The sequence below is a fragment of the Methylobrevis albus genome, from assembly GCF_015904235.1.
GTDB lineage: Bacteria > Pseudomonadota > Alphaproteobacteria > Rhizobiales > Pleomorphomonadaceae > Methylobrevis_A > Methylobrevis_A albus.
In genome coordinates this window covers 56,538-102,903 of the sequence record NZ_JADZLT010000039.1, presented here as the reverse complement: position 1 = coordinate 102,903, position 46,366 = coordinate 56,538, and the positions used below count along the sequence as shown (strand labels likewise).

The following is a 46,366-nucleotide window of genomic DNA, read 5'->3' as shown; positions in this document are numbered from 1 at the left end:
CCTCAACGCCATCATCCGGGACAAGAAACCATGGCAAAGCGCTTGACCCGAAACACAGTCGCTCCCCCGCTTCGCAGGAGAGGGGACGCAGGAGGATGGAGCGCCGGGAATACAGAGGCTTCGGCTCGGCGTGACCTTCGTTTCGCGAAAACCCTATCGCCCATCGTCCCCTCTCCTGCGAAGCGGGGGAGGGACAGGGAGGGGGGAAGCACCACGGCACGACCCCTGCCCCGCGCAGCAGACCCGCCCTGCCCTCAGCTCCCCACCCCGCACACCGTCGAGCGCGTCAAGAACCGCTTCTCTCGTCCGTTATCCAGCGAGAACATGCCGCCGCGCCCCGCCACCACGTCGATGACGAGGTCGGTGTGCTTCCACACCTCATACTGCGCCCCGCCGATATAGACCGGCGTCTCGCCGATCAGTCCGAGCAGCACGTCGTGGTCGCCGACGATGAAGTCGCCGCGCGGGTAGCACATCGGCGAGGAGCCGTCGCAGCAGCCGCCCGACTGGTGGAAGAGCACCGGACCGTGCTCGGCGATGATCTCGGCGAGAAGATCCTCGGCGGCCGGCGTCGCGGAAACCTTGTTCGCCGGGATCGTGCCATCGGTCGCTTCGGTCGACATCGCACCGCACTCCGCAACGCCAGCCCCAGGCACGACGGCCGGCGGGCCCAGCAAAAAAAGACCGGCGCAGCGGAGGAGGCCGCGCCGGAAAGGCATGGAGCCAAGAGGCACGCTCCGGCCCGCGCCGGGCCGAACCAGGATACCGGCGTCGGCGGCGGACGCAACCGCCGCCCGGATCGCCGGCAACCGGCGTCCGGACGGCAGCTCCGCTCAGAAGAAGCCGAGCTTCTTCGGGCTGTAGCTCACCAGCATGTTCTTCGTCTGCTGGTAGTGGTCGAGCATCATCTTGTGCGTCTCGCGGCCGATGCCCGACTGCTTGTAGCCACCGAAGGCCGCATGGGCCGGATAGGCGTGGTAGCAGTTGGTCCAGACGCGGCCGGCCTGGATCTCGCGGCCGAAGCGGTACAGCCGGTTGGCGTCGCGGCTCCAGATGCCGGCGCCGAGGCCGTAGAGCGTATCGTTGGCGATGGCGAGGGCGTCGGCGTCGTCCTTGAAGGTCGTGACCGAGACGACCGGCCCGAAGATCTCCTCCTGGAACACCCGCATCTTGTTGTGGCCCTTCAGCACGGTCGGCTTGACGTAGAAGCCGCCGGCGAGGTCGCCCGGCAGGTTGGCCCGCTCGCCGCCGATCAGCACCTCGGCGCCTTCCTGACGGCCGATGTCGAAGTAGGACAGGATCTTCTCGAGCTGCTCGCCGGAGGCCTGGGCGCCGATCATCGTCGCCGGATCGAGCGGGTCGCCCTGCACGATGGCCGCGACGCGCTTCAGCGCCCGCTCCATGAACTCGTCGTAGATCGCCTCATGGATCAGCGCCCGGCTCGGGCAGGTGCAGACCTCGCCCTGGTTGAGGGCGAACATCACGAAGCCCTCGATCGCCTTGTCGAAGAAGTCGTCGTCCTCGGCGACGACGTCCTTGAAGAAGATGTTCGGCGACTTGCCGCCGAGTTCCAACGTCACCGGGATCAGGTTCTGGCTGGCATACTGCATGATCAGCCGGCCGGTCGAGGTCTCGCCGGTGAAGGCGATCTTGGCGATGCGCGGCGAGGAGGCGAGCGGCTTGCCGGCCTCGAGACCGAAGCCGTTGACGATGTTGAGCACGCCGCCCGGCAGCAGGTCACCGATGATCTCGGCCCAGAGCAGGATCGAGGCGGGCGTCTGCTCGGCCGGCTTCAGCACGACGCAATTGCCGGCGGCGAGCGCCGGGGCGAGCTTCCAGCACGCCATCAGCAGCGGGAAGTTCCACGGGATGATCTGGCCGACGACGCCGAGCGGCTCGTGGAAATGATAGGCGACGGTGTCGTGGTCGATCTCGGACAGCGAGCCTTCCTGCGCCCGCAGCGCGCCGGCGAAATAGCGGAAGTGGTCGATCGCCAGCGGCAGGTCGGCGGCGGTCGTTTCGCGGATCGGCTTGCCGTTGTCCCAGGTCTCGGCCAGCGCTAGGAGGTCGAGCTTCTCCTCCATGCGGTCGGCGATGAGGTTCAGGATGCGCGCGCGCTCGGCGGCGCTGGTGCGGCCCCAGCTGTCCTTGACGGCATGCGCGGCGTCGAGCGCCGCCTCGATGTCGGCGGCGTCGGAACGGGCGATCTCGCAGAGCGGCTGGCCGTTCACCGGCGAGTAGTTGGTGAAGTAGCGGCCGGCCTTCGGCGCGACCCAGGCACCGCCGATGAAGTTCTCGTAGCGGCCGGCGTAGGGCGACTTGGCGGTGCGGGAGAGTTCGGGCTTGTTCATGGTTTCCTCCGGATCGGGCGCTGCCGGATCGGGGCGCGCCTTGACGTCGAGGAAGCCAGATCCCGGCGGCCGGGTCAGCCGGGCGGCGGAGGCCGGGGCCGACGGGTGTCTCGCCGGTGAGACAGTTTTGCGCCTGAAGCGGTTCAGGCGACCGTCTTCATTCACGTTCCGCCCGGAACCCGCCCGGTGCGGCCGCGCATTCAGGCGGAGCCGTGGCCATCCACCCGCTTCAGCTTGCGATAGAAGGTCGCCCGGCTGATGCCGAGCGCGCTCGCGGCGGCCGAGGCATTGCCGTTCGCCCTGGCCAGCGCCCGCTGCAGCGCCGCCCGCTCCGCCTCCGCGAGCCCGTCGCCGCCGCCGCGGCATTCGCCGAAGAGGTCGGCGGCCGGCAGCCGCGCGCCGAGGTCGGTGTCGTCGAGCTGCAGCGCCCGCCGCGCCGCCCGCGTCGCGCCGATCACGAGGTCGTCCTCGTCGACGGCGACCAGCCCCCCGGCCGGCCGGCCGGCGACCAGCACGATGCGGGCGCCCGCGAAGGTCTGGCGGAAATAGTCCTGCTCGATCTGCAGCGCCGCGTCGGCGACGGCGAGCGCCGACAGCTGGGCGAAGCCGTCGTCGAGGTCGGCGCGGCACGACGAGAGGTCGAGCGCCGCGAGCAGCCGGCCCTCCGGATCGTGGATCGGCGCCGTGGTGCAGCTGAGCTCGGTGTTGCGCGCGCGAAAATGCTGGTCGCGGTGGATCGTCACCGGCCGCTGCTCGACGAGGCAGGTGCCGATGCCGTTGGTCCCCTCGCTGCGCTCGCTCCAGTCGAAGCCGACGGCGAGGCCGGAGGCGCGGAAGGTGCCGTCGTAGGCGGTGGAACAGCGCCCGTCGACCGGCACGCCGTTGCGGTCGGCAAGCAGGATGCAGCACCCTGCCCCGCCGACGGCGGTGTAGAGCCGGTCGAGGCTCGCCTGTGCGATGTGGATCAGCGGTTCGATGCGCTGGCGCGCGGCGCGCAGCTCCGATTCGGACAGCCGCTCGGGCTGCGGCGCCCGCACCGGGTCGAGATTGTGCAGCCGGCTGCAGCGCTGCCACGACGCGACCAGCGCCGACGTCGCCGCCGCCCCCGACCGCAACGCCGCCTCGACCTTGCCGGCATGCCGGCTCACCATCACGCTGTTCATGGCTTGCGTCCTCCGACCGCAACGGAGGGACGGCACGCGCCTCTTCAAGGGGCGCTGCGACCGTTCATCCTCGGCAAGGATTATGACTCCGATCCCCGTGCGACGCGAAACCCCGCCCCGGGACCAAACGTCGCCCCGGGCGCAGCGGCAAGCCGGCGCACGGGGAAATCCTGCCGATGTGGCAGAGACTTGGCTGTCACCGCGCAAGCGCTGCGCCGCGGCCTGTCCGCCGAAGGTACAAGGGCGGAGGCGGTTCCTCACAGCGGTCTGTCGACGCGACGACGCGCAGATGGCGTGTGCGCCACGGCATACCGCCGGAGCGCCTGCCCAGTCGCGCGGGAAGACCGACGCAAGGCGCGGAACCGAGCGGAGGCCCCGGCTGTTGTTCAAAAGCAACGACCAGGCGCCGTCCGCGCCCGATCGCCGCCGTCGGCCCGGCGAGAGCCCGAACGCCCGGTGAAAAGGGCGTCGACCGGCGGGCGGAACACGGGGTGTTTCGCCGCTCGCTCGCCAGATCAGGGAATTTTTTCAACATGGACCTCGACGGCATCTTCTTTCAGGGCTGGTCCGGCATCGTCCGCACGCTGCTGGTCGGAACGCTCGCCTATGCCACGCTCGTCCTCTTCCTCCGGATTTCCGGCAAGCGCACGCTCGCCAAGCTCAACGCCTTCGATCTCGTGGTGACCGTCGCCCTCGGATCCACCCTCGCCGCGATCATTCTGCAGAAATCAATTGCGCTGGCAGAGGGCGCCACCGCGCTCGCGCTGCTCATCCTCCTGCAGTTCCTCGTCACCTTCGCGTCGGTTCGCTCGGCGAGGTTCGCCGATGCGATCCGTTCCGATCCCGCTCTGATCGTGCACAAGGGTGAATTCTGCCGGGAGACCATGCGGCGGGAACGGATCACCGACGACGAAGCCCGCAGCGCCGTGCGGTCCTCCGGCGGGACCGGCGTCGCGGCCGTGGAATCGATGATCCTCGAAAGCGACGGCACGCTGAGCGTGGTGTTGCGGTCGTAAGCGTCCGCGTCTCTCAAGCCGCCGACGCCCTTCGTACTTCCGTGCCCGGGAACGGCCCCGCCCGTTGCGCCGCCGCCGCTTTCCACGACCTTCATGCGGCGCGCCGCGTCAGACGGTCGGGATGGTGCCGCCGTCGATCACATATTCCGCGCCGTGGATGGACGCGGCGCGGTCCGAAGCGAGGAAGGCGATGAGTTCGGCAACCTCGGCCGGGTCCGCCGGCCGGCCGATCGGTATGCCGCCGAGCGCCTCGAGCACACCCTGGCGGGCGGTCTCGACGCTGCCGCCGCTGACGGCGGCAATCCGCTGCAAGAACGCGTCCACCGCCTCGGTATAGATCCACCCCGGCGAGACGACGTTGACCCGGACCCCCTTCGGTCCGACCTCCTTCGACAGCGCCTTGCTGTAGACGGTGAGCGCCGCCTTGGCCGCGGCATAGGCGGTGGTCGACTCGTACAGCGGCAGCGTCCGCTGGATCGACGCGACGTGGACCACCGCGCCCGATCCGCGCTCCACCATGTGCGGCAGCAGCGCCCGGTCGAGCCGGACGGCGGGCCAGAGGTTGAGCGCGAACTCCGACTGCCACAACTCCTCGGTCAGCGCGGCAAAGCCGCCACCCGGCGCGCCCGAGCCGCCGAGCACATGCACCAGCACATCGACGCCGCCGAGCGTCGCAAACGCCGCATCGCGCACGGTCGCCGCGCCATCCGGCGTCGTCAGGTCGGCCGCGACGAACTCGGCACCGCCAAGGTCGTCGGGCCGCGACCGCGCCGTGGTCAGCACCCTGGCGCCGGCGGCGAGGAAGCGGCGGACGGTGGCCCGCCCGGCGCCCTTGGTGCCGGCGGTGACGACGACGCGGCGGCCCTCGAAATCGTTCGGAATGGAGAAGGACATCAGGCGATCTCCAGTCCGGTGATCGCGTCGCCGCGCAGGGTGAACCGGAAGGTGAGCGTCACCGGGCTGCCCGGGAACGTGCCCTCGACGCGTCCGGTCATGAGGGTCACGTCGCCGTCCTGCCGGCTCTCCGTCGGCGTCACCACGGCCTGGTTGGCGATCGTCGCCTCGTCGATCCAGGCGCGGATCTCGTCGTGGCCGACGTGGCGGCGGGCTTCGTCGCCGACCACGGCGTCGGGAGCGAATGCAGCGAGCATGGCGTCCGCATCGAGGATACTGTTCGCCTCGACATAGCGGCGGATCGGGTCTGGCAGGTCGGGTTGCATGTCCAATCTCCGGTTGTCCTGTTGTGGAAACCGGAAGCTAGGAGTACACTGGATTTATGACAAGTACGCACGAAAAAGTAAGGTACTCACCTCCGAGTGAGCGCGCCGCCTACACGCCGGAAACCGGCGCGGAGAGCGTGCAGAACGTGCTGCGAATTCTCGAGGGACGCTGGAAGCTGGTCATCCTGTTCCAGCTCTTCGGCGGCCAGGTCCGCCGTTTCTCCGACCTCGAGCGCGCCATCCCCGGCATCTCGCAGAAGATGCTGATCCAGCAGCTGCGCCAGCTCGAGACCGACGGCGTGGTCGGCCGCATCGTCCACCACCAGGTGCCGCCGAAGGTGGAATATCACCTCACCGAATGGGGCCAGTCGCTCTGCCCCGCCCTCGACGCCCTGCTCCGCTGGGCCGAAGGCGCGTCGGACGAGACACGGCAACGGCTGATCACGGCGGCGGCGCCGGATGGTGGGTGAACGGGAAGCGCGGGGCGGTGGGGGCCTTCGGTTGGCGAAAGCGTTTATCGGCTCGAACAGCACGAATTCGGTGGTGCCGAGCCGAAGGCGCCAATTGCAGGCCCCGCGCTGTGGCGGATCCTCGGTCAGTGTACTCTGAGGGAAATTGGCTGGGGGACCTGGATTCGAACCAAGATTAACGGAGTCAGAGTCCGCTGTTCTACCGTTGAACTATCCCCCAAACGAGGCTGGTCTTGGCAGACCTGTTTTCTCGAACGCGGCCGGCGCGTTGCGGGAAACACCCGTTGGTGGCCGTTCTCCTAAGGGGAGCGGCCGACGCTGTCAACCGTGAAGTATGCCGGCAATCGATCGCCCTTCCCTGCCACCCCGCGGATGCCGCGGCGTTTCCCGGCGGCCCGGTCGGCGATCGGCCTTTTCTGCTCCCGCGCGTCCCTCGGCCATGCGTCACGGCGAGCCCCGAACCGGCGGGCGGCCGCCGCCCCGGCGCGGCCGGCGTGGCGCTCCGGCCCGGGCGGCGGGCGGTGAAGGGTGATCGAGCCGCGATCGTCTTGTCGGCGATGGTCAAACGGCGCGCGGCGGTTGACTTTTGCTGCGCATACCACACCCTTCCCGAAGCCCTGGATGGCGAGTCCCGGTTTTCGGGCGGCTAAAGCTTCGGTCGGTCAATCGATCGCGCCGGCTTCATCAGGGTGGGCAATTTCGAGGATCCGGTTATTCAGACGATGTCTGCGGTACTGGAAGATATTTGACTGGACGACTCCATGAAGATTTTCGGATCCCGGCGCGACCTGATCAGTTCCACCATCGACGCAACCGAAGACGTCATCTCCCTCGTCGAGCACGGCGTCCGCCTCGATTTCCGCCGCGACGCCGCGGCGACCCATCCGGCGGTCACCAGCAACGACGGGACGGTCAACTGGTCGCCGATCGGCACTTGGGAAGCCGCCCATTTCGGCATTCTGCCGGGGACCGATTGCGCCGCGGCCTTCGAGCAGGCGACGCTGGCCTGCCGCGCGGCCGGGCAGCGGCTGCATCTCCGGGGCGCCGCCGCGCCCTATCTCGTCTCCGACACGGTGGTGACCCACGTGCCCCTCGTCGGCGACGGGGCCGGCGACGGCGACGGGGTCGGCACAGTGATCCAGACCACGGGCGCCGGCACCGCCCGGCGCTGGCACGATTTCGGCGGCGCGGCGGACGAGGACTTCTCGGTGCCGCTGCTCGTCGCGGCGCGCGCGGGAATCACGGTATCCGGCATCCGCCTTGCCACCGGCGTCGACGGGCCGGCCTGGTCGCACGCCGTGCTCTTTCCCGGTGTCCGTGCTTCCGGTGCGTCGCTGATCGCCACCGCGGGCTTCACGCGGGCGGCGGTGCTGTTCGATCTCACCTGGAGCGCGGACAATACGGCGCTGACGGCGCTGCACCCGGCGATCCGCTCCGACGGCGGCTGCGCCGCATGCTTCACGGACCACTGCGACCTCGCCGGCGAGAGCTTCGGCCTCGGCATCCTCGGCACCCGGCGCGAGCCGGACGACGTCGAGCCCGCGGACTGGGTCTGGGGACCGGGCGGCGCGGCGGGATTCGCCGACCACGGCTCCCGCCTCAGCGGCCTTGCGATCAGCGCCGCGGCGAAGACCGAGGCGCGGGCGGTGCAGGATCTCGAGTTCTTCGGCACGGCGGTTTGCGCCGGCGGCCGGCCCGACATGGCGAGCTTTGGCAGCGTCGACACCGTGATGTTCTTCGGCGGCACATGGGACGCCGACGAGGGCAACACCGCCCGCATCGGCTTTGCCTCCGGCCTCTGCCGCAACATCGTCTTCAGCAAGGTGCGCGCGAGCCGCAACACGATCTGGGTCGACGGTGTCGATACCGGCGCGACGCTCACCGCCGGCGAGCACCGGCAGCCCTTCCTCGACGTCGAGAGCAAGGACGGCAATCGCTGGATCCGCGGCAGTCTCGCCATCACGCCGACCCGGATCTCGCCCACGGTGACCGGGGGGGCCGCGCTCGGCACCAGCGCCAAGCCCTTCTCCGTGGTCAACGCGCAGGCGCTGCGCAGCCGCGGCGAGAACCTCGTCGTCCAGACCGACGGCGGTACCATCGACTTTCGCGTCGGCGATGCCATCGACCGCGTCTCGCTCGGCAAGGACGAACTGCGCCTCTTCGCCACCGAGGACGAGGTCGGCTGGTCGGTCACGCCGGGCGCCATCGTGCCGCGGGCGGACACCGGCACCAGCCTCGGCACGCCGACGGCCAATCTCGCGCTGGTCGGCGCGCGCCGGATCGTGTCCGCCGACGCGCTGTCGCTCGAAAGCGCCAGCGACGAGGTGACCGCGCCGACCCCGGCACGGGCGGATTCGTCCGAACGGGTCGCGACGACGCGATTCGTGCACGAGGCGATCGAGCCGTTCGCGACCCGCGCGGCCGCGGCGGCCGCCTGGATTCCCGACGACCAGCGGCTGCTCTGGTTCATCGACGACGGCCGGGTGTTCTGCTGCGTCCGCGCCGAGGCCGACACCGAGATCGAAACGCGCGACGGCGCGGCCTGGGCACTCGCGCCCCTGCAGGTCGGCGGTGCCCTCGGCGCGGCGGTCGTGACGAGTTCCATCGACACGGAAGGCGGCCGGCTCTGGCGCAGCGCGCCGAACGGCATGTTCGGCTGGGGCGTCACCGCCGCGCCCGTGTCGCTGACGGAACTCGACAACCTCGGCCTCGCCACCGGCGTCTACCGGGTCACGACCGACTACAACGGCGCCGGTGCCCTCCCCGCGGCCCTCGCCGGCCAGGGCTGCATCGTCGAGGTGCATCGCTACAACGCCGCGACGATCTCGCAGACGGTCTACCGGCAGGCGGCGGCGCTCGCCGGCGGCACCTGGCGCCGCTTCCACATCAGCGGCGACTGGCAGCCCTGGAAGCAGATCACCACGGCCGGCGTCATCGGCGCGGTCGGCGTCGCGGCGGGCAGCCCGTCCGGCGATCTGTTCGAACTCGTCGCCGGCGAAAACGGCGCCGCCGAGCGGCGCGCCTCGGGCTGGATGACTTGCGAGCGGCCGGACCTTGCGACGCCCGAGGTCGCGACGCCGTTCGGCGGCCTGTTCTGCTCGGCCGACATCGTCTGGACCTTCCCGAGCGAGTTCGAGGCGGGCGCCCTGCCCGTCGTCACCGTGACGGCGCCGCACCCCTCCGTGATCGGGTCGTCGATCGTCGCGCTCAGCGAGACGACCGTCACCTTCCGCCTCGTCGCGGCGCTGCCCGTCACCGAGCCGGTCACCATCCGCTGCAAGGCGGACGGGCGCTGGGCGACCCTCTCCTGAGCAAGCCGCCGGCCGCGTCCGCCGGTGCATGGCTGCTGTCCACAGGTGCGGTGCCGACGCGGCTTGCGCGGTGCTCCGGGGGCTTGCCGAAGCATGGGCCGGAGTTTCGGCGTCGAGGTTAATGCTGCGTTAATGATGCGGGGAGACGGCCTCTCCATGCCCTCTCCGGAGGCATTATCTTCCGGAGACCGGCAGGAGATTCGGCACCCCGGCCCGGCGGACCAGACGCCGCGGCCGACACGGGTGTCCTTCCCGGCGACGACAATTTGCGGACCCGGCACCAAAGACCGGGCCGTTCCAGACGACCGCAACATCACGCGCGCTCCCATCATGCGCGCCGCAGAGGAGCCGGCATCCCATGAACCGGAAGGGCGAAGCCGTGGCGACCGCAGGCGCGGGCCACGGCGACGAACAGGAACGAGCATGGCTCGTCGAAGCCGCGCGCCTGCTGCGACTGCTGCTCGCCGCGGCGGAGCATGCTCCGGACGGCGTCCTGACGCTGGCAAAGGACTCGCCGATCCTGTCGCTCGCCCGCCGGGCGGTGGGGGCGACCGCCGACGACATCGAATCGACGCGCACCGCCATGATGGCGCTGCGCGATCTGGTCTGGCGCGTCGACAGCGCGCGCGGCCTGCTCGAACAGCGCCTCGACGCGGCGGAGCGTGCCGAACTCGGCCAGTTGCTCGCCACCGACGACATCCATCGCTTCCTCGACCGCGAACGCCGCCCGGCCTTCGCGGCCTCGTGACCGGAACTCTGCCCGACAAGGTGGCGCCGCGCGCCGATCCGACGTATCAGACGGCGCAAGAACTGCGGTATGCCGCCTTGCGAGACGCTGGTCCGGAACGAACATGACAGTCACTGACGCGCCCACCGAAGGGAACATCCCCGGCATCGAGGCCCAGGTCGCGCGTCGGCGCACCTTCGCGATCATCTCGCACCCGGACGCCGGCAAGACGACGCTGACCGAGAAGCTGCTGCTGTTCGGCGGCGCCATCCAGCTCGCCGGCCAGGTTCGCGCCCGCGGCGAGCGCCGCCGCACCCGCTCCGACTGGATGGCGATTGAGCGCGATCGCGGCATCTCCGTCGTCACCTCGGTGATGACGTTCGAATACGACGGCCGCGTCTTCAACCTGCTCGACACGCCCGGCCACGAGGACTTCTCCGAGGACACCTACCGCACGCTGACCGCCGTCGACAGCGCGGTGATGGTGATCGACGCCGCGAAGGGCATCGAGGACCGGACGCGCAAGCTGTTCGAGGTCTGCCGCCTGCGCGACATCCCGATCGTCACCTTCATCAACAAGATGGACCGCGAGACGCGCGATCCCTTTGAGGTGCTGGACGAGATCGAGAAGACCCTCGCCCTCGACACCGCGCCGATCACCTGGCCGATCGGCGGCGGCCGCGACTTCCTCGGCACCTACGACCTCGCCGACCGCACCGTCCGGCTGATGAACGCCTCGGGGGACGACCACACCGACACGATCACCGACGCCGAGCTCGACGGCGTGCTCGAGAGCCGCCATCTCGGGCACATCCGCGAGGAGCTGGAACTCGCCCGCGACGGCTGCCATCCGTTCGACCTCGAGGCGTTCCGCGCCGGCTCGCTGACGCCGGTGTTCTGGGGCTCGGCCCTGCGCAACTTCGGCATCAAGGACCTGCTCGACGGCCTCGCCGCCTTCGCGCCGCCGCCGCGCGACCAGGCCGCCGACACCCGGCTGGTCCATGCGACCGAAGACAAGATGACGGCCTTCGTGTTCAAGATTCAGGCGAACATGGATCCGAACCACCGCGACCGCATCGCCTTCGTGCGCCTCTGCTCGGGCAAGCTGTCGCGCGGCATGAAGGCGAAGCACGTCCGCTCGGCGAAGACGATGAGCCTGCACACGCCGCAGTTCTTCTTTGCCCAGGAGCGCCAGCTGGCCGACGAAGCCTATGCCGGCGACGTCGTCGGCATTCCGAATCACGGCACGCTGCGGATCGGCGACACGCTGACCGAGGGCGAAACGATCACCTTCGTCGGCGTGCCGAGCTTTGCCCCGGAAATCCTGCGCCGCGTCCGGCTCGAGGACGCGATGAAGGCGAAGAAGCTGAAGCAGGCGCTGCAGGAACTCGCCGAGGAAGGCGTCGTGCAGGTGTTCCGCCCGGTGGACGGCTCGCCGGCCCTCGTCGGCTTCGTCGGTGCGCTGCAGCTCGACGTGCTGCAGAACCGCCTCGCCGCGGAGTACGGCCTCACCGTCGGCTTCGAGCCGAGCCAGTACAGCCTCGCCCGCTGGGTCGCGGCCGATACGCCGCGGGATCTCGACGAGTTCCTCGCCGCCAACCGTTCGGCGACGGCCGACGACGTTGACGGCGACCCCGTCTTGCTGTCGACATCGACCTACGCGCTCAATTACGTGCGCGACAAATGGCCGAAGCACCGATTTACGGCGATCAAGGAAGTCCAGGCCCGTTCCGGGTAACCGCCATGCAGGGCGCCGGGTCGCAGCGGGATTGCATGTTGCGATGCGAAATGGGATTGTTGCCCGATGACATCGGCGTGAACGCGGAGGAGCGCGGGCGGCTGAAACGCGAAATACACACGGTCGCCGGGGGAGCGGCGAGGTCTTCAAGGCGACACATTTTCTGGGCTCGCTTGAAACCGCTGCCGGGGGACGATCGTCAAAAAGACTGAGGCCGGGAGGTTTTTTGCCAGGGATCTGCGCGAATCGCGCCGGTCCGAGCCGCAACCACGCGGCACCCGCGAGAATTTCAACGTTCGAGAACCATATCACATGACGGTTTCGACGAATGACATTGCGATTGTCGGCTATGCCTGCAGGCTGCCCGGCGCATCCGATCCCGATGCCTTCTGGTCACTGCTGTCGCGCGGCGACTGCGTGATCTCGGAGGTGCGGCCGGATCGCTGGTCGAAGCAGCGCTTCGGCCACCCCGACCGCAACGTCATCGGCCGCAGCTACACCTGGGCGGCCGGCCAGATCGACGATGTCTGGGGCTTCGACCCGACGTTCTTCGGCATCTCGCCCCGCGAAGCCGTGCAGATGGATCCGCAGCAGCGCCTGATGCTGCAGGTGGTCTGGGAAGCGCTGGAGCATGGCGGCATCGTGCCGTCGTCGCTCGCCGGCAGCGAGACCGGCGTCTACGTCGGCGTTTCGGGCACCGACTATTCGCACACGCTGATCGTCGACCCGCCCGCCGGCGACATGCAGTCGATGACCGGCAACACGCTCTCGATCGTCTCGAACCGCATCTCCTACATCTTCGACCTGCGCGGCCCGAGCTTCTCGGTCGACACCGCCTGTTCGTCCTCGGTCGTCGCCATGCACGAGGCGCTGGAAGCGCTGCGCGCCGGGCGCATCGACACGGCGATCGTCGGCGGCGTCAACCTGCTGCTGTCGCCGTTCGCCTTCATCGGTTTCTCGCGCGCCTCGATGCTGAGCCCGACCGGCCTCTGCCGCGCCTTCGACGCCGCCGGCGACGGCTACGTCCGCTCCGAGGGCGCCGTCGCGCTGGTGCTGCGCACGGTGGGCGCCGCCCGCGCCGCCGGCAACACGATCCGCAGCATCGTCGCCGCATCCGGGATCAATTCCGACGGCCGCACCGCCGGCCTGTCGCTGCCCTCCTCCACCCAGCAGGCCGCCCTGCTCGCCGCCGTCTACGACCGCTTCGGCATCGACCCGGAATCCCTCGCCTTCGTTGAGGCGCACGGCACCGGCACCCGCGTCGGCGACCCGGCCGAGGCGAACGCGCTGGGCGAGGTGCTCGGCCGCCGCCGCCAGAGCCCGCTGCCCGTCGGCTCGGTCAAGACCAACATCGGCCACCTCGAGCCGGCCTCGGGTCTCGCCGGCGTGCTGAAGGCGCAGATGGCGCTGGAGCGCCGCCTGCTGCCCGCCTCGCTGCACTTCGAGACGCCGAACCCCGACATCGCCTTCGACGAGCTGAACATCCGCGTCGCCTCGCAGCCGATCGCGTTCGGGCCGTCGCTGACCCCGTATCACGCCGGCATCAACTCCTTCGGCTTTGGCGGCGCCAACGCGCACGTCGTGTTGCGCGAAGCGCCCGAGATCGCCGCGCCCGCCACCATCACCCGTCCGGCGCGGCAGGCGCCGCTGGTGGTCTCGGCCCAGTCGAAGGACGCCCTCGTCGCCCTCGCGGCCTCCTATCGCGACCGCCTCGCCGCCACCGACGACCGCGACGCGATCACCGTGGCGCGCGCCGCCGCCTGGCATCGCGAGCGGCTCGACCACCGCTTCGTCGCGCTCGGCAACAGCCGTGAGGAGATCATCGCGGCGCTCGACGCCTTCATCGCCGACGAAAACCGGCCGGCACCCGCGCGCTCGGGCCAGAAGTCGGCCTCGGTCGCCTTCGTCTATGCCGGCAACGGCTCGCAGTGGGCCGGCATGGGCCGCGCCGCGTACCAGACGGATTCCGCCTTCCGCTCCGCCTTCGAGGCGGTCAACCGGCTGTTCATGCGCGTCGCCGGCTGGTCGCTGGTGACGACCCTCTTCTCCGAGGATCTCGACACCGACATCGAGCGCACCGAGGTCGCCCAGCCGCTGCTGTTCGCGACGCAGGTGGCGCTGACCGAGGCGCTCGCCCGCCGCGGCCTCCGGCCCCAGGCCGTCGCCGGCCACAGCGTCGGCGAAGTCGCCGCGGCCTATGCCGCCGGCTCGCTCTCCATGGAGCAGGCCGTCTACCTGATCCACGTCCGCTCGACGCACCAGGAGGTCACCCGGCATCTCGGCGGCATGGCCGCCCTGCTGGTGCCGGCCGACAGCGCCCGCGAGGCGCTCGCCGACCCGGCGTTCGCCGGCATCGAGATCGCCGCCGACAACAGCCCGCGCAGCGTCACCCTCTCGGGCACCACCGACCTGCTCGACGCCTTCGGCAAGGCGGCGCGCAAGAAGCGCTGGGCGATGCGCAAGCTGCGCCTCGACTATCCGTTCCACTGCGCGCTGATCGAGCCGATCCGCGAGGCGCTCACCTTCTCGCTTGGCTCGCTGAAGCCGAAGCCGACCACGATCCCCTTCGTCTCGACCGTCACCGGCGCCGAGATCACCGGCCGCGAGCTCAACGCCGACTACTGGTGGCGCAATGTCCGCCAGCCGGTGCTGTTCCGCACCGCCATCGAGCAGATCGCCACCCTCGGCGCGCGCGTCTTCGTCGAGATCGGCCCGAAGCCGGTGCTGCAGACCTACGTCACCGACACGCTCGACGCCTCCGGCCACGTGGCGGCGACGCTCGCCACCCTCGACGAGAGCGACGCCGTCGGCGACGACATCGTCGGGGCGATCGTCGCCCGCGTGCTCACCGCCGGCGGCGCCATCGACGACGCGCGCTTCTTCGGCGAGGCCCCGGCCGGCCCGGTGGCGCTGCCGTCCTACCCCTGGCAGAACCAGCCCTACCGCTTCACCGGCACGGTGGAAGGCGTCGACCTTTTCGGCACCAACGGCGACCATCCGCTGCTCGGCGCGCGCGCCCGGGCCGACGGCGGGCCGTTCTTCGCCAACATCGACCCGGCCACCCTGCCCTGGCTCGCCGACCACAAGGTCGAGAACTCCACCGTCTTCCCCGCCGCCGGCTTCGTCGAGATGGCGCTCGCCGCCGCCCGCGTCGTGCTCGGCGACGGCCCGATCGAACTGCTCGACTTCGACATCCTGCGGCCCATGGTGCTCGACGACGGCGTGCGCGAGACCCGCGTCGAGGTCGACGCCGGCGCGCAGCTGGTCGAGATATCCAGCCGCCCGCGTCTCTCCGAGGAGGCCTGGTCGCTGCATGCCCGCTGCCGCATCGCCCGGCCGCCGGCGACGATCGCCGCCGTCGGCGCCGAGTCACCAGCGACCGCGGTGCTCGGCAAGCCGGCGCTCTATGCCCTGACCCGCCGTTTCGGCCTCAACTACGGCGACGCGTTCCAGCGCGCCGACGAGGTCCGGGCGACGGCCGACGGCCGCGTCACGGTGGCGCTGTCGCCGGATCAGGCCGCCCTCGTCGGCGACGACGCCTACGCCCTGCATCCGACCCTGCTCGACGCCGCCTTCCACGGCCTGTTCGTGCTGATCGACCGGCTCGCACCCGCCGACGGCGGCACCTCGTTCCTGCCCGTGCGGCTCGGCGAAGTCCGCCTCTACGCCGCCGGCCGCACCCCGGCCTCGGCGATCGTCGACGTTGTGCGCTCCTCGCCGCGCTCGGTCGAGGCGGTCGTCACCCTCATTGAGGCCGACGGCACCGTGATTGCCCGCGCGAGCGGCGTGCGCTTCAAGGCCGTGCCGCTGGTGCGCGCGGAAGACCCCGACGGCTTCGCGTTCCGGCTCAGCACGGTTCGTCTCGCCGACGCGGCCGACCCGGCGATGCTGCCCGCCGCCTGGAGCACGCCGGCCGAGCGCGCCGAGGCCCTCGGCATCGCCGCCGCGGAGGCGGCCGGCGACGCCGATCCGGACGAGGCCGCCCTGCTGATCGACGCCGCCGCCCGCGGCACCGTGGCCGACGCGCTGCGCCCGCTGGCCGGCGAAGACGGCGTCCTCGATCCCGCCGCCCTTGCCGCGTCCGGCACCGTGCATGCCGCCGCGCTGCCGCTGCTCTACCGCATGATCGACGCGCTGGAGGAGTTCGGCGTGGTGGAGGCCGACGGCGAGCGCTGGCGCTTTGCCGAAGACGCCGCCCTGCCGCCGCCGGCGACGATGATCGCCACGCTGCTCGCGGACCATCCGCGCCGCATCGCCGAGGTCGCCGCGCTGGTGCGCGTCGCCGGCCGGCTGCCGGCGCTGCTCTCCGGCGGCCTGCTCGGCGAGGGCGAGGCGCTGCTCGGCGCCGCCGCCGCCGAACATCTCGAACTCGCCTCGGTCGGCGCCCGCGCCCGCCTCGACGCGCTCGCCGCGATGACCGCAGATGCCGCATGCGCCTGGCCGGCCGACGCGCCGCTCCGGGTGCTGGTGCTCGGCACCGGCGCCGGCGAGATCGTCCGCGCCGTCGCCGGTGCGGTCGCCCGCCTCGACCGGCTCGCCGTCAGCGACGCCGACCGAACCCGCACCGAGCGCCTGCGCTTCGCCCTCTCCGATCTCGGCCGGGCCGAGGTGGTCGATCTCGACGGCTTCGGGCCCGCCGATCGCTTCGAGATCGTCGTCGCCGCGGCCGCCTTCGGCCGGCCCGACGGCCAGGCCGCGCTCTCCGCCGCGCGGCGGCTGCTCGCGCCGGGCGGCCTGCTCGTCGCCGCCGAGCGGGCGCCGAGCCTCGTCGCCGACCTCGTCGACGGCACCGCCGCCGCCTGGTGGCGCGGCAGCCTCGAGCCCTCGCTGCCCGTCGGCCCGCTCGACACCGCCGAGCGCTGGGCGACGCGCCTCGCTGCCGCCGGCTTCGACGCCGTCACGGCCCGAGCGGCCACGGCCGGCGAGGCGGAGGCGGTGCTGCTGTTCGCCCGCGGTCCCGCCGCCGAGCCCGCCGCGGCGCCCGCGCACCTCACGGACCCCGCCCTCGTCGTGTCGGCCGGGGCCTCGGTGACGCACCCCGTCGCCGACGCGCTGTGCGCGCTGCTCTCCGAACACCGTCGCCCGGTGCGCCTCGCCGTCGGCCGCGTCGACGAGACCGGCGCCCGGCTCGAGGCGCTGGACGCCGGCAGCGACAGCGACCTCGACGCGCTGCTCGCCGGCGCCGCGGTGAAGGACCTCGTGCTCCTCGCCGACACCCGCCACCCCGACCCGATGCAGGCGACCAGCGAAGCCATCGCGCTGATCCACGCCATCCTCAACGGCGCCATGCGCCCACCGGCGCGGCTCTGGATGGTGCTGCCGGGCGGCTCCGGCGCTGCCACCAGTCGGCCGCACGACCCGGTCGCCGCCGCCCTCTGGGGCCTCGGCCGCGTGCTGATGAACGAATACCCCGACGTCGAGACCCGCCTCGTCGACCTCGGCGCCGCCTTCGCCCCGTCGGAAGCCGCCGGCCGGATCGCGGCGCTGCTCGACGCGCCCGGTGACGAGCGCGAGATCCTGCTCGACCTCAACGGCCGCGCCGCACTGCGCGTCATTCCCGGCCCGCCGCTGGTCGCCCCGGCCGAGCGTGCCCGTGCCGGCGCGCTGCGCGGCGAAGTGCTGGCGATCGAGCGGCAGGGTTCGCTCGACGGCATCGGCTGGCACGCCTTCGCCCGCCCCGAGCTTTCCGGCGACCAGGTCGAGATCGAAGTGGTCGCGACCGGCCTCAACTTCCGCGACGTGATGTGGGCGATGGGCCTGCTGCCCGAGGAAGCGCTGGAAGACGGCTTTGCCGGCGCGACGCTCGGCATGGAATGCTCCGGCCGCATCAGCCGCGTCGGCCCGGACACGAAGCGCTTCCGCGTCGGCGACCCGGTGATCACCTTCGCCCCCGCCTGTTTCGCGAGCCACGTGACGGTCTCGGAAATCGCCGTCGCGCCGGTCCCGGCGACCGTCGACCTCGAAGCCGCGGCGACGATCCCGGTCACCTTCATCACGGCCTACTATGCGCTGGTCGAACTCGCGCGGATCGAGGAAGGTGAAACCGTCCTCATCCACGGCGGCGCCGGCGGCGTCGGCCTCGCGGCGCTGCAGATCGCCGTCTGGCGCGGCGCCCGCGTGATTGCCACGGCCGGCTCGGCCGACCGCCGCACGCTGCTGTCGATGCTCGGCGCCGACGCGGTGCTCGATTCCCGCTCGCTGCGCTTCCGCGACGAGGTGCTGCGGCTCACCGGCGGCGAGGGCGTCGACGTGGTGCTGAACTCGCTCTCGGGCGAGGCGATGGAGCGCAGCATCGACGTGCTGAAGCCGTTCGGCCGCTTCGTCGAGCTCGGCAAGCGCGACTTCTACGCCAACACCCGCATCGGGCTGCGCCCGTTCCGCCAGAACCTCTCCTATTTCGGCGTCGATGCCGACCAGCTGTTGACGCGGCGCCCGGCGCTCGGCCGGCGCCTGTTCGCCGAACTGGTCGCCCGCTTCGAGGAGAAGGCGTTCTCGGCGCTGCCGTACCGGATCTACCCGGCCGAGCGGATCTCCGACGCCTTCCGCCTGATGCAGCAGTCCGGCCACATCGGCAAGGTGCTGGTGCGCCCGCCGGTCGTCACCGGCACCGCGAACGGCCGCCGCACGGAAATCCGCGCCGACGCGACCTATCTGCTCGTCGGCGGCCTAGGCGGCTTCGGCGTCGAGACCGCGCGCCTGCTCGTCGAGCGCGGCGCGCGCCACCTCGTGCTGGCGAGCCGCTCCGGCACCGTCTCCGACACCGCGGCCCCCGTCGTCGCCGCAATGCGGGCGAAGGGTGCCGAGGTGCGGATCGCCGCCGCGGACGCGGCCCGCCGCGAGGACGTCAACCGGCTGATCGCGATGATCGACGCCGAGATGCCGCCGCTGAAGGGCGTGCTGCACACGGCGATGGTGATCGACGACGCGCTGTTCGCAAAGCTCGACCGGACCCGCATCGACGCGGTGATGGCGCCGAAGATCGCCGGCGCGCACAACCTCGACGAAGCGACCCGCGAGCACGAGCTCGACCTCTTCGTGCTCTATTCCTCGGCGACGACGCTGATCGGCAACCCCGGCCAGGCGGCCTACGTCGCCGCCAATGCCTATCTCGAGGGCCTCGCCCGCTCGCGCCGCGCCGAGGGGCTGCCCGCCATCGCCGTCGCCTGGGGCGCCATCGCCGATGCCGGCTACCTCGCCCGCAACGCCGACGTCAGCGCCATGCTCGGCGTGCGCATGGGCAAGCAGTCGCTCGCCGTGCGCACGGCGCTTGCCGGCCTCGACCTGATCCTCGACGCGGACCCCGCCGATCCGGTGATCGCCTACGCCCGCATGGACTGGGCGGCCGCCCGGCGCGAGCTGCCGATCATGGCGACGCCGCTCGCCGCGATCGTCGCCCGCGGCATCGTCGAGAACGCAGCCGCCGATGCCGGTGACGGCGAGATCGGCGCGATGATCCGCGACCTCGAGCCGGCGCAGGCGATGAAGCTCGTCGCCGACATCCTCGCCGGCGAAGTTTCGCGCATCCTGCGCCTGCCGGCCGAGGAGATCGAGATCACCCGGCCGCTGACCGAGATCGGCATGGATTCCCTGATGGCGCTGGAACTGCGCATGGCGGCCGAACAGCGCCTCGGCGTCGATATCCCGCTGCTTTCGCTGGCGAACGGCGCCGCGCTCGGCGATATTGCGCGGAAAGTCGTCGAGCGGTTGCAGGGTGCGTCGGAACGGCCGATGTCGGCCGAAGCCGACAACCTGGCCGCGCTTCACGTCGACAACGAAACCGACGAGGATGTCGCGACGGTGATGGGCGCCATCGAGGCGCGCAGCACCGAGATGAAGCGGCTGATCTGACAGCGCCGGACCGGCAAGAGCCGGCCGGACGCCGCACTGGCCCGCACGTACACCCCACCGGTCCTCCCCGGCGCGCGGTGCGCGGCGGCAACGGGTGCGGAACAACGGGGGACAGGCATGGTGGACCACAAGCGCGGTTTTGGCGGTGTCAGCGGATCGGAAAAGGCGGCGCTGGTCGCCGGACTGCGCGAGGCGACCCGGAACCGCAAGCCGAAGCCCGTCGCCGACCTGGCGGCGAACCCGCCCCGCACGATCAAGGCCTACGACTTCGCCAAGCTCGACGCCTACCGCGAACTGCGCATGCAGCGCGCGGCCGCCGACATGATGGGCATCGCCAACCCCTTCTTCCGCGCCCACGACGGCATCGCCCGCGCCGAGACCTCGATCGGCGGCAAGCCGCTGCTCAACTTCGCCTCCTACAACTACCTCGGCCTCAACGGCCACCCGCGCGTCGTCACGGCCGCGAAGCAGGCGATCGACCGCTACGGCACCACGGTGTCGGCGAGCCGCCTCGTCGCCGGCGAGCGGCCGATCCACCGCGAGCTGGAGCACGCCCTCGCCAGCCTGCACGGCGTCGAGGACGCCATCGTCATGGTGAGCGGCCACGCCACCAACGTCAGCACCATCGGCACGCTGCTCGGGCCGAAGGACCTGATCCTCTACGACAGCCTGATCCACAACTCGATCGCCGAAGGCGCCCGCCTCTCCGGCGCCGCCCGGCTGAGTTTCCCGCATAACGACTGGCGCTCCGTCGCTGCGACGCTCGAAAAGGTCCGCCACGACTACGACCGCGTGCTGATCGCCATCGAAGGCCTCTACTCGATGGACGGCGACATGCCGGACCTCGCGAAGTTCATCGAGGTGAAGGCCGAGCACGACGCCTGGCTGCTCGTCGACGAGGCCCATTCGCTCGGCGTGCTCGGCGCCACCGGCCGCGGCATCGCCGAGCACGCCGGCATCGACCCGGCCTCGGTCGAGATGTGGATGGGCACGCTGTCGAAAACCCTGTCGGGCTGCGGCGGCTACATCGCCGGCTCCTCGGCGCTGGTCGAGTTCCTGAAAGTGAAGGCACCGGGCTTCGTCTACTCGGTCGGCCTCGCACCGGCGCTGGCCGCCGCCGCGATCGCCTCGATCGAGGTGATGCTGGCCGAACCCGAGCGCGTGTCGCGCCTGCGCGACAACGGGCTGCTCTTCCTCGACGCCGCCCGCGCCGCCGGCCTCGATGTCGGTCTGTCGGAGGGCTATGCGGTGGTGCCGGTGATCGTCGGCGGCTCGGCACAGGCGGCGGTGCTCGCCGACAGCGTGTTCAAGCGCGGGCTCAACGCCCTGCCGATCATCTACCCCGCCGTGCCGGAAAAATCGGCCCGGCTGCGCTTCTTCATCACCTCCGACCACAGCGAGGCCGACGTCCGGCGCGCGGTCGCGATCACGGCGGAAGAATTCGCCAAGGTCCGGTCGACCGGGTCGATGCTGCGCCAGATGATGGGGCACTGAGGCGGCACGGCCAGCGCCGGCCGGCCGTCACTTTTCGCGGCTGTCGGCGTCCGGTTCGATCTCGGCCGCGAACGGCCGCATGAACCAGTCCGACAAGGCCGGCGGCAGCAGCGCGCCGAGGCGCATGCCGAGCAGCAGCGGCCAGGGAAAGGCGATCGACGCCCGCCTGGCCCTGAGCCCGCGCACGATCTTCGTCGCGGCGGCGTCCGCCCCGATCTCGAACGGACGTGCCCCGCGGTGCCTCGCCGACATCGGCGAGGTGACGAAGCCCGGGCAGACGACACTCACCGTGACCCCGAACGGCCGCAGCCAGCCGCGCAGCGCGATGCCATAGGCGCGCACCGCCGCCTTGCTGGCGCTGTAGGACGGCATGTCGGGCAGCGCGCGGATGCCGGCGAGCGAACTCACCAGCACGATGTGCCCCGCCCGCCGCGCCTGCATGGCGCCGAGCAGCGGCTCCACGGTATGCAGCACGCCGGCATAGTTGATCTCCAGCAGCCGCCGGCTCTGCCCTGCGGGCTCCGGCGCCCGGCCCGGCCCGAGGCCGGTGGTGACGCCGGCATTGGCGATCAGCAGGTCGACCGGCCCGTCCGCATCGAAGCCGGCGAGGAACGCGGCCATCGCCGCGGCATCGCGCACGTCGATCGCGGCGAGGACGACATCCGCCCCCTTGGCCCGGCAGAGACCGGCCGCCGCCTCCAGCCGCGCCGCATCGCGGCCGATCAGCCCGATTCGCACGCCAGGCGCCGCGAGTTCTGACGCCAGCGCCTGCCCGATTCCGCCGGAGGCCCCGGTGATGACGATGGAGCGCCAGGTGGGGGCCGGCCCGGAGGCTGGTGAGGTAGTGGGGGGCGTCATGAGGCAGAGGCCACGTTTGGACGGTCAACCGGTACGGTGAGCGGGAGCACCCCTCGTCCGCCTGATCGAGCCAGCGGCCAGCGTCGGCGCACCCGGCCTCGTCCTTCGAGACGGCCCGTGCCGGGCCTCCTCAGGATGAGGCCTTCCAAGGAATCTGTTTCTTTCTCATGAGGTAGACCTTTTCCCTCATCCTGAGGAGGTCGCGGAGCGACCGTCTCGAAGGACGAGGGGAAAGCCCCGGCGCCAGCCCGGCTCCCGCTGCGCGGGCTTTCGGCAAACTCCGCGCCGCACGACATCGCGATCCGGCGCAAAGCACCAGTCTCGGAACTCAATCGGAAACCGGTCACTTACTCGGCAGCGCGGCGGTAGTAGACCACGTCGCGGTCCTGCGGCGCGATCCGCGGCAGGACTTCGCCGTCGGAGAGCACACGCTCCGCCGCGGCGCGGGCACCGGCGGCGATGCCGGCGCGGGAATAGTAGCCGCCGCGGACCTGGATCGTCGCGGCGAGCACCCGGATGAAGGCCTCGACCAGATCGGCCTCGGGCTCCTCGGCGCCGGTCCAGAACGCGTCGAGCGGTCCCTGGAACGTCAGCCCCGGTACGTCGAAGATCGCGTTGCCGAGCGCGATCAGCGGCCGGCCGATCTGAAGGGTGGAGGTGCCGACCGTCGAGTTGATCGTCACCACGCCGGCCGACCGCTTGATCAGTTGGCCGACGTCGCCGCCCGAGATCGTCACCACCCGGTCGGCGCAGCCACATTCGGCCGCGAGTTCGGAGGCGACGCGGGCCCAGTCGACCAGCCCGTTGTCGAGCGGGTGCACCTTCAGCACCAGACGCGCGTTCGCCGGCGCCTTGCGGGCGAACGAGCGGATCACCCGCTCCATCGCTTCCTGCAGGCTGTCGAACGGCGAGTGCTTGCGGATCTGGTAGTCGGTGGCGAGTTGCAGCGGGAACAGGAAGAAGGGCTCGGTCCAGCCCTGGATCTCGTCGAGCTGGCGCTTGAGGCGCTTGCGGGACAGCGGCGAGCGGATGAACTTGCCGAGCCAACCCGCATATTCGGCGAGCGGGTGATGGATCGCGTGCCAGTGATAGTGCGGATAGAACACCGGCGAGAGGAAGACGTTGGAGAGGTTGTAGGCGACGTCCCAGGCGGCGAGCGTCGCGAAGCGCGAGGGATACAGCACCTTGAACGACGGTTTCGGCGCCGTCGCGGCCATCGCCCGGATACGCTCCGGCTCGCGCGGGAAGTGCGAGAAGCTCGTCATGCCGTCGCGTTCGAGCGTCAGCCAGTCCGGGCGGATGTAGCCGAGTTCGGTGACGTGGACGCGGATGTTGCGGGCATGTGCCTCGGCGATCGCCACCGCGTGGTGCGGCCGGCAGTCGCCCAGCAGCATGATGTCGGTGACGCCGCGGGTGTCGTAGAAGTCGGAGACGAAAGCACGCCAGTTCTCCAGCCGACCGCGATAGGCGACCGCACCCGGCAGCTTCCAGAAGATCTGATCGCCAAAGGAAATGTTGATGCGGAGCGCCTCGTGGCCCCGAACGATCAGCTCCCGCGCCACCCGATCGAGAAAGGGCGATGCCGGTCCTTGAAGAAAGAGAAAGACGCGTGTTTCAGCGTTTGCCATGCCGTCCCCGAACAAAATACGGCTGCGTCGTAACCAAAAAATGTTGCAGTGCTTATAACAGAGAGCCGGTAACCGGACCAGCTTTCAACCCCGTCCAATACGGTCTTTTAAGCACGAAACGGCCCGCACGTCCAGTCTAGGCCGAGCCATGCGCGGAAATCTGCCTTTTGATTAGGCATTGCGCAGGGTGCATAGCTGATATGTGCGGATCATGCAGCTTGATTTTTTCGCGCTGCAGCGGCATCGAAGGCTGCTGGCCGCGCCGGCCTTGTTCGTGAGCGGGAGAGTGACACCGAGCCTATGCTTATCACTCTGGCCGCACTGATCTTCTGTCTCGTCGCCGTCTATCTGCTCGAACGATTCGTGGCGCTGCCGAAGCTGCGGCGCGGCCGGCCGTGGCTGGCGCTCGCGATGGCGCTGCTGGCGGCGCTGGTGGTGTTCCTGTTCTGGTTCGCCCTGTCGTGGCGGCCCCTGTTCACGGCCTTCTCGACCGTGACGACGTTCACGATCGTCACCCTGATCAGCAATTTCAAATACGACGTGCTGTTCGAACCGCTGAGCTTTGCGGATTTCTGCCTTGCGCCGCAGGTCGTCCGCCATCCGGACCTCTACTACGCCGAATTCCTCTACAGCTGGCCGTTCGGAGCAGCGATGGTGGCGCTGCTCGGGGCCATCGCCGTGTGGTTCTCGCTGGAGCCGACGGTGATCCCCCGCCTGCGCTTCGGCGTGCCGCTGGCCGGAATCGCCGGCCTGATGGCCTTCGGCGCCGCGCTCGGCACGCTCTGGGGGCTCGGCCGCTGGCCGGTGACCTCCGCGGCGCTGCGCCGGCTGGCGCCCGGGCCGAACATCCGCGACGACACCGGCCGCTTCGGCCTGTTCGGCGGCATGGCGATCCACCTGACGCGCTGGCTCGCGACGCCGCCCGGCCGCGAGACGCCGTGGCCGACCGAGCCGCACCCGCACTGGCCGCTGCTCGCCGGGGAATCGCTGCCGCCGCTGATCGTGGCGATCCAGTCCGAGTCCTTCGTCGATCTCGGCGCTGCGGGATTCGGCCCGCATGAACTGCCCAATCTCGAGCGGGCGCGCCGGCGCGCCCTCGCCCACGGCCGCCTCGTCGTGCCGACGGCCGGCGCCTGGACCATGCGCTCGGAATACTCGTTCCTCACCGGCCGCCCCCTGTCGGACTACCGCTTCGACGCGCTCGACCCCTATCTCCGCTCGGCCTTCGGCGCGCCGGAGACGGCGGCGCAGCGCCTCGGCGGCGCCGGCTTCGAGGCGGCCTTCGTCCATCCCTTCGACATCCGCTTCTTCCAGCGCCACCGCATCTACCCGCGCTTCGGCTTCCGGCGGATCATCGAGCAGGCGGCGTTCGAGAGCGGTGACCGGTTCGGCTATTTCGTGTCGGACGAAGCGGTGACGGATCGCATCCTCGACCTCGTGACGACCGGCACGCGGCCGCAGTTCGTCTATGCGGTGACGATGGAAAACCACAACCCGTGGCGCGAGGGCCGGATCGACGGCATCGACGACCCGCTGCAGCAGTACATGCATCACGCCGCCAACGCCGACCGCATGCTCGGCCGGCTGATCGACGCGCTCGACGCCGGCGGCCGCGAGGCGGTGCTGTGCTTCTACGGCGACCACGTGCCGATTCTGCGGGCCGTGGCGCACCCCTTCCCCGACATCCGCACCGATTACGTGATCCTGCGCTGCGGCCCGGGTATCGACCCGGCCGCCGAGACCGGCGTCCTCCCGGTCAATGCGGCGATCGAGGACCTGATGGGCATGCTGATGGCGGTCCGGGTCTGACCGGCGCCCGTCAGCGCCCGCCGAGCGCGCGGTAGATCTTGCCGCCAGGACGGCCGGTCGCCGGCATGCCGGCCCGCTTCTCGGCGTCGGCGATCGCCGCCCGCGACAGCGGCCCGATCTTGCCGTCCGGCTCGCCGATGTCGTAGCCCTTGGCGATCAGCAGGTGCTGCAGCTGCAGCCGCTGCGCCCGCGACAGCGGCGGGTCGTCCGTCGGCCACGGCGTCCGCAGCGTCGGGTAACCCGCGAGGCGGTCGGCGAGATGCGAGATCGCGAGGGCGTAGGATTCCGCCTGATTGTAGGCGTAGATCGCGTCGAAGTTCGAGAAGACGAGGAAACCCGGCCCGGTCGGCCCGGCGGGCAGCAGCAGCCCGGCCTCGCCGCGGCCCGTCAGCGCCGAGCCGTCGGCGCGGACGACGCCGCGCTTCGACCAGCTGTCGATCGACGCACGCTTGCGCCGGCCGCTCGGCCCGCTGTAGCGCACCGGTGCGCGCACCTCGATCATCCACGGCGACCCGGCGCGCCAGCCCGCCCGCTTCAGATAGTTCGCGGTCGAGCCCAGCGCGTCGGCGACCGAGCCGACGAGGTCGCGCCGGCCGTCGCCATCGAAATCGACCGCGAGGCGCTGGTAGGTGGACGGGATGAACTGCGTCTGCCCAAAGGCGCCGGCCCAGGAGCCATAAAGCTTGTCGAGCGCGAGATCGCCGCGGTCGACGAGACGCAGCGCGGCGATCAGCTCGGTGCGCCAGAACTCGGTGCGCCGACCGGCGGCACAGGTGAGCGTCGCGAGCGCATGCGGCAGGAAGTTGTCGCCGGCGTCGCGGCCGTAGTTGGATTCGACGCCCCAGACCGCCGCGATCACATGACGATCGACACCGAACTGGCGCTCCGCCGCGCGCAGCACCCGGTCGTAGCGCGCCATCATCGCCCGGCCGTCCTCGACGCGCTGCTCGTCGACGAGGAAGCCGATGTAATCCCAGATCGGCGTCTTGAACTCCGGCTGCGACCCGGCGAGGCGCAAGACCTTCTCGTCGCGCTGCGCCCCGCGCAGCGCGGCCGCCGCCGTCGTCTTGCTCACCCCCGCCCGGACCACGGTGTCCTCAAGGGTCCGCAGGCAGCCGGCGAAGTCCGCCGCGGCGGGGGACGCGCCGACGAGCAGCACGGACAGGGCGGCAAAGGCGATACGCATGGGGTCTCCTCGGGGTTCGGCACGTGCGGATGGCCGATTTGCCTGTGAGTGTCGCGGATCGGGACGCCGAGTTCAAACCGGAACGGCATCCTGCCGCAAATGGCACGATTGCCTCCCCGGACGTTCCCCCTTATCGACGAGGGTGATGCGGCGGCGACGCGGGCGCCGGCCCGGCGTCCGCCAGGGCATCGGGCGAGCGGACGGACTGCGAGACCGTGAGCGACGAATCACCTGTCCCCGAGGACGATGGCCGCCCGGCGCTGCGTCGCGGCTGGACCACGGGCGCCTGCGCCACGGCGGCGACGCGGGCGGCCTGCGAGGTGCTGGCGGGACGGCCGGCACCGGCCGAGGTGGTGATCACCCTCCCCGGCGGCCAGACGCCGATGTTCGCCATCGCCCGCTGCGACCTGCGCGACGACGGCGTCGAAGCGGCCGTGATCAAGGACGCCGGTGACGATCCCGACGTCACTCACGGCGCCCTCGTCGTCGCCCGGCTGCGCCCGGCGCCCCCCGGCAGCGGCATCGTCTTCGCGGCGGGGCCCGGCGTCGGCATGGTGACCCGGCCCGGCCTGCCGATCCCGCCCGGCGAGCCGGCGATCAACCCGGTGCCGCGCCAGATGATGCGCGCGGCGATCGCCGAGGCGTTCCCCGGTGTCGCCGTCGACCTCGTCGTCGAGATCGGCATCGAGAACGGCGCGAAGCTCGCCGAGCGGACGCTGAACGGCCGGCTCGGCATCGTCGGCGGCCTCTCGATCCTCGGCACGACCGGCATCGTGATCCCGTTCTCCTGCGCCGCCTGGATCCACTCGATCCACCGCGGCATCGACGTCGCCCGGGCGATGGGCATCGATCACATCGCCGGCTCCACCGGCTCGACCTCCGAAGCCGCCATCGGCGCCCTCGACCGGCTGCCCGAGACCGCGCTGATCGAGATGGGCGACTTCGTCGGCGGCATGCTGAAGTACCTCAACCGCCATCCGGTGCCGCGCGTCACCATCGCCGGCGGCTTCGCCAAGATGACCAAGCTCGCGCAAGGGTTGCTCGACCTGCATTCGGCCCGGGGCGGGGTCGACCTCGACTGGCTCGCCGATCGTCTCGCCGAGGCCGGTGCGGCCCCGGACGTGGTGATCCGCAGCCGGCGCGCCAACAGCGCCCTCGAAGTGCTGGGTCTCGCCGAGACCGCCGGGATCTCCATTGCGGCTATCGTGGCGAGAACCGCAGAAAAGCGGGCTTCCGCGGCACTCGGCCGTCCCGACTGCCACCTCGATGTCGCCGTGTTCGACAGGTCCGGACAGCTCCTCGCGCGCACGGACTGACGGCTTACCCTCCTGAAATCTTGGGGGGTCAATTCACCAATATAATACCCGATGATTAGGCGGTCGTTCACCCTCGCAGGACATATCATCTCCCTGCTGCAGGAGAGGATTTTTGTTCACCAGGCTTCAACCGCTGCTCGTCATCGCCGTCGCCAGCATCGGAGCCATCGCGCCCGCCCTGCTCGGCCACGGACTGCTGATGTTCGACGCGCGCAGCCGCGCCGAAGCCGAGAACGCGACCATTGCCGCCGAGATGGTCAACCGGGCGGAAACCGCGATCGCCAACGCGATCGACGTCACCGCGAGGCTCTCCGCCGCGGGATTGTCCGACTGCAACGCCTTCGGCCTCGCCGCGATGCGGAACGAGCTGTTTCGCAACTATACGATCCGCAGCATCGGCGTCCTCGACGGCACCGATTCCTTCGCCTGCTCGCACTACGGCCGACAGGAGAACTTCGGCATCACCAATCCGGTGACGGTGGCCGAGGACATCTCCATCGTCGTGGTCGAGGCTTCCAATCTCGCCGACCGCACGCTGCTGGTCCGGCGCGAGACCCATAACGGCGCGCTGCTCGGCGTCCTGCTGACGCCGCAGGCCGTCGCCGTCGACATCCTGCCGCGCGTCAGCCGCGACCACACCGTCGCCGAGCTGCGCTTTACCGACGACACGCTGATCGCGACCATCCCCTCGCCCGCCAGCGGCGACAGCCGCGCCGTCTCGCCCGTCGATGATGCGATCAGCTCCAGCGCCTGCTCGTCGCCCTACGGCTTCTGCGTGACGGTGATGTCGCCCTTCGCGGTGACCTGGGCGAGCTATCGCAATCTGCAGATCGTCGCCGCCCTCGGCAGCGTGCTCTGCGCCGTGCTCGCGATGGTCGGCGCCTCGCTGTTCCAGCGGCGCTTCGCCAGCCTCGACGTGCGCATCCGGCGCGCGCTGAAATCCGGCGCGTTCGAGCCGCACTACCAGCCGATCGTCGACATCCGCACCGGGCGCATCGCGGGCTGCGAGGTGCTGATGCGCTGGCGCCGGCCCGACGGCGTGCTGATTCCCCCCTCCGAGTTCATCGACAAGGCCGAGGCGACCGGCCTGATCCTGCCGATGACCGACCAGATCATGCGCCGCGCGGCGGAGGAGCTGCGCGACGTCTGCGCCGCGAACCCGGAGTTCCGCCTCGCCTTCAACCTCGTCGACAGCCACTTCGACTCGTTCAAGATCGTCACCACGATCGAGACGATCTTCGACCGCCTCGCCATCCCGCTGCACCACGTCTCGGTCGAGGTCACCGAGCGGCGGCCGCTGAAGAACGTCGAACGCGCCCGCATCGTCATCCGCCGGCTGCAGTCGATCGGCGTCAAGGTGGCGCTCGACGACGTCGGCACCGGCCACAGCGGCCTCGCCCACCTGCAGCAGCTCGGCGTCGACACCATCAAGATCGACAAGTTCTTCATCGACGTCATCGCCAAGGACGGCTCCGGCTCGCCCTTCGTCGAATCGCTCGTCTCGATCGCGCACCGGCTCGGCATGGACGTCGTCGCCGAGGGCGTCGAGACCTACGACCAGCTGCTCTACCTGCGTGAGCGCGGCGTGCAGAAGGCGCAAGGCTACCTGTTCGGGCGCCCGGTCCCGAAATCCGAGTTCATCGCCCTGATGGAGCGCGCCGCCGGCCCGGTGATCGACGAGGCCGCCCGCAGCGACGCGTCTGTGGCCGGCGAAGCCCGCCTGCGACGCGGCCCCGCGGCCGTCCCGGCGACGGCACGGCCGGAGAGCAGCCGCACGGCGGTCGCCAGCTGATCGGTCGCCCGCAGCCGCGCCCCGAAGAAGGCCGGCGTCGCGGCTGCACCATCCCTGCAACGAAAAACGCCCTGCCGGTGACCGGCAGGGCGTTTTGGTTCGTATCGCTGCGTCCCGAGCCCGGACTCAGGCCGAGATGGCGACCGGCTGGCGCGCCGGTGTCGCGATCCGCTCGCGGTTCAGGTTTTCCGCGACGAGGAACGCGAGTTCGATCGCCTGGTCGGCATTGAGCCGCGGGTCGCAGTGCGTGTGGTAGCGGTCGTGCAGGTCGTCCGCGGTGATCGCCTTGGCGCCGCCGGTGCATTCGGTGACGTTCTTGCCCGTCATCTCGATGTGGATGCCACCGGCATGGGTGCCCTCGGCGCGGTGCACCGCGAAGAACGCCTCGACCTCGCGCAGGATGCGGTCGAACGGCCGCGTCTTGTAGCCGCCCATCGTCACCGTGTTGCCGTGCATCGGATCGCACGACCAAACCACCTCGCGGCCCTCGCGCTTCACCGCCCGGACCAGAGCGGGCATGTGGTCGTAGACCTTGTCGGCGCCGAAGCGGCCGATCAGCGTCAGCCGGCCCGGCTCGTTGACCGGGTTGAGGATGTCGATCAGGCGGAGCAGGTCGTCCGGCGCCAGCGTCGGGCCGCACTTCAGGCCGATCGGGTTCTTGATGCCGCGGCAGTACTCGATGTGGGCATGGTCGGCCTGGCGGGTGCGGTCGCCGATCCAGATCATGTGGCCCGACGTCGCGTACCAGTCGCCGCTCGTCGAATCGACGCGCGTCATCGCCTGCTCGAAGCCGAGCAGCAGCGCCTCGTGGCTGGTGTAGATGTCCGTCGAGCGCAGCTCCGGCGCCTTCTCCGGATCGATGCCACAGGCACGCATGAAGGCGAGCGAGTGGGTGATCCGGTCGGCGAGCTCCTGGTAGCGGTGGCTCTGCGGGCTGTCCTTGACGAAGCCGAGCATCCACTGGTGCACGTTGTCGAGGTTGGCGTAGCCGCCCTGCGCGAAGGCGCGAAGCAGGTTCAGCGTCGCCGCCGACTGGCGATACGCGTCTTCCTGGCGGCGCGGATCGGGGATGCGGGCCTCGGGCGTGAACTCGATGCCGTTGATGATGTCGCCGCGATACGACGGCAGCTCGATCTCGCCCTGGCGCTCGATGTTCGACGAGCGCGGCTTGGCGAACTGGCCCGCGATGCGGCCGACCTTCACCACCGGCTGCGCTGCCGCATAGGTCAGCACGACCGCCATCTGCAGGAAGACGCGGAAGAAATCGCGGATGTTGTCGGCGTGGTGCTCGGCAAACGCCTCCGCACAGTCACCGCCCTGGAGCAGAAACGCCCGGCCCGCCGCGACATCCGCGAGCTGCTTCTTGAGCTTGCGCGCCTCGCCGGCAAACACCAGCGGCGGATAGCTCGCGAGGCGGCCCTCGACGGCCGCGAGTTCGGCGAGGTCGGGGTAGTCGGGAACCTGCTGGATCGGCTTCGATCTCCAGGTGTCGGGCTTCCAGGCGGTGGTCATCGTGTTGGTCTCGCTGTCATCCGGCGCGGCGATGCTGTCCGGTGGGCCTTGTGGCTCCAGTTTCCGCGAAGAAGGCGCTTATACACATCGCACGGCGGCTTGACCACCTTGCGGCGCGGTAGGTTTGCACGCGGCAAGCCTCAGATGGGGAACGGGGATCCGGCTTGCGAGATCAGAGCAGCCCGAGATCGCCGAGCGCCTTGCGCATCTCCGGCGGCATCTCCTCGCCGTCGCCGCGCAGCTCGAGGTCCCGCGGCGCGTCCTTCGGCTCGTAGTAGCGCCAGCCCTGGAACGGGCGCTTCGGCTGGATGGCGGTCAGCGTCAGGACCGGCTCCAGCACCAGGTCGCAGCGCGAGATGCCGTCGTCGCCGGTGACGGGGCGGATGTCGAGCAGGCGCTGGCGCACCTGCACGCCGCCCTTGATCACCCAGTAGAGCGACCCGCCGTCGAGGATCTCGGCGGCGCGCTTCGGCATCATGCGGGTGGTGTGGATCTGCTCTTCCGGCCGGCCGGTGCGCCGGCGCACCGCCATGCGCTCGTCGACCCAGGCCTGGAGGTCCTCGACCGAGTCGGCGCCGACACAGAGCTTGATCAGATGCAACGTCATCGCGGACCAGATGGCGCGGATCGGCGCCGCCGTCAAAGGGGTCACGCGCCGCCGTCCACAGGGCCGTCGCCCCAGAGACGGTCGAGGCGCGGCGACAGCCCGCGTTTCAGGCCTCGCGGCGCAGCCGCTCGCTCGGCGTGCGCATGGTGACGAGTTCTTCCGCCGCGGTCGGATGCACCGCCATCGTGCGGTCGAAGTCCGCCTTGGTCGCGCCCATGCCGACGGCGATGCCGATGAGCTGGATCATCTCGCCGGCCTCCGGCCCGAGCACATGCACGCCGAGCACAAGGTCGGTCTCCGCATCGACAAGGATCTTCATCAGCACCCGCTCGTCGCGGCCGGCCAGCGTGTTGCGCATCGGGCGGAACTTCGCGCGGTAGACATCGACGGCCGCGTGGGCCGCCACCGCCTGCTCCTGGGTCAGGCCGATCGTGCCGAGCTCGGGGGTCGAGAACACCGCCGTCGGGATCAGCCGGTGGTCGACGATTACGTCGCGCTTGCCGAACACCGTGTCGGCGAAGGCATGGCCCTCGCGGATCGCGACCGGGGTCAGGTTGACGCGGTTGGTGACGTCGCCGACGGCGTGGATCGTTTCGACCGTGCTCTGCGAATGCGCGTCGACGATCACCGCCCCGACCCCGTCCACGGCGACACCGGCCGCCTCGAGACCGAGGTCGTCGGTATTCGGAATGCGGCCGGTCGCGGCCAGCACCACGTCGGCGCCGATTCGCTCGCCGCTGGTGGTGACGACCACCAGGCCGTCCGCCTCCCGCTGCACCGCCTGCACGTCGGCGTGGGTATGGATGCGCACGCCGCGCGCGCCCATCTCGTCGGTGAGCGCCGCGGCGAGTTCGGCGTCGAAGCCGCGCAGGATCTGCGCGCCACGGTAGAGCAGCGTCGTCTCGGAGCCGAGCCCGGCGAAGATGCCGGCGAACTCGACGGCGATGTAGCCGCCGCCGATGATGACGACGCGCTTCGGCAACGCCTTGAGGTCGAAGACCTCGTTCGAGGTGATGACGTGCTCGGCGCCCGGGAACGTCGGCACATAGGGCCGCGCTCCGGTCGCGATCAGCACCCGCTCGGCCGTCACGGTGCGGTCGCCGGCGAGCAGCCGGATCGTGTGCGCGTCGACGAACTCGGCCCGCGACGGGATGATCTCCACGCCGGCCCGCCCGAGGTTGCCGCGGTAGGCGCCCTCGAGGCGGTCGATCTCGCGGTCCTTCGCGGCGATCAGGCTCGCCCAGTCGAACGACGGTGCCGGCACCGTCCAGCCGAAGCCGGCGGCGTCCTCGAAGGCGTCGGTGAAGCGGGCGGCGTAGACGAGCAGCTTCTTCGGCACGCAGCCGCGAATCACGCAGGTGCCGCCGACGCGGTATTCCTCGGCGACCGCGACGCGCGCGCCATAGCCCGCCGCGATCCGCGCGGCCCGGACACCGCCCGAGCCGCCGCCGATGACGAAGAGATCATAGTCGTACGTGGTCATGCCCCGGCGCCCCCGTGCCGGTTCGGATCTGACGGGCGCAAGCCATCCGGCGGCTGGCGCGCTCGCCGTGCGGCCTCAGAAGGTGTGGCCGCGCTTCAGCAGTTCTTCGCGGGAGAGCGTGACGATCTCGGTCGAGAGCGCCTCGCGCCAGGTCGTGGCGGCGCGCACGCTGTCCTGCACGATCGCCGGCATCAGCTGGCCGAACTTCTGGCCGACCGGCGAGGTGTAGAACGCGGTGATGCCGTTGAGTTCTTCTTCCGTCAGCCGGGCCGCCCAGAGCCGCTCGAGCTGGCGGTCGAGTTCGGGGCGGCGGCTGGCGAGCTTCAGCGCCACCTCGTTCACCACCGCGTCGATGTCCGACACCGCCGACGGGTTCGAGCGCTGGAACAGCGCCTTCGCCTGGTCGGCGAGCACCGGCAGGATCCGGTCGAACTGTTCGGAGGCGTGTGCCGCGTCGATCGCGTTCCGCGCGGCGGCGATGTGCGAGGGCGTGAACTCCTGCGCCTGCACCGGCAGGGCGAACGCCGCCGCGAGCAGCAGGCCGGCGACGGGGCCAAGGAAGTATCGGCTACGGATCATCAGAAATCTCCGGATGAATTCAAAGGCTCGGGCGGTCGATCCGTTCGACGCCGGTCCGCCCGGCGATAATGACGGTGGAGGCGAGATCGATGAAAAGGCCGTGCTCGACGACGCCAGGGATGGCGGAAAGCGCCGATGCGAGGGCTTTTGGGGCTGAAATCTGGCGAAATGATGCATCGACGATCCAGTTGCCCTGGTCGGTGACGCGGCGGTTGCCATTGCTGTCCATCCGGAACGCCAGCGAGCCCGAGAGGTCCAGCCCCGCCGCCGCGGCGCGGATCGCCCGGAGCGTCGCACCCGTCCCGAAGGTCACCACTTCGATCGGCAGCGGAAAGGCGCCGAGCCATTCGACGCGCTTGCTCTCGTCGGTGATCACCACCATCCGCGCGCTGTCGGCCGCGACGATCTTCTCGCGCAGCAAGGCTCCGCCGCCACCCTTGACGAGGTTGAGTTCGCCGTCGAACTCGTCGGCGCCGTCGACCGTGAGGTCGAGCCCGTCGACGTCGTCGAGCGTCGTCAGCGGCACGCCGAGTTCGCGCGCCAGCGCCGCCGTCGCCTCGGACGTCGGCACGCCGACGACTTCGAGCCCGGCCGCGACCCGCTCGGCGAGCAGCCGCACGAACCAGGATGCCGTCGATCCGGTGCCGAGACCGAGCCGCATGCCGTTCGCGACCATCTCCAGCGCCGCAGCCGCCGCCTCGCGCTTCAGCGCGTCCGCCGTGGTCATGCGCGTCGTCTCCCTGCCTGTCACGAAACGGTCCGGCCCGTCATCGCCGGGACCACGGGACAAGCGGCGTGATTAGCACGCCGCCCCGCGCGGTCAAGCACCGCGAGCCCGATCGCGGCTTGCGGCGATGCCGGGCGGCGGCTATCGAACGCTGATGAACCGGATCGATCCCGAAACCGCACCCGCCACCGGCGCCCCCGTCGTCGTGTTCGACCTCGACGGCACGCTGCTCGACACCGCGCACGACCTGATCGGCGCCGTCAACCGCGTGATGGCCGAGGAAGGGTTGCCGCCGATCGAGGTCGACCCGCACCGGGTGACGGTCGGCCGCGGCGGCCGCGCCATGGTCGCCGCCGCCCTCGCCGCAGCCGAGGTGCCCCACGACGAGGAGCGGCTCGACCGCCTCACGCTCCGCTTCGTCGAGCTCTACATGGACAACGTCGCCGACCGCACGGTGCCGTTTCCGAATGTCGAGGCGGCTCTCGACCGGCTCGCCGCCGCCGGCATCGTCCTCGCCGTCTGCACCAACAAGCGCGTCGGTCTCGCCGAGGCCCTGTTCGCCGCGATCGGCTGGACCGACCGCTTCGCCGCGGTCTGCGGCGGCGACAGCTTCGACGTCAGGAAGCCCGAGCCCGGCCATATCCTGCTGACCATCGCGGCCGCCGGCGGCGATCCGGCGGCGGCCGTGATGGTGGGAGATTCGGCGGCCGACATCGACGCGGCCCGCGCCGCGGGCATCCCCGTCGTCGGCGTCACCTTCGGCTATACGCCGACGCCCGTGCGCGACCTCGGCCCCGATGCCGTGATCGACGACTTCGCCGACCTCTGGCCGGCCCTGCTGGAGATCGCCCCGCCGGCGCTTGCCGCCCGCCTCGGGGCGACAGACGAAACAGCCCCGATCGGCGCTTGACTTGCCCGGCGGCGCTCACTTATATCGCCGCACCGAACGAACAGGTCGGGCGCGTAGCTCAGCGGGAGAGCATTCGCTTCACACGCGAAGGGTCACAGGTTCAATCCCTGTCGCGCCCACCATTCGAAACAAGGGCTTAGCGGATCGCCGCTGGGCCCTTTTTCTTTGGGAGCGCGGTCGATGTACACCGCGCACCAACTGTCGATTAAACCCGAAAAGCAGTCGCACCCGTCACCGGCCGGTTCGAGGCCAACACGGGTCGTTCCTGAAGTTCTCAGGATGAAACAGCTTCGGCAAAGCTGGAGAAGTCGGCTGACGTACAATGGACGTCAGCCGACCGGCGATCAGCCGAAGGGGAAGCGCTGGCCACGGCTATTGATCAGAAAATATCCACTGCCGTCTGTCACGATCTTGTCGCAGCGGGATTTACCGTCATCGAAGTTGACACAGATCGAGCCTTCAGAAATGCGGTATTTTCCGGGACTACCGCCCTTGTAGTTGTAACTTCCGTCCGCCCCATAGAACATCGCATTGCTTACCGTTCGCCCGACCGCGATCTTTTCGATCTCCGCCTTGGTAGCAGGGCGCTCGCCTTGCTTTGAGGCGTCGGAAGTATTGCAGCCCGCGAGAGCAAGTGTACTGACCAGAACAATGGTTTGAAGCTTCATAATAAATTCTCCTACATCAACCGCAATAAATCAGCACGAGTCTGGAAGCAGCGCAATGCCGGTTTTGTTCAGTGCTCCGTTTTTTTCAAGGTAAAATGAAGGTCGATGGAGGCGTTGCGCGCGGCTTGCGCGTCACGGCAAGACGGCGACCCGGCACCAGACCGGAGACCGGTGGAATTTGCGTCCCGACTACTTCGCATCAGGGTGCGCCGCAGCATCGACACGCCGAAACCATCGAAGTACCATCCAGTTGAAACCAGAAACGCCGTGAGACTTACGATTGAGCGCGCCATGACACTCGGTCAATTCGCCGAAATCGCGCGTCTTCTCTGATGGCGGCGCGGGTCGGCTCCATTTTCAACCGGAATGTCGATGCGGCAAGCCTGAAAACTGCCTTGGCCTCTTCGGGAGCAACGATGGCCCTATTCCAGGCTGATGCTGAGCGCCGGTTTCGGGCGTTTTAGAGCCGGTTCGACGGAGTGGGTCGCGATCTTGGAGAATCGTCGCGCCGCCTTTGTTGATCCGGCGGCGTTGCGTCGCGTCGTGCGCGAGGAAGCAGGCTCAACCTGCCGGGCCGGGCGCTCAGCCCTGGTGCGTGAACAGCGGGCTCTGGCCGCCGAGGACATAGGCGTCCGAATAGTCGAACGACCCGTACGGCATGCCGAGATCCTCGATGTTGGCAAATCGTGTCACGCCGTCCGCCGCCAGCCGGCGATAGGTGTAGAACAGCGCGTTCTGGTCGACCCACCACGCATTGATGCCGCGATCGACGACGCGCTGCAGGTGTTGCGCCATGTCGCGGGAGGCCATCGTCGCCGCATGGCGGCCGCGCTCGGAGCCGATCAGCACCACGCAGGCGGCGTTGATCTGGTTCCAGCCATAGGTGCGCGGATAGCGGCAGACGGTGCGCCGCGCCGCGCTCGCTTCCCGCACGACGCGAATCTTGTCGTACATCCGCAGGCCGATGTCGGCGGCAGCGAAGGCCGGATTGGCGGCGAAACCGTCCGGGTTGGAACGGAAGTGCACGTCGATGTCGGTGAGCACGACGCGGTCGGCGACATGGTCGAGCAGCACCGGGGCGCGCAGGAACCGCATGCTGGCATAATAGGCCGGCAGCGCCAGCGGCGGCGTCTCCACCGAGAACGAGACGTTGTCCGCCCCCGCGCCGATGTCGCGGATCGCCGCCCAGGCCTCGTCCGGCGCGCCGGCGACGTGGAGGTGGGCGCGGGTGCGCGAGCCGGTCTCGCGCAGCGACGCGAGGTAGGACGGGCCGTAGCGGCGGAAATAGCGCACGTCGGCGCAGGCGACGAACGCCGCCTCGGCCTTCGCCGTCGATCCGAAATCAACGTCGACCGCGCCCAGCGCGTCGCTGACCTGATAGCGGTCCATGTCGGCGACGAAGCTCGACGCACCGGACTTCGCGATCACCTTGCTGCGGCGGGCGACGTCCTCGAACAGCTTCTCCGCCTTGTCGAAATCGCCGCGCAGCAGATGGACCGAGCCCAGCGTCATGCTGGCGTTCTCGTCGCGGCGGCGGCCGATCAGCCGCTCGATGTCGGCGAGCACCTCGGTGCGAAAGCCGGCGTCATCCCAGAACTTCAGCGCGTTGGACATCAGCACGAGATACTTCTGCTCGGGCTGCGCCGCGCCGATCGTCACGCCGCCGAGGCGGCGGCGGTATTCGACGAGGCCCGCCATCTTGATCGCCTCGGCGCTGTCGCCACCGCCGATCAGGATCTCGCGCCGGCTGATGAACGTCTCGATCGCGCCGCGCTCCAGCGCGGCGAGTTCGGCCGCCACCGACCCGGCGTCGAGCGGCGCGAGGTCGAGCGCGGCGAGCACGTCCGGCTCGTCGCGAAAGCGGGTGCGCAGGCCGAGCAGGAAGTTGCGCTTGCCCGCCGCCTCGATCGCCGGACGCGTCGCGGTGAGCTCGCGCGCGATCGTCGGCAGCAGGCGGTCGAGGTCGGTGCGCTCGACGAGCTGGTCGACGAGGCGGATGAAATCGGTGACGCCGGACTTCTTCATCCGGCCGAGCGCGCCGGCGGTCTCCACCGCGCGCAGGAACTGCTTGCGGCTGATCTGCAGGAAGAGCTCCAGCCGCTGCTTCTCGAACCCGTCCGGCGCCCTGGCGACGATGCGGTCGCACAGCAGCAGCACCTCGGTCTTCGCGGCCTTGTCGCCCTTGTAGCGGCGGGTGTGTTCCTTCTTGCCGAGGCGCGTCACCACCCGGCTCGCATAACTCGCGGCGCGGCGGATGTTGGAGGCGGAGCCCGTCTCGGCGATCTCGGCGGCGAGTGTCAGCGCGGCGATCGGATCGCCGAGCGCCTCGTAGAGCTCGAACAGGCCGAACTTCACCCGCGTCGCGGGGGGAGAGGTCACCTCGAGCAGGTCGCGGTAGGCGGTGACGAAGCCGAACAGCTCGTCGTCCTTCGGGGCGCGGCTGTCGTGCGCGGCGAGCAACTGCAGCCGCTTCTTTTCCAGCGCCGCAAAGCGGATCCTGCGGACGACGCCGAGCTTATCCGTCGAAAAAAGCATGAAAAATCCAAGATTTGCCTGAAACGCAGCGCCCTTTCCTTACCAGCCGGCCGAAATCTCCGCAACGGCGCCGCCGGCGCCCGGCTAGCCGCCCGTTCGCGTCGCCAACGATCCCTTAACCCTAACGCCCTAGTAATACCGATGATTGGTCTTCGCGCCGCAGCCGAATTCGGGCAGCGGCGGCTTCTGGAGCGATGGCATGGCATTGCGGACCCTTCGGCCCCCGGCGGGGTCGGCGATCCTGACCCGGACGGCGATCGGCCTCGTCCTGCTCTGCGATCTCGCGGCGGCGCAGGAGTTCGCCCTGCCGCGGCCGCGCAGCGGCGCGTTGCCCCAGCCGGCGCCGACCGCCGTGCAGGCGTCGCCGCAGGCCTTCGACGACATCGTCACCGGCGCGATCGACCGCCACACGCCGCCGCGGCCGCGCGTCACGGTCTCGCCGCCGGCCCCGGCCGGCGTTGGCGAGGCGACCGCCAGTCCGGCCATCGTCGTGCCGACCGAAAGCATCCCCGGTCTCGATGCGACGCCGGGTGCCACCGAAGCGGTGCTCCCAGGCGCGATCCCGCCCGCCTCGGCTGCGCTGGAGCCGGCACAGCCCGCCGCGCTCGCCCCTCCCGCGGCGACCGCACCACAGCCGTCGACCGCGACCTATTCGCCGGCCGAATCCCTGCCGGCGACCGACGCGCCGCCGCCGGTTGAGGCCGCACCTGCCCCCGGCCCCCTGCAGGCGCCGGCACCCGTCGCCGCCCAATCCATCGATCCGCGCAGCTTCGCCGCCAGCGCCAACCAGACCGGGCTGATGCCGGGCCTGCGCGGCGACCAGCGCGACCCGGCCATCGCCCGCCTGCAGGTCCTGCTCGACCGCGCCGGCGTCTCGCCCGGCGTCATCGACGGGCTGATCGGCAGCAACGTCGCCAAGGCCGTGGCCGCCTTCCAGACCATCCGCGGCCTGCCCGTCGACGGTCTCGTCACCCAGCAGCTGCTGACGGCGCTCGAGGACCTCGGCGGCCCGCCGGCCTTCGTCGACTACGTCATCACCGAGGCCGACGCCGCCGGGCCGTTCTACGGCGAGATACCGAAGGACTACGCCGAGCTGGCCCAGCTGCCGACGCTCGGCTGGCGCAATCCGGCCGAGGCCCTCGCCGAAGCCTTTCACATGGACGAGGGCTTCCTGCGCTGGCTCAACCCCGGCGCCGATTTCTTCGTCGCCGGCACGGTGATCACCGTCACCGACCCCGGCCGGCGCGTGCGCACCCCGGTCGCCCACATCGTGGCCGACAAGGCGCGCAAGCAGGTGTTCGGCTACGGCTATGACGGCGCCCTCGTCGTCGCCTATCCGGCGACGATCGGCAGCACCAGCCTGCCCTCGCCCACCGGCATCCACGCCGTCCGCGCCGTCGCCACCGATCCCGAGTACTGGTACCGCCCCGACGTCAATTTCGTGCAGGGCAACAACACCAAGGCGCTGCGCCTCGCGCCCGGGCCGAACAACCCGGTCGGCACCGTCTGGATCGGCCTCGACAAGCCGACCTACGGCATCCACGGCACGCCCGAGCCGAGCCGCATCGACAAGACCAGCAGCCACGGCTGCCTGCGCCTCACCAACTGGGACGCGCGCGAGCTGGTGCACCTCGTGAAGCCCGGCGTCACCGTCGAGTTCCTCGACCCCAACATGACGGTGGCGACCGAAGAGGCCCCTCCGACCGCTCTGTCCGAGGGCGCCGTGCTGCCGCAGTAGCCCGGCTTCCGCGCCGGCCCGCATGGCTGGCGCGACCAAAGGCCTCTGGCGCCAAGGCTTCCGCAGGGCTACGCCTCGCTGTATCGGTGGACCCGTGCCGTTGGTCCGCCGGCGGCGCGAGGAGAGCCCGATGCCCATCGAGATGACGTCCGACCCGGAGACCGCGGCCGAGCTGCCGCCGCGTTCCGTCTGGACGGCGTTGAAACGTGGCATGGCCTGCCGCTGCCCGGCCTGCGGCAAGGGCCGCCTCTTCCGCGGCTATCTCACCGTCGCCGACAGTTGCGACGCCTGCGGTGAGGACCTCACCGCCCAGCGCGCCGACGACGCCCCGCCCTATTTCACCATCGTCGTGGTCGGCCACATCATGGTGCCGCTGGTCCTGATGGTCGAGCGCAACTACGCGCCGGCGATCTGGCTGCAGATGGCGGTCTGGATTCCGCTCACCATCCTGCTGTCGCTGTTCTTCCTGCGCCCGATCAAGGGCATGGTCGTCGGCTACCAGTGGGCGAGCTACATGCATGGTTTCGACACACGCAGCCGCGCCGACGGTGCGGCGGAACCCGCGGAGTAGGCCCTTGAGCGAGGTCGTTCTGGAAGGTCGGGTCGGCAACACCGTCGGGGCGGACGGCAGCAAGCCGCGCTACCTGCGCCCGAAGGATTCGGCGACGATCCTCGTCCTCGACCGTTCGCCCTCCGGCGTGCGCGTGCTGATGGGCCGCCGGCCGGGCAAGGACGCCTTCATGCCGGCCGCCTACGTCTTCCCCGGCGGCCGCGTCGATCCGGGCGACGGCCGCGCCTTTGCCGCCGGCGAGCTCGATCCCGTCGTCGTCGCGCGGCTGATGGACCGCATGCGGCCGAGGCCGAGCGCCGCGCGTGCCCGGGCCCTCGCGCTCTGCGCCATCCGCGAGACCGCCGAGGAAAGCGGCTACCTGCTCGGCCGCAGCGGCGTCTCGCTGCCGTCGAACAGCGCCCCGGACTGGCATCCCTTCGTCGCCGCCGGCGTCTCGCCCGATCTTTCGCCGCTGCGCGTGCTCGGCCGCGCGATCACGCCGCCCGGCCGCGTCCGCCGCTTCGACAGCCGCTTCTTCGTCGTGTTCGCCGACGCGATCGCCGTGCGCCCCGAGGGCGTCGCCGGCAGCGGCGAACTCGAGAACATCGTCTGGCCGACCCTCGACGAGGCCGATGCGCTCGAGTTGCCGCGCATCACCCGCGCGATCATCAACGACCTGAAGCAGCGCCTCGTCGTCGACCCGACGCTGGCGCCCGAGGGACCGGCGACGTTCTACCGCCCGGTGAAGGGCAGCTTCGTGCGCGAAGCGATGTGATTGCAGGCGGCGGTCCGGCGGGGCAGATTGCCCTGCCCGCCCCTCGTTCCCCCCATCGCTCCGCCAGGTCCATGCAGCCACCCCTCGCCGACGGCTACCACGCCGTTCCGCCCGGCAAACTCGCCACCGTCGTCACCTATCTCGAGATGCTCGCGCCGCCGCCGCGAACGGCCTTCGCGGCGCCGGACGGCGTTCGGCTGGCACGGGTCACCGACCCCGATCCCGACGCCTACCGCGCCCTGTTCCGGCAGATCGGCACCGACTGGATGTGGACCTCGCGGCTGGTGCCGGACGAGGCCGAACTCGTGACGCTGATCACGGCCGCCGACACCGAAATCTACATTCCGGTTCGCGGCGACGAGGCCCTCGGCCTGCTCGAGCTCGACGTCGGAAGCGAGAACGAGACCGAGCTGCGCTATTTCGGCATCGTGCCGGAGGTGGTCGGCGGCGGGCTCGGCCGCTGGCTGATGCAGGAGGGGCTCGCCGCGGCGTGGCGGCGCCCGGGTGTCGGGCGCGTCTTCGTGCACACCTGCCATTTCGATTCGCCGCAGGCGCTGCCGTTCTACATCCGCGCCGGCTTCCGGCCCTATGCGCGCGCCGTGGAGATCTTCGACGACCCGCGCCTCGCCGGCCGCCTGCCGGAGACCGCATCGGCGCAGGTGCCGCTCATCCGAGATCAGCGCCTGCCGCCGCCGACCGCCTGATCCGGCCCGCCAGCACCCCGGCCGCGGCCGCGAGCAGCACCGCGGCGGCGAAGAACCAAAGCCCCGGCCGGGTCACGGCCGAGGCGACGCCGGAGGTCTTCGCCGAAAACACGATCAGCGCGACGAGCAGCACGTCGAGCAGCGACCAGCGCCCGAGCGCCTCGAGCCGCCGCACCAGGCCGCCGCCGATTCCTGCCGCCGCGAGGTGCAGCACGGCGAGCTTGGCGATCGGAAACAGCACCGAGCCCGCGAAGACGACGGCGGCGAGCAGCGCATCGCCGCCGCGCCACAGCCCGCCGATGACGGCGATCACGGAGGGTTCCTCGCTGAACAGGAACAGCCGGTCGACCGAGAGCAGCGGCAGCGTCAGCCCGAGCGGCAGCGCCATTGCGGCGCCGAGCAGGCAGAACACGAAGGCCGTTCTCAGCCGGATATCGCCGGCCGCGACGAGACCGGCGGCAAGGCTATTCATCGGCGCTTGCGCCGCCGGCGGATCTCGAAGCATTCTTGACATTCAGGCCCGTTCGACTAGTGTCCGCGCCACTTGGCGGGCCCCTTGCGGGCCGGCTTCCGGCCGCGTCGGCCGTTCTCTTATACGTTCAGGAAAGGCCCCCGCGCCATGGCCAAGGCAACCACCATCAAGGTCAAGCTGCTCTCGACGGCAGACACCGGCTTCTTCTACGTCACCAAGAAGAACTCGCGGACCATGACCGACAAGATCTCGATGAAGAAGTATGACCCGGTCGTGCGCAAGCACGTCGAGTTCAAGGAAGCGAAGATCAAGTGATCCCGGCCGCGCCGGTTGGCGCGGTGACGGTGATCCGAGACGCAGGAAAGGCACCCTCCGGGGTGCCTTTTTTGGTTTGGGGGGCAGATCGGCGTGTCGGGTGATTCCCGGCGATCGGATGGATGCACCGACGTGTTGGTGTGACCCCGATCGAGATCGCGAAACCGGCAGCCTTTTCCCTAGGCCAGGCCGCATTGCCGGACCAGGCTTGCCGACACCTCGGCTTTTCCCTCGCCCTTCGAGACAGCCGCTGCGCGGCTTCCTCAGGATGAGGGAAAAGGACAAAGGACTGCATTCAAAAGAGAAAATCCTGGAGGCCTCATCCTGAGGAAGCCGCGCAGCGGCTGTCTCGAGGGGCGAGGACGGGTGCTCCCGACCTGCCGATTGCCGGCATCCGGCAGCAATGCAGGTGACGCTACGGACGGCGCGCCGGCTCTTCATGCGGGATGCGGAGTTTGGTGCGGACCCGGAACGCGTCACCGGCTACCGGCCGCCTCGCGCGCGAGGCGCGAAGGCCGATGTTGGTCGATCGTGGATCAACGAGGAGGCCACTCTAGCCACGATCGACCAACAACCCGGCGTATTCGAGAAATGCGGCGGACTCGAATACGTCAGGGCTCTGGGGAACGCATCGGCCCTGAGAAGACCTGTCCGAAGACGTTGCGATCCCGTGTTGATCAGACCGTACGGCAACGATTCGTTTACTGCAATTGATGCAGCCGGATTCAGCGAATCGATTCGAATTTGAGGTAAATCTTTACGGTAAACGTGTGGGTCGTCGCGTTAGCGGGAGAGACTGTGCCGGAGTGAGGCTGGGTGAGCTGTGCCGTGTGGCCTCACCCCTCTCCCTGTCCCTCCCCCACAAGGGGGGAGGGGACGATGGGGGTCGGGTGCGTCGTCAAGCGACCGCTTCGCCGATCCGCAGCCGTTGCAGAATCCCCACCCTCACCTCCTGCGTCCCCTCCCCCCTTGTGGGGGAGGGACAGGGAGAGGGGTAAGGCCCCACGACGAAGCCGACGCAGAACCTGAGGTTCGCGCCGAACGATACCAGCTCCCTCAGAACCCGCGCCCCCTCACGCCGCGTCGGCGACCACGCGGTTGCGCCCGCAGCGCTTGGCGGAATAGAGCGCGAGGTCGGCGCGCTTCAGCATCGTGTCCGCGGTGTCGTTCGGCCGGTCGACGGTGGCAAGGCCGATCGAGACGGTGATCGGCAGCAGCTTGCTGCCGCGGGCGACCGAGAACGGCTCGCCGGCGACGCGCTCGCGCAGGCGCTCGGCCACCATCACGCCGAGCTTCAGGTCGGTTTCCGGCATCACCACGACGAACTCTTCGCCGCCGTAGCGGCAGGCGATGTCGATGCCGCGGATGTTCTTGCGCAGCCGGCGCGCGAATTCGCGCAGCACGTCGTCGCCGGCGTCGTGGCCGTGCGTGTCGTTGACCGCCTTGAAGTGGTCGATGTCGACGATCAGCACGCACAGATCCTTGCCGCGGTTGTTCGCCTGATCGATCAGCGGCGCGAGGTGCGTTTCGAGATAGCGGCGGTTGTTGAGCCCGGTGAGCCCGTCCATCACCGCCATTTCCATGGTGAGCTGGACGTTGTCGCGCAGCCGGTCGGTGAAGCGCTTGCGGCGAATCTGGGTGCGGACGCGGGCGAGCATCTCGTTGCGGTCGACCGGGCGCACCAGGTAGTCGTTGACGCCGAGCTCGAGCGCGCGCAGCAGGCGGCCGCTGTCTTCCGGCTCGGTAACGACGAGAATTGGCAGGTGCCGCGTGCGCTCCAGCGACCGGAGCTGCGAGCAGAGCCGCAGCGCGTCGTAGTCGGCGAGCGAGATCGAGATGATGGCGAGCTCGTAGCCGCCCTCGGCGGCGCGGAACAGCGCCTCCTGCGGCACCGGCTCCACCTCGACGGTGTTTTCCTTGGCGAGCGCCGTGACGATGCGCTCATAGGACGAGCGGCGGTCGTCGACGACGAGGATGCGGCCCGGGCCGCTCCGGGCCGGGTCAGCGAGCACGAGCGCGTCGTCGAGACCGGCGTCGAAGCTGGTGCCGGCGCGGGCGTGCAGCTCGTCGGCCAGCATCTTCAGCCGCACGAGGCTTTTCACGCGCGTCAGCAGCGCGACGTCGCTGACCGGCTTGGTCAGAAAATCGTCGGCGCCGGCCTCGAGGCCGCGCACGCGGTCGGCCGGCTGATCGAGCGCGGTGACCATGACGACGGGAATGTGCGTGGTGCGCGGATTCGACTTGATGCGGCGGCAGACCTCGAAGCCGTCCATGCCCGGCATCATCACGTCGAGCAGCACGAGATCGCAGGACGAGCGGGCGATGAAGGCGAGCGCCTCCTGGCCACTGGTCGCGACCGTGACGTCGAAGTACTCCGCCGTCAGCCGCGCCTCGAGCAGCTTGACGTTCGCCACGATGTCGTCGACGACCAGAATCCGCGCAGTCATCCCGCCCCACTCCCCGACCGAACCGCCCCTTGCCGCGCCGAGGCTCACGCCTCGCCGAGATAGACCCGCACCGTCTCGAGGAACTTCGTCACCGAGATCGGTTTCGAAATATAGGCTTCGCAGCCGCCCTGCCGGATTCGCTCCTCGTCACCCTTCATCGCAAAGGCCGTGACGGCGATCACCGGGATGGTCCGGAGTTCGTCGTCTTCCTTGATCCACTTGGTGACTTCGAGGCCGGAGACTTCCGGCAACTGGATGTCCATCAGGATCAGGTCGGGCTTGTGGGCCCGCGCGATATCGAGCGCCTCGATACCGTTCCGTGTCTGCAGGGTGTTGTAGCCGTGCGCTTCCAGGAGGTCGTGGAAGAGCTTCATGTTGAGCTCGTTGTCCTCCACGATGAGAACCGTCTTCGCCATT

General features: G+C 70.1%; 34 protein-coding genes and 2 tRNA genes. 17 read left to right on the top strand and 19 right to left on the bottom strand.

The annotated features are described in order from the left end of the window. Positions 1-254 precede the first annotated feature (254 nt). From I5731_RS02160 to I5731_RS02150, 3 genes are all read right to left on the bottom strand, one after another. Complete coding sequence (locus I5731_RS02160; protein WP_197309713.1) at positions 255-623, bottom strand: DUF779 domain-containing protein; 369 nt, start codon at positions 621-623, stop codon at positions 255-257. A 210-nt stretch (positions 624-833) separates the two neighbouring features. After that, positions 834-2,351, bottom strand: a complete 1,518-nt coding sequence (adh, locus tag I5731_RS02155; protein ID WP_197309712.1) for an aldehyde dehydrogenase — start codon at positions 2,349-2,351, stop codon at positions 834-836. A gap of 200 nt (positions 2,352-2,551) precedes the next feature. Further along, a complete protein-coding gene (locus I5731_RS02150) occupies positions 2,552-3,514 on the bottom strand; it encodes a GAF domain-containing protein (protein WP_197309711.1) in 963 nt (320 codons plus the stop codon). Positions 3,515-4,047: 533 nt separating this feature from the next. Between I5731_RS02150 and I5731_RS02145 the strand changes: the two genes are divergently transcribed. Continuing rightward, positions 4,048-4,530, top strand: coding sequence for a DUF421 domain-containing protein (locus I5731_RS02145; RefSeq protein WP_197309710.1), 483 nt, complete (start codon positions 4,048-4,050; stop codon positions 4,528-4,530). A 108-nt stretch (positions 4,531-4,638) separates the two neighbouring features. Here I5731_RS02145 and I5731_RS02140 read toward each other — a convergent pair whose 3' ends face one another. Together I5731_RS02140 and I5731_RS02135 are read right to left on the bottom strand one after the other, a co-directional pair. Beyond that, positions 4,639-5,424 (bottom strand): SDR family oxidoreductase, encoded by a 786-nt coding sequence (locus tag I5731_RS02140; RefSeq protein WP_197309709.1) that lies wholly within the window; start codon positions 5,422-5,424, stop codon positions 4,639-4,641. Continuing rightward, on the bottom strand, positions 5,424-5,750 hold the full coding sequence (locus tag I5731_RS02135; protein WP_197309708.1) for a nuclear transport factor 2 family protein: 327 nt from the start codon (positions 5,748-5,750) through the stop codon (positions 5,424-5,426). Before I5731_RS02135 ends, I5731_RS02140 begins: the two co-directional genes overlap by 1 nt. Before the next feature lie 56 nt (positions 5,751-5,806). Here I5731_RS02135 and I5731_RS02130 point away from each other — a divergent pair, with 56 nt between their 5' ends. Continuing rightward, positions 5,807-6,220: a winged helix-turn-helix transcriptional regulator gene (locus tag I5731_RS02130; RefSeq protein WP_197309707.1), complete on the top strand. Its 414-nt coding sequence runs from the start codon at positions 5,807-5,809 to the stop codon at positions 6,218-6,220. A gap of 146 nt (positions 6,221-6,366) precedes the next feature. On the opposite strand, the gene I5731_RS02125 is transcribed toward I5731_RS02130, so the two are convergent. Next, a tRNA-Gln gene (locus I5731_RS02125) sits at positions 6,367-6,440 on the bottom strand. 541 nt (positions 6,441-6,981) lie between these two features. On the opposite strand from I5731_RS02125, the gene I5731_RS02120 reads away from it, so the two are divergent. The 5 genes from I5731_RS02120 (at position 6,982) to I5731_RS02100 (ending at position 21,338) form a co-directional block, all read left to right on the top strand. Continuing rightward, a complete protein-coding gene (locus I5731_RS02120; protein ID WP_197309706.1) occupies positions 6,982-9,531 on the top strand; it encodes a pyocin knob domain-containing protein in 2,550 nt (849 codons plus the stop codon). A 358-nt stretch (positions 9,532-9,889) separates the two neighbouring features. After that, positions 9,890-10,279 carry a hypothetical protein gene (locus tag I5731_RS02115; protein ID WP_197309705.1) on the top strand — a complete coding sequence of 130 codons (390 nt, stop codon included), beginning with the start codon at positions 9,890-9,892 and terminating at the stop codon, positions 10,277-10,279. Between the two features lie 103 nt (positions 10,280-10,382). Continuing rightward, complete coding sequence (locus I5731_RS02110; RefSeq protein WP_197309704.1) at positions 10,383-11,996, top strand: peptide chain release factor 3; 1,614 nt, start codon at positions 10,383-10,385, stop codon at positions 11,994-11,996. A gap of 312 nt (positions 11,997-12,308) precedes the next feature. Next, positions 12,309-19,844 (top strand): type I polyketide synthase, encoded by a 7,536-nt coding sequence (locus tag I5731_RS02105; protein WP_197309703.1) that lies wholly within the window; start codon positions 12,309-12,311, stop codon positions 19,842-19,844. A gap of 117 nt (positions 19,845-19,961) precedes the next feature. After that, positions 19,962-21,338 (top strand): aminotransferase class I/II-fold pyridoxal phosphate-dependent enzyme, encoded by a 1,377-nt coding sequence (locus tag I5731_RS02100; RefSeq protein ID WP_197309702.1) that lies wholly within the window; start codon positions 19,962-19,964, stop codon positions 21,336-21,338. Between the two features lie 27 nt (positions 21,339-21,365). Here the strand turns inward: I5731_RS02100 and I5731_RS02095 are convergent, their stop codons facing one another. Both I5731_RS02095 and I5731_RS02090 read right to left on the bottom strand, forming a co-directional pair. Next, a complete protein-coding gene (locus tag I5731_RS02095; protein ID WP_197309701.1) occupies positions 21,366-22,196 on the bottom strand; it encodes an SDR family NAD(P)-dependent oxidoreductase in 831 nt (276 codons plus the stop codon). A 347-nt stretch (positions 22,197-22,543) separates the two neighbouring features. After that, positions 22,544-23,758 (bottom strand): capsule biosynthesis protein, encoded by a 1,215-nt coding sequence (locus I5731_RS02090; protein WP_197309700.1) that lies wholly within the window; start codon positions 23,756-23,758, stop codon positions 22,544-22,546. Positions 23,759-24,124: 366 nt separating this feature from the next. On the opposite strand from I5731_RS02090, the gene I5731_RS02085 reads away from it, so the two are divergent. Beyond that, the gene (locus tag I5731_RS02085) at positions 24,125-25,633 is read left to right on the top strand and encodes an LTA synthase family protein (protein WP_197309699.1); all 1,509 of its coding nucleotides are present in this window, start codon (positions 24,125-24,127) and stop codon (positions 25,631-25,633) included. 10 nt (positions 25,634-25,643) lie between these two features. On the opposite strand, the gene I5731_RS02080 is transcribed toward I5731_RS02085, so the two are convergent. Next, positions 25,644-26,819 carry a lytic murein transglycosylase gene (locus I5731_RS02080; RefSeq protein WP_197309698.1) on the bottom strand — a complete coding sequence of 392 codons (1,176 nt, stop codon included), beginning with the start codon at positions 26,817-26,819 and terminating at the stop codon, positions 25,644-25,646. Positions 26,820-27,034: 215 nt separating this feature from the next. On the opposite strand from I5731_RS02080, the gene I5731_RS02075 reads away from it, so the two are divergent. Next, positions 27,035-28,135, top strand: a complete 1,101-nt coding sequence (locus I5731_RS02075; protein WP_197309697.1) for a cobalt-precorrin-5B (C(1))-methyltransferase — start codon at positions 27,035-27,037, stop codon at positions 28,133-28,135. Positions 28,136-28,247: 112 nt separating this feature from the next. After that, entirely contained in the window at positions 28,248-29,927 is a 1,680-nt protein-coding gene (locus I5731_RS02070) for an EAL domain-containing protein (RefSeq protein WP_197309696.1), read from the top strand. A 126-nt stretch (positions 29,928-30,053) separates the two neighbouring features. Here I5731_RS02070 and I5731_RS02065 read toward each other — a convergent pair whose 3' ends face one another. From I5731_RS02065 to rpiA, 5 genes are all read right to left on the bottom strand, one after another. Continuing rightward, positions 30,054-31,439 carry a class II 3-deoxy-7-phosphoheptulonate synthase gene (locus I5731_RS02065; protein ID WP_197309695.1) on the bottom strand — a complete coding sequence of 462 codons (1,386 nt, stop codon included), beginning with the start codon at positions 31,437-31,439 and terminating at the stop codon, positions 30,054-30,056. A 172-nt stretch (positions 31,440-31,611) separates the two neighbouring features. Beyond that, complete coding sequence (locus I5731_RS02060; RefSeq protein ID WP_197309721.1) at positions 31,612-32,046, bottom strand: DUF1489 family protein; 435 nt, start codon at positions 32,044-32,046, stop codon at positions 31,612-31,614. A 106-nt stretch (positions 32,047-32,152) separates the two neighbouring features. Continuing rightward, a complete protein-coding gene (gor, locus tag I5731_RS02055; protein WP_197309694.1) occupies positions 32,153-33,529 on the bottom strand; it encodes a glutathione-disulfide reductase in 1,377 nt (458 codons plus the stop codon). Between the two features lie 75 nt (positions 33,530-33,604). Further along, positions 33,605-34,108 carry a DUF2059 domain-containing protein gene (locus tag I5731_RS02050; RefSeq protein WP_197309693.1) on the bottom strand — a complete coding sequence of 168 codons (504 nt, stop codon included), beginning with the start codon at positions 34,106-34,108 and terminating at the stop codon, positions 33,605-33,607. A gap of 19 nt (positions 34,109-34,127) precedes the next feature. Then, positions 34,128-34,835, bottom strand: coding sequence for a ribose-5-phosphate isomerase RpiA (gene rpiA, locus I5731_RS02045; protein WP_197309692.1), 708 nt, complete (start codon positions 34,833-34,835; stop codon positions 34,128-34,130). Between the two features lie 154 nt (positions 34,836-34,989). Here rpiA and gph point away from each other — a divergent pair, with 154 nt between their 5' ends. Then, the gene (gene gph / locus I5731_RS02040; protein ID WP_197309691.1) at positions 34,990-35,745 is read left to right on the top strand and encodes a phosphoglycolate phosphatase; all 756 of its coding nucleotides are present in this window, start codon (positions 34,990-34,992) and stop codon (positions 35,743-35,745) included. Between the two features lie 47 nt (positions 35,746-35,792). Further along, positions 35,793-35,867 (top strand) — tRNA-Val (locus tag I5731_RS02035). Between the two features lie 222 nt (positions 35,868-36,089). Here the strand turns inward: I5731_RS02035 and I5731_RS02030 are convergent. Both I5731_RS02030 and I5731_RS02025 read right to left on the bottom strand, forming a co-directional pair. Next, positions 36,090-36,413: a hypothetical protein gene (locus tag I5731_RS02030; RefSeq protein WP_197309690.1), complete on the bottom strand. Its 324-nt coding sequence runs from the start codon at positions 36,411-36,413 to the stop codon at positions 36,090-36,092. 582 nt (positions 36,414-36,995) lie between these two features. Then, complete coding sequence (locus tag I5731_RS02025; protein ID WP_197309689.1) at positions 36,996-38,948, bottom strand: hypothetical protein; 1,953 nt, start codon at positions 38,946-38,948, stop codon at positions 36,996-36,998. A 199-nt stretch (positions 38,949-39,147) separates the two neighbouring features. Between I5731_RS02025 and I5731_RS02020 the strand changes: the two genes are divergently transcribed. The 4 genes from I5731_RS02020 to I5731_RS02005 all read left to right on the top strand — a co-directional run bounded on the left by I5731_RS02020 (position 39,148) and on the right by I5731_RS02005 (position 42,715). Next, the gene (locus I5731_RS02020; protein WP_197309688.1) at positions 39,148-40,686 is read left to right on the top strand and encodes a L,D-transpeptidase family protein; all 1,539 of its coding nucleotides are present in this window, start codon (positions 39,148-39,150) and stop codon (positions 40,684-40,686) included. 130 nt (positions 40,687-40,816) lie between these two features. Continuing rightward, positions 40,817-41,257 carry a DUF983 domain-containing protein gene (locus tag I5731_RS02015; RefSeq protein WP_197309687.1) on the top strand — a complete coding sequence of 147 codons (441 nt, stop codon included), beginning with the start codon at positions 40,817-40,819 and terminating at the stop codon, positions 41,255-41,257. A 4-nt stretch (positions 41,258-41,261) separates the two neighbouring features. Further along, entirely contained in the window at positions 41,262-42,011 is a 750-nt protein-coding gene (locus I5731_RS02010; RefSeq protein ID WP_197309686.1) for an NUDIX hydrolase, read from the top strand. Positions 42,012-42,082: 71 nt separating this feature from the next. Next, on the top strand, positions 42,083-42,715 hold the full coding sequence (locus tag I5731_RS02005; protein ID WP_197309685.1) for a GNAT family N-acetyltransferase: 633 nt from the start codon (positions 42,083-42,085) through the stop codon (positions 42,713-42,715). On the opposite strand, the gene I5731_RS02000 is transcribed toward I5731_RS02005, so the two are convergent. Beyond that, on the bottom strand, positions 42,678-43,187 hold the full coding sequence (locus tag I5731_RS02000; RefSeq protein WP_197309684.1) for a paraquat-inducible protein A: 510 nt from the start codon (positions 43,185-43,187) through the stop codon (positions 42,678-42,680). The genes I5731_RS02005 and I5731_RS02000 overlap by 38 nt on opposite strands. A 147-nt stretch (positions 43,188-43,334) precedes the next feature. Between I5731_RS02000 and rpmG the strand changes: the two genes are divergently transcribed. Next, positions 43,335-43,502 (top strand): 50S ribosomal protein L33, encoded by a 168-nt coding sequence (gene rpmG / locus I5731_RS01995; protein WP_197309683.1) that lies wholly within the window; start codon positions 43,335-43,337, stop codon positions 43,500-43,502. Between the two features lie 1,073 nt (positions 43,503-44,575). Here the strand turns inward: rpmG and I5731_RS01990 are convergent. Both I5731_RS01990 and I5731_RS01985 read right to left on the bottom strand, forming a co-directional pair. After that, positions 44,576-45,949, bottom strand: coding sequence for a PleD family two-component system response regulator (locus tag I5731_RS01990; RefSeq protein WP_197309682.1), 1,374 nt, complete (start codon positions 45,947-45,949; stop codon positions 44,576-44,578). Between the two features lie 44 nt (positions 45,950-45,993). Beyond that, positions 45,994-46,365 (bottom strand): response regulator, encoded by a 372-nt coding sequence (locus I5731_RS01985; protein ID WP_197309681.1) that lies wholly within the window; start codon positions 46,363-46,365, stop codon positions 45,994-45,996. Position 46,366 lies beyond the last annotated feature (1 nt).

Coding starts and splice junctions, on each gene's coding strand:
- I5731_RS02160 (WP_197309713.1), bottom strand. CDS start 623: ATGTCGACCGAAGCGACCGATGGCACGATCCCGGCGAACAAGGTTTCC.
- adh (WP_197309712.1), bottom strand. CDS start 2,351: ATGAACAAGCCCGAACTCTCCCGCACCGCCAAGTCGCCCTACGCCGGC.
- I5731_RS02150 (WP_197309711.1), bottom strand. CDS start 3,514: ATGAACAGCGTGATGGTGAGCCGGCATGCCGGCAAGGTCGAGGCGGCG.
- I5731_RS02145 (WP_197309710.1), top strand. CDS start 4,048: ATGGACCTCGACGGCATCTTCTTTCAGGGCTGGTCCGGCATCGTCCGC.
- I5731_RS02140 (WP_197309709.1), bottom strand. CDS start 5,424: ATGTCCTTCTCCATTCCGAACGATTTCGAGGGCCGCCGCGTCGTCGTC.
- I5731_RS02135 (WP_197309708.1), bottom strand. CDS start 5,750: ATGCAACCCGACCTGCCAGACCCGATCCGCCGCTATGTCGAGGCGAAC.
- I5731_RS02130 (WP_197309707.1), top strand. CDS start 5,807: ATGACAAGTACGCACGAAAAAGTAAGGTACTCACCTCCGAGTGAGCGC.
- I5731_RS02120 (WP_197309706.1), top strand. CDS start 6,982: ATGAAGATTTTCGGATCCCGGCGCGACCTGATCAGTTCCACCATCGAC.
- I5731_RS02115 (WP_197309705.1), top strand. CDS start 9,890: ATGAACCGGAAGGGCGAAGCCGTGGCGACCGCAGGCGCGGGCCACGGC.
- I5731_RS02110 (WP_197309704.1), top strand. CDS start 10,383: ATGACAGTCACTGACGCGCCCACCGAAGGGAACATCCCCGGCATCGAG.
- I5731_RS02105 (WP_197309703.1), top strand. CDS start 12,309: ATGACGGTTTCGACGAATGACATTGCGATTGTCGGCTATGCCTGCAGG.
- I5731_RS02100 (WP_197309702.1), top strand. CDS start 19,962: ATGGTGGACCACAAGCGCGGTTTTGGCGGTGTCAGCGGATCGGAAAAG.
- I5731_RS02095 (WP_197309701.1), bottom strand. CDS start 22,196: ATGACGCCCCCCACTACCTCACCAGCCTCCGGGCCGGCCCCCACCTGG.
- I5731_RS02085 (WP_197309699.1), top strand. CDS start 24,125: ATGCTTATCACTCTGGCCGCACTGATCTTCTGTCTCGTCGCCGTCTAT.
- I5731_RS02080 (WP_197309698.1), bottom strand. CDS start 26,819: ATGCGTATCGCCTTTGCCGCCCTGTCCGTGCTGCTCGTCGGCGCGTCC.
- I5731_RS02065 (WP_197309695.1), bottom strand. CDS start 31,439: ATGACCACCGCCTGGAAGCCCGACACCTGGAGATCGAAGCCGATCCAG.
- I5731_RS02060 (WP_197309721.1), bottom strand. CDS start 32,046: ATGACGTTGCATCTGATCAAGCTCTGTGTCGGCGCCGACTCGGTCGAG.
- gor (WP_197309694.1), bottom strand. CDS start 33,529: ATGACCACGTACGACTATGATCTCTTCGTCATCGGCGGCGGCTCGGGC.
- I5731_RS02050 (WP_197309693.1), bottom strand. CDS start 34,108: ATGATCCGTAGCCGATACTTCCTTGGCCCCGTCGCCGGCCTGCTGCTC.
- rpiA (WP_197309692.1), bottom strand. CDS start 34,835: ATGACCACGGCGGACGCGCTGAAGCGCGAGGCGGCGGCTGCGGCGCTG.
- gph (WP_197309691.1), top strand. CDS start 34,990: ATGAACCGGATCGATCCCGAAACCGCACCCGCCACCGGCGCCCCCGTC.
- I5731_RS02030 (WP_197309690.1), bottom strand. CDS start 36,413: ATGAAGCTTCAAACCATTGTTCTGGTCAGTACACTTGCTCTCGCGGGC.
- I5731_RS02025 (WP_197309689.1), bottom strand. CDS start 38,948: ATGCTTTTTTCGACGGATAAGCTCGGCGTCGTCCGCAGGATCCGCTTT.
- I5731_RS02020 (WP_197309688.1), top strand. CDS start 39,148: ATGGCATTGCGGACCCTTCGGCCCCCGGCGGGGTCGGCGATCCTGACC.
- I5731_RS02015 (WP_197309687.1), top strand. CDS start 40,817: ATGCCCATCGAGATGACGTCCGACCCGGAGACCGCGGCCGAGCTGCCG.
- I5731_RS02005 (WP_197309685.1), top strand. CDS start 42,083: ATGCAGCCACCCCTCGCCGACGGCTACCACGCCGTTCCGCCCGGCAAA.
- I5731_RS02000 (WP_197309684.1), bottom strand. CDS start 43,187: ATGAATAGCCTTGCCGCCGGTCTCGTCGCGGCCGGCGATATCCGGCTG.
- rpmG (WP_197309683.1), top strand. CDS start 43,335: ATGGCCAAGGCAACCACCATCAAGGTCAAGCTGCTCTCGACGGCAGAC.
- I5731_RS01990 (WP_197309682.1), bottom strand. CDS start 45,949: ATGACTGCGCGGATTCTGGTCGTCGACGACATCGTGGCGAACGTCAAG.
- I5731_RS01985 (WP_197309681.1), bottom strand. CDS start 46,365: ATGGCGAAGACGGTTCTCATCGTGGAGGACAACGAGCTCAACATGAAG.